Origin of the sequence: Mesonia aestuariivivens (assembly GCF_019311235.1) — a bacterium.
Lineage (GTDB): Bacteria > Bacteroidota > Bacteroidia > Flavobacteriales > Flavobacteriaceae > Mesonia > Mesonia aestuariivivens.
This window is the reverse complement of sequence record NZ_JAHWDF010000006.1, coordinates 1-57,671: the sequence shown is the minus strand read 5'-3', so window position 1 is coordinate 57,671 and position 57,671 is coordinate 1. Positions and strand designations below refer to the sequence as shown.

The window sequence follows — 57,671 nt, the reverse complement described above, 5'->3', positions numbered from 1 at the left end:
ACATTTTCTACATCACCACCTAATGGCGGATTAATTTTAGAAACCGCAACTTCCGCTTGTTCAACCATTTCTAGCTCGTCAAAAATGCGATCTATAATACGTTTGGCTACGTGTTCTAACAGCTTAGCGCGTTTTGCCATTTCTTCTTTTACAATTCGGTTAAGATGCACATAATCAACCGTATCTTTTAATTCATCTGAAACAGAGGAAGCTTCTAAAGAGGCATGAATTTCTAAATCTACTCGGTAATCACTACCAATTTTTCCTTCTTCCGTTAAACATCCGTGATTGGCGTAAACGCGTATATTATTCAGCTTTATAATTCCCATAAATATTTTTTGTAAAAATAGTTTTTAAAATTTTTTCTTTGGGGTTTCACCAGTAACAACTTTTAAACTGTCTATATATTTTCCTTCAATACCAAGTATAAAAGCGGTATATAATAATTGGGGTTTTATAGAGAGTTGTTTTTCTGCAACCTTAACTTTACTTCCTTTTAGTTTCCAATTTATTTTTTGTTGAAGTGGTGCTAAAGCTTTAGTATTTGTGATTTTAGGATAAGTAAGTGAAGATAACGATACAGTTTTTTCTGTTGAAGTTGCTTCTGCTGAAATTTCTTCGACTCCTGCTGCTAAATGAATCCATCTTATTTTTGCTTCATCAGGAGCACATTCAAACTCATCATTTAATATTTTAAGTTGGGGTAAATTTCCATTAGAAGTATTGTTTTCTTCACCTTCTACAATTTCATGCAATTTAGTTGTTGTGGTTTGCTCATTAGTTTGTGGGTGTTCTTGGGGTATACCATACAAAATTAAGGTATAAATACCATTTGTACCAATACCTACTTTTTTCTGAAGTAGTAATTTATTTTCTAGTTTTACTTCTATGGTATAAGTTCCTGAAGGTAATTTTTTATAAGTAGATAATTCGGTATACTTCATCTGTTGCTGAACTACCGATTGGTTATCTTTTTTAAAGTCAATTTCAATTGGTTTTTCAGTAAATAAAAACTGACCTATACGTAGTTGTGCAGGTTTTTTATTTGTTGAAACACAACTGGTAATTAATAAAAGGGCGGTAACTAATGAGATTAATTTAATTTTCATCTTGTTTAGCTTTTTGTTGTGTCTTTTCTTTTTGTTTTAATACATAAGGTCTGCCAAGCATAATAAGTAATACGATTGCTAATATTCCGCCAAGTGCAATTGGTTTAGAAATTACTAATCTAAAAATTAAAGAAACCCCTACTAAGATGCCAATAACAATTCCTACTAAAGGGATCCATTTTCTTTTTTCAGATTCTCTAAAAGCAATCCAATTTACAATTCCGAAGGTGAATAAGAAAGCTAAACTTGCCGCTTCTACTAAAGAACTTAAAGATCCCACAATGGCTAAAATTCCTGCTAAAACCCCTAATACAATAATAGAACGATCTGGTACATCATTTTTATTGGTATGATTAAACCAAGAAGGTAATTCTTTTTGAGAAGCAATACGTTTTGCCAAGTTAGCAGTAGAGAATAAGGTAGAGTTAATAGCGGCTGCAGTGGCAAAACCTGCAGCCACCGTCATCACAATAAGTCCGGTTTTTCCAAAAGCAGATTCAGCAGCAATTGAAAGTGCAATTTCTTTAAAACTAATCATAGAAGCCGCACCACCAACCATAGTGGCACCTAAAGCAACTACTGCATATAAAATAACCACAAAGATTACGGCACTCATTAGCGTAGGCATAAAACTTTTATCTGGATTTTTAATTTTATCATATTCATAGGTTAAGAGCTGAAACCCTTCATAGGCCATAAATATAGAAGCGCCTCCAATTAAACTAGACCACATAGGCCGCGGACTTATTCCTGCGGTTAATTGGGTAGTATCCCAATTGGCTAAACCGTATATACCTAAAGCTAGTAAAACCAATAAATTTACAGTTACAATGATAATTTCTACATTGGTAAGTTTTCCTACTCCAGCTAAATTTAGAAGAATTAAGGCAATAACAATTCCTGCGGCAAGCAATCGCATTAATAAAGGATCTCCATGAAAAGCAAACGAGAGGTAATGCCCAAAGGCATAAGCATACACAGATATGGTTAACACATAACCAATAATTAATAGCCAACTTAGATTTCCAGCCATTTTTTTATCATCTACTTTTTCTAGAAAGACAAAAGCACCGCCTTCTTCGTGAAATTTATTGGTTAAATATACATAACTATAAGCAGAGGGAATAGCAATTAGTCCTGTTAAAATAAAGGCTAACCACGTCCATTGTGCAGAGACAGCAATTACTACCCCAAGAACAGTGTAAATACCACCACCAACCATACCACCGGCGGCAAGAGCCCAAACTGAAATGGGACTTAGTTTAGAGGAATTATCACCCATAATTAAAAAATTCTAAATGATTTATTATCATTGATTTTTGAGTATTTTTCATGGTAAAATTCAATTTTAGATTAAAACTAATACATATAGAAGTTTTAGCTTGGCGCTGTACTTTAGTTTAGCTTTATTTTAACCCTATAAAAATCTTTAGCTTTCTAATTACTTTCGTATGCACTAGATTTAATTTTTGATAACTTTGTGCCTTTAGAAGAAAAATTATGACAGAAGAAAAGAAGTCACTCAATTTTATAGAGCAAATCATAGAAGATGATTTAGCTACAGGAAGCTACAAAAGAGAAAACCTTAAGTTTAGATTTCCTCCAGAACCTAATGGGTATTTGCACATTGGCCATGCCTCATCTATCAATTTAAATTTTGGATTAGGCTTACGTTATGATGCGCCAGTAAATCTTCGTTTTGATGATACTAATCCTATTAAAGAAGAACGAGAATTTGTAGATTCTATTAAACGAGATGTAGAATGGTTGGGCTTTAAGTGGGCAAAAGAATGCTATGCTTCAGATTATTTTCAGCAGTTGTACGACTGGACAGTAGAAATGATTAAGAATGGAGATGCTTATGTAGACAGTCAAACTTCTGAGGCAATTGCCAATCAAAAAGGAACTCCAACAAAACCTGGAACAGAAAGTCCATATCGTGAACGTTCTATAGAAGAAAATTTAGAAATTTTTGAAGCGATGAAGAATGGCGACACTCCAGAAGGAGCTCACGTACTTCGTGCCAAAATAGATATGACTTCTTCTAATATGTTAATGCGTGATCCTATTATGTACCGTTGTGTACACAAAGCACACCATAGAACTAATGAAGAATGGAAAATTTACCCAATGTACGATTGGGCACATGGAGAGAGTGATTTTATCGAATCAATTTCGCATTCATTTTGTACGTTAGAATTTCTTCCGCATAGAGAATTATACAATTGGTTTGTCAATAAAGTAAGTAAACCGGAAGAGTTTCAGCCTAAACAACGAGAGTTTGCACGCCGTAACTTAAGTCATACTGTAGTGAGTAAGCGTAAATTGGCACAATTGGTAGAAAAAGGGTTTGTAGAATCTTGGGACGATCCTCGTATGCCAACCATTTCTGGATTACGAAGAAGAGGTTACACACCAACTTCAATTAGAAATTTTGCAGAATCTATTGGAGTAGGGAAGCGTGAAAATATGATCGATCTTTCTCACTTAGAATTTTGTGCACGTGAAGATTTAAACAAAACTGCGCCACGTGTCATGGGAGTTCTTGATCCTGTAAAATTAGTCATTACTAATTACGATAAAGATGAAGAATGGTTAGAAGCAGAAAACAATCCAGAAGATGATTCTGCTGGAAGTAGACAAGTACCTTTTTCTAAAGAACTTTATATAGAACGTGAAGACTTTAAAGAAAGCGCCAATCGTAAATTCTTTAGATTAACTTTAGGAAAAGAAGTTCGACTAAAAAATGCTTATATCATTAAAGGTGAAGAGGTCGTAAAAGATGAACACGGTAATATAACTGAGATTCATTGTACTTACGATCCGTTAAGTAAAAGTGGGAGCGGTACCGAAGAATCTAAGCGTAAAGTAAAAGGAACTTTACATTGGGTTTCTATAAAACATGCGGTTGCTGCAGAAGTAAGATTGTACGATCGTTTATTTACGGTAGAAGCGCCAGATGCCGATAAAGAAAAAGATTACTTAGAGTTTGTAAATCCAGATTCTTTAGAAATAATTACTGGTTATGTAGAACCAAGTTTAAAAGAGGCTAAAGAGTTAGATCAATTTCAATTTCAACGTATTGGTTATTTCTGTTTAGATCAAACGAGTAGTTCAGAAAAATTAGTATTTAATAGAACTGTAAGTCTTCGAGATTCTTGGGCTAAAAAGCAATAAAATAATCATTCTATAACTATAAAGAAATAGCCAACTTAAAAATGAGTTGGCTATTTCTTTATAATAAACACTAATAATCTATTAAGATAAATTTAGCAATGACTTTCAGTATATTAACCCGTTATTAACAGGCGCCCATTGGTTTAAATGTTAAATTTGAACAAATTAATCATTAATTTTAAAAACAAAAATCATGGCAAATAACTCAGGAACAACATTTTTAGCATTAGTAACAGGTGCAGCAATTGGTGCAGGTCTAGGTTTACTTTATGCTCCAGATAAAGGAGAAAATACTCGAAAAAAAATAAATAAAGAAGCAAAGCAAGCCAAAAAAAGATTAGATAAGCAAGTAAGCGAAACTTCTACTCATCTTTCTGAGTCTGCTAAAAGCGCTAAATTAAATTTCGAATCTAAACTAGAAGAAACTTTATCTTCAGCAAGTTATAAAGCAGATGATATTTTATCTGCAATGGAAGAAAAATTAGAAGCTTTAAGAGAAAAAAACGCAAAATTTCATAAAGAAGCAAAAAAAGAAGAAATTAAAACTAATATCAAAAACGCAACTGTATAATTTATGCCTTTAAGCAAAATTACTCAACATATTGATGAATTGTATACAAATACCGAAGCGTACGTAGAAAGTACCTTAGAGTATTATAAATTGTTTGCCTTCAAAAAGCTTACAGAAAGTTCATCAATGTTGGTGAATATGCTTGTAGCAGGTAGTATTTTTTTAATTTTTATAGGTTTTTTATCTTTCGGAGGAGCCTTTTTAATAGGCACAGCTTTAGATAGTTATGCAGCAGGATTTTTTATTGTGGCTGGGTTTTATCTATTGCTTTTTATTATTTTCCTTCTCTTTGGTAAGAATATGTTTAATAGTATTATTTTAAGCAAATTTTCGAAAATGTTTTTTAATGAAAGCACTATAGATAATGTACTAGACGAACCTTTAAAAACTGAAGTAGACAACCAATGAAGATATACGAATCATACCAAGAAATTAATCACGATCTAAAGATTTTAAAACTTCAAAATCATATTGATAGGGAGCGTATAAAACTTACTGTTAACGATATAAAAGAAGATTTTTCTCCCGTAAGTGTAGCGACAGGGATTGCTGGTAAAATAGCTAAGAAAGCACTAATATTAAAGGTAGTATCTAAACTTATAGGAATACAAAAAGCTAAAATCGTAAATAAGTAATAAAAGTTGCTAAGTAAAAGAATAAAAAAAGCTCACGTTAGAAGTGAGCTTTTTTTATTGAAATATATTTTTAATCTTCACTACGATATTCATCATCACTAGGAGGGAGCGGTTTAGGCTTTGGCTTCTGTTTTTTCTTATTGGTAATACCTTTAAGCTGGTTTTGTTTTTTAATTTCTTCACCAATCTGGTTTGAAGCAGTGAATGAAGCAATCATATTATTTAGCATATCACTTCCTGCTTGTGGAGAGTTAGGCAATAAAATAAGGTTACTGTTAGTCTCTTCACCAATCGACTGTAACGTATCGTAATGTTGTGTAACTACAATTAAGGCAGAAGCTTCTTGTGAGTTAATGCCTACATTATTTAACACATCGACAGATTCTTCTAAACCACGTGCAATCTCTCGACGCTGATCGGCGATACCTTGACCTTGTAAACGCTTACTTTCTGCTTCAGCTCTTGCTTTGGCTACAATTTTAATACGCTCTGCTTCAGCTTCATATTCGGCAGCTACTTTTTCACGTTCAGAGGCATTAATACGGTTCATCGCCGCTTTTACTTGCACATCAGGATCAATATCGGTCACTAAGGTTTTAATAATATCGTAACCATAATCGATCATGGCATCATTCAATTCTAACTTAACGGCATTTGCAATGTCATCTTTACGTTCAAAAACGTCGTCTAACTTCATTTTAGGCACTTCTGCACGTACCACATCAAAAACATAAGAAGTAATCTGATCTTGCGGATTTTCAAGCTTATAAAAAGCTTCATAAACCTTTAATTTAATTACTTGAAATTGAACTGAAATTTTTAGTCGAACAAATACATCATCTTTTGTTTTTGTTTCTACCAAGACATCTAATTGCTGAATCTTCAAATTAATTCTTCCAGCAATTTTATCGAATATTGGAATTTTAAATTGAAGTCCAGAGTTTCTGATGCTGTTGAATCTCCCGAAGCGTTCTACAATGGCTGCGGTTTGCTGTTTCACGGTAAAAATACCAGTGACAAGGATGATTAGTCCCAAAAAAATAATAAATCCTGTAAAGAATAATCCCATAATTTTTTTAATTGATTAATAGTTTAAATATACAAGATTAACCCTTAGTTTTTGTTTGTTCATAAAAAAAAGCAGCTTGAATTTTCAAACTGCTTTTTTAATTTAGTTCTATTTCTTTTATGCTGAATTTGATTCAGTATAAAAAAAGGCTAACTCAGCTTTTCATTGGCAAAGTCTATTCGCTGTAGCGTTTCTTCTTTTCCGATTGAAGTCATGATATGAAACAAATCGGGTCCTTTCATTTCTCCTACTAAAGCAAGACGTAAGGGTTGCATTACTTTTCCAAATCCAATACCTTGTTCGTTAATCCAACCTTTAAGATGTTCTTGCAGGTTTTCTTGAGTAAAATCTTCTACTTCAGCAATTACATTTTTTACATTTTGCATGATTTCAGCAGTTCCTTCTTTCCAAGCTTTTTTAGCAGCTTTCGCATCAAATTCTGTAGGCGCTACAAAATAAAAAGAAGACAGTTCCCAAAAATCGCTTATAAATGTTGCTCGTTCTTTAATGGTTTTAATTACTTCTTCTACATAAGTTAAAGCAGGTTCTAAATATTTTTCTTTTAGAATAGGTAAAAATTCTTCTGCTAAATTAATGTTGTCTTGTTCTTGCAAGTAGTGGTGCTGAAACCATTTTGTTTTTTCAGGATCAAATTTAGAACCTCCTTTAGAAACGTGTTGTAAGCTAAAAGCTTTTACTAATTCTTCTAGGGTATAAATTTCTTTTTCAGATCCTTCACCTTCGTTCCAACCCAAGAATACCAACATATTAATTACCGTTTGTGGCAAATAACCATCTTCACGATAACCTGAAGCTAGATCACCTGTTTTAGGATCTTTCCATTGTAATGGAAATACAGGGAATCCCATTTTATCACCATCACGTTTACTTAATTTACCTTTTCCTGTGGGTTTTAAAATAAGCGGTAAATGCGCAAATTTTGGAATCTCCCATCCAAAAGCACGATATAACAAAACGTGTAAAGCCATAGAAGGTAACCATTCTTCACCACGAATAACGTGTGTAATTTTCATTAAATGGTCATCTACGATATTTGCCAAATGATAGGTTGGCATCCCGTCACTTTTAAATAAAACCTTATCGTCAAGCACTTTCGTATTTACTTGTATATCACCTCTAATTTCGTCTTGCAAATCAAGTTCTTCATTTTCTGGGGCTTTAAACCGAATGACATAAGCTTCGCCACTTTCGATTTTCTGTTTTACTTCTTCTTTAGAAAGTGATAAAGAATTGTTTAACTCATTACGGTTATGCCAATTGTAAATAAAGGTTTCTTTTTTAGCTTCAAGTTCGGCTCTTTTTTCAGCAAGTTCTTCAGGAGTATCAAATGCATAATAAGCATTTCCACTAGCTAATAATTTCTCGGCATATTCTCTGTACAAACCTTTACGCTCACTCTGGCGATAAGGTCCTAAATCTGCTTCTTTACCAGGGCCTTCATCATAAGGAATATTCAACCAGTTTAAAGCTTCTATAATATAATCTTCGGCACCGGGAACATAACGATTTTGGTCGGTATCTTCTATTCGCAATACAAAATCACCTTCATGCTTTTTAGCAAAAAGGTAGTTAAATAAAGCAGTTCTAACACCGCCAATATGTAAAGGTCCGGTTGGGCTTGGAGCGAAACGCACGCGTACTTTCTGAGACATTCTTTTCTGTTTTTTAGCAAAGATACAATCTTATCTATCGAATATTCAACCCAAACCAGAAGATATAATGGGTAAGATATTTGTTGAATAACTGGTGTTAAACTACTTAAGCCATTTAGATAGCTTAAATTTTTATTGTAGTTTTAGAAGTTACACAAAATACAAACAGATTTTAGATGAATAATTACCAACTTATCAAGCATAAGTTAGAAGCTTTTATTAGAAAATATTATGTAAACGAATTAGTGAAAGGTGCAATTTTATTTTTCGCTATAGGTTTTTTATATTTTTTAGTGACCGTTTCTTTTGAATATTTTTTCTGGCTAAATACCCTTGGGAGAAAAATTTTATTTTGGCTTTTTGTTGGGGTAGAGGCGAGTTTGTTTGGAAGATTTATTTTATACCCGTTAGCAAAATTATTCAAACTATCTAAAGGTATAGATTATGAACAGGCTTCTAAAATTATCGGAGAACATTTTTCTGAAGTTAACGATAAACTACTAAATATACTTCAGCTTCATAAAAATGCAACTACAAATGATTCTGAATTATTATTAGCGAGTATCGATCAAAAATCTATAGAATTACAACCAGTACCTTTTCAAATTGCGGTTAATTTTAAATCGAATTTAAAATATCTAAAATATGCCATTATTCCGGTGTTTATCTTTTTAGCGATTTACATTTCTGGTAACAGTTATTTATTTTCAGAAAGTTATACGCGTGTCGTAAATTACGATCAAGCTTACGAGCCACCGGCGCCTTTTTCATTTCAGCTGAATCAAAATAACTTACAGGTTAAAGAAAATGAAAGTCTAACACTACAAATTCATACGGACGGAAGTGTAATTCCAGAAAATGCAAGTATTCATTATAATGGAGAAACGTATTTTTTGAAAAAAATTAATCCCGGAGTTTTCGAATATACGTTTGACCGCGTTTCAAAGAATACCGAATTCTACTTCAGTTCTAACGAGGTGACATCAAAACCATATCAATTAGAAGTGATTAATGTACCAATTCTGGTTAATTTTGTAATCCAATTAGATTATCCTGCGTATGTCGCTAAAAAAGATGAAGAAATTCAAGGTACTGGAAATGCAACTATCCCAGAAGGAACTAAAGTTTCTTGGAAATTAAAAGCAAAATCTACCAATCAAATTCAGCTAAATTTACCAGATACTTCAAGAGTTTTTCAAAAAAGCGATGATGAATTTTCTCTTCAACAACAAATATTTAGAAGCACTAATTATCAAATATCGACATCTAATAAACAGCTTAAAAATTACGAGCAACTGTCTTATCAATTAAAAGTAGTTCGTGATGAATTTCCAGAGTTAGAGCTAGAGATGAAAAGAGATTCTTTAGATAATCAAATCATGTATTTCTACGGAAAAGTTGCAGATGACTACGGATTAAAAAATTTAGAATTGATTTACTTTCCAGTTGAAAACCCTAAACAGATTAAAAAAGAAAACATAAAAATTAGCACTTCTACGTTTGATGATTTTGTGTATTCGTTCCCAAATGATTTGGACTTAGAACGCGGAAAACCTTACGAATTTTATTTTCAGGTTTACGATAATGATCAGTTAAATGGCAATAAGCGAACTAAAAGTGAAACTTTCTCGTATCGAAAATTTACCGAAGATGAAGAGACTCAACAACAATTAAACAGTCAAGAAGAAACCATTAAAGATATGGATAATTCTTTGGAGAAGATGAAGGAAGGAAATAAGGAACTTCAAGAATTAGATCAATTACAAAAAGAAAAAAAAGAACTGAATTATAATGATCGCAAGAAGTTAGAAAATTACATACAGCGCCAACAGCAGCAAGAGAAAATGATGAAAGAATACTCTAAGCAAATGAAGGAAAACTTAGAGAAATTTCAACGTGAAAAAAGCGATAAATTTAAAGAACAGTTGCAAGAACGTTTACAAAAAAATGAAGAACGTATTGAGCAAAATGAAGAATTGCTGAAAGAACTGGAGAAATATCAAGATAAAATTGGGAAAGAAGAACTCAATCAAAAAATAGAAAAGTTAAGTAAGCAAAATCAAAATGAACAAAAAAGTTTAGAGCAACTCTTAGAACTTACCAAGCGTTATTATGTTCAGAAAAAGGCAGAGCAGGTTTCTAAAGAAATGACAGAGCTGGGTAAGAAACAAGAAAAGCTTGCCCAAAATGAAGAAGAAAATTCAGCAGCAGAACAACATAAAATGAATAAAGCTTTTGAAGAATTACAAAAGCAGTTAGATGATTTAAATAAAGAAAATCAAAATCTTGAAAAACCAATGGATCTTCCTCGTGACGCTCAAAAAGAAGAAGGAGTAAAAAAGGATCAAAAAACGGCTAGCGAAGAATTGCAAAAATCTGAAACGCAAGAGTCAAAAAAATCTTCTGAAGAATCTGAGGATTCTGATCCTAGTGACGAGAATAATCCTGAAAAAAATCAAGAAGGAGATAAGCAAGATGGCAAGTCACAAAAGCCTTCGCCTTCTCAAAAAGCTAAGCAAAAGCAAAAATCTGCTGGAGAGAAAATGCAAGAAATGGGTCAGCAAATGATGAGTAAAATGCAACAAGGTGGAGCCGAACAAAATAAAGAAGACGCTGCAATGCTCAGACAAATTCTAGATAATCTTATTACTTTTTCTTTTCAGCAAGAAGATTTAATGGAAGATTTCAAAAACATTAAAGAAAATAGTCCGCAATATGCTAAGAAACTACGCTACCAATACGTACTAAAAGAAAACTTTAATCACGTTGATGATAGTTTATATGCCTTAGCTTTGCGTAACCCAATGATAGGAGATCAGATAACATCTCAGCTTACCGATATTGAATTTAATATTGATAAATCTTTAGAAAGGTTATCAGAAAATCAAATTCACACTGGAGTTTCCAGTCAACAATATGTGTTTAAAGGAACTAATGATTTAGCCAATATGTTAAACGAATCTTTGCAGCAAATGCAATCTATGGCTATGGGTTCTGGTCAAGGAGAAGGACAACCAAGTCCTGGTCAAGGAGAAGGCCAAATTGAAGGAAGAGGTTTTCAACTGCAAGATATTATTCAAAAACAAGGTGAATTAGGTGAACAAGTAGGTGAGGGTAAGGGAAAAAAAGAAGCACAATCAGGGAGTCCAGGTTCTGGTAAAGAAGGAGAATCTGTACAAGGAAGTGAAAATGGAAAAAGCGGTGAAAACGGACAATCTGGAGGAAATAGTAAAGATGGCAATGGAGGTCAACTAGAACAACAGGGCAGCAAATCTTCAGAACAATTAAGCGGAGAAATTTACGAGATTTATAAGGAACAACAAGAATTGAGAAATCAATTAGAAGATATGATTCGCAAAGAGGGTTTAGATGTTAAAGCGCAAAACTTAGCTCGACAAATGAAACAAGTAGAAGATGAATTATTAAGAGGTGGTGTAACTGAACGTACAGAATCACAGATGAAGAATATTCAACACCAATTATTAAAATTAGAAGAAGCTTCTTTGCAAAAAGGCCAAGACAATAAGCGTGAATCTGAAACTAACAGAAAAGATTATCAAAATACAACTCAACTTCAATTAGATAAGGCGAAAGAATATTTCAACACTACTGAAATTTTAAATAGACAAAGCTTACCTTTGCAGCAAAATTTTAAGATAAAAGTTAAAGAATATTTCAAAGCGAATGATTAATTTTTTTAATGAAAATAATTTCGAATTAGAGAATAAACCAACTTATGAAAATTGGTTGCGTAAGGTTTTAATATCAGAAGAAAAGAAAGAAGGAGATATCAATTATATTTTTTGTGATGATGAATATTTACATGATATAAATGTAAAGTATTTAAATCATGACGACTATACAGACATCATCAGTTTTGATAATACTGTAGGTAATATTTTACATGGTGATATTTTTATAAGCACTGAGCGTGTAGCGGAAAATGCATTAAAATTTAAGGTTTCTTTTGATGAAGAATTAAAACGAGTAATTGCTCACGGTCTTTTACACTTTTGTGGTTATAAAGATAAATCTGAAGAAGATGCACAGTTAATGCGTGCTAAAGAAAATGAAAAAATTAAAATGTTCCACGTGGAACAATAGAAATTTATAAGGTAATGTTTGATAAAGAATATGATGTAATAGTAGTAGGAGGTGGCCACGCAGGAAGTGAAGCTGCCGCTGCCGCTGCTAATATGGGAAGTAAAACCTTATTAGTCACGATGAATTTGCAAAATATAGCACAAATGTCTTGTAACCCTGCAATGGGAGGTATTGCTAAAGGGCAAATTGTTCGTGAAATTGATGCTTTGGGTGGCTATAGCGGAATTGTAAGTGACACTAGTGCTATTCAATTTAAAATGCTGAATAAATCTAAAGGACCCGCTATGTGGAGTCCGCGTGTGCAAAGTGACCGCATGCGTTTTGCTGAAGATTGGCGTTTAATGTTAGAACAAACTCCAAACTTAGATTTTTACCAAGAAATGGTTTCAGGTATTCTTTCTGAAAACGGAAAAGTAACCGGCGTAAAAACATTTCTAGGTTTAGAGATAAAAGCTAAAAGTGTAGTGCTGACCAATGGTACTTTTCTTAACGGACTAATACATATTGGAGAAAAGAATTTTGGTGGTGGAAGATCTGGTGAAAGAGCTGCCACAGGAATTACTGCAGATTTACTTAATCTTGGTTTTGAGTCGGGAAGAATGAAAACAGGAACGCCGCCAAGAGTGGATGGACGTTCGTTAGATTTTTCTAAAATGGTAGAACAACCAGGAGATGATGTTCCAGCAAAGTTTTCTTATCTGGATGTGACGAAACCTTTAAAAGAACAACGTTCTTGTCATATGACCTATACTTCTCCAGAAGTACATAATTTATTAAAAGAAGGCTTTGATCGTTCTCCTATGTTTAATGGAAGAATTGAAAGTGTTGGACCTAGATATTGCCCCAGTATAGAAGATAAAATAAATCGTTTTGCAGATAAAGATCGTCATCAATTATTTGTTGAACCAGAAGGATGGAAAACCGTAGAATATTATGTGAATGGGTTTTCAACTTCGTTGCCAGAAGATGTTCAGTATAAAGCCTTGAAATCTGTAGCTGGTTTTGAAAACGTAAAGTTTTTTAGACCTGGTTACGCTATCGAGTATGACTATTTTCCACCTACACAGTTACAACATACGTTAGAAACTAAACTGGTAGAAGGTTTATATTTTGCCGGTCAAATTAACGGAACCACTGGTTATGAAGAAGCAGCTTGCCAAGGATTAATGGCTGGTATTAATGCAGCATTGAAAGTTCAAGAACGAGAAGAATTTGTATTAAGTAGAGATGAAGCTTATATAGGTGTTTTAATAGACGATTTAATTACTAAAGGAACAGAAGAGCCTTATCGTATGTTTACATCACGAGCTGAGTACAGAACGCTTTTACGACAAGATAATGCGGACTTTAGATTAACAGAAAAATCGTATAAACTTGGTTTAGCTTCTCAAAAACGTATGGTGCGAATGGAGTCGAAGAAAGACTCTTCAGATGCATTTGTCTCTTTTTTTAGAGAAACAAGTGTTAATCCTGAAGAAATAAATCCGATATTAGAAGCGAATAATTCAGCAACTGTAAAGCAAAGCGGTAAGATGTTTAAGGTTTTTGCGCGTCCTAATATATCGATGGATGATATGCGAAAAATTGATTCTGTAGAGAAGTACATTCAAGAGCATCAGTTTGATCACGAAGTATTGGAGCAAACAGAAATTCAGGTGAAGTATTCTGGTTATATTGAAAAGGAAAAAAATAATGCAGATAAACTCCATCGTTTAGAAAACTTGAAAATTCCTTCAGATTTCGATTATATGAAATTACAATCAATGTCTATGGAAGCGAGAGAAAAATTGAATAAAATTCAACCAAAAACCGTATCTCAAGCTTCAAGAGTAAGTGGAGTAAGTCCTGCAGATATATCGGTACTTTTAGTTTTTATGGGTAGGTAATTTAAAATGTTCCACGTGGAACAATATTAATTTTGAAGAAAATAATTTTACTTTTTGTATTGGTTTTTACCTTTCAATCTTGTTTTAGAATCCATAAAGCAAGAAGGATTGATAGCTACAAATTGTACGATTCAAGATTAAAGAACGGAGCAATTTCTTATGGGTTTCATTTAAATGCAAGTCGAATTTCTTTTTATCCTAAGGCTAGGAGATTTTTTCAAATTGAAAAAGATTATTTGCCAGAACCTTTTAAAACTAAAATTCTTTACCCGAAAGAAGAATTAGAGGTGAGTTTTTACTTGAGCTCAGATCAAGATAAAAAGATAGATTTATTCACTGCTATATTTAATTATGTGATAGGTTTTGAAGATGCAATTGAAAGCGATCATATATCAAAAGATGGAGATGATGTTTATAATTATGTTTACGTAAAAGTGAAAGATTTGCAGGGTAAAGATGTATTTTCTGAAGATGATGATCGTAGAAAAGCTGTGCTTAAAAAGCTTAATGATTTTAGATATTATCTTAATTAGAAATTTAAAATCAACTAATTTTGAAGAAAATAATTTTACTTTTTATATTAGTTTTTACATTTCAATCTTGTTTTAGAATACATAAAGCAAGAAGGATTGAAGCCTACGAAATTATTCAACCAAAATACGAAACTAGCTTATCAAATTACGCTTTTGAGTTTACAGGAAGTAAAGATAGATTTGAAGATAAAACAAAAAGTTTTTTTAATATAAAAGAAGACTATTTGCCTTTTTCTTTTATAACCAAAGAATTATATAGTAAAGAAGAATTGACCGTTTATATATATTTTAGCTCTGATAAAGACAAATATATAGACTTGTTTAGCGGTATATTTTTTCAAGCATTGGGACTTAAAGAAGATAAAAAACGTGATGATGTTGTTAAAAAAGAAGTTTATAAGTACATCAATATTCAAGTGACCGATAAAGATGGAAAAGATGTATTGATAGAAAATTCACTACGACAGAAATCTGTAATTGAAAAATTAACTAACTATAATAGGATTATTAATTAATGACATATATTAATTCTACTTCTCAGGTATATATTTCCTGTAAAGATCATACAGTTTCTAATGAAAATTTTGAATTGGTTTGGAATGATCATCAGGATATTTTAATTACACAGCCACAACCAAGCTTAGAGAGTCTTCCTAAATACTACCAAAGTGAAGATTACATTTCGCATACAGATGCTTCTAAAAACTTTTCTGATAAACTTTATCAAGGCGTTAAAAATGTAATGCTTCAAAAAAAAGTGAAACTAATAAATTCATTAGTTAAACATTCAGATAAAAGTTTATTAGATGTTGGAGCCGGAACGGGAGATTTCTTAAAAACGGCTAAGCTAAAAAATTGGAAGGTTAGGGGAGTAGAGCCAAATGCACAGGCAAGAAAATTAGCAAAAGAAAAAACAATTAATTTAGTAGAAGATATTTCTTTACTTTCTTCAATAGATACATATGATGTGATTACGCTTTGGCATGTGTTAGAACACATTCCAGATTTAGAAAATCAGCTGGAGAAGTTTCATTATTTATTAAATAGTAATGGTTACCTAATAATTGCTGTACCAAATTTTAAAAGTTATGATGCACAACACTATCAAGAGTTTTGGGCAGCTTATGATGTGCCGCGACATCTTTGGCATTTTTCTAAAGAAGGAATACAGCGCTTAATGAAAAACCATAATTTCAAATTGCAAAATACTTTACCTTTAATTTTTGACTCCTATTATGTAAGTCTACTTTCAGAAAAATATAAAACAGGAAGTTCTAATTATTTAAAAGCTTTTCGAGTAGGTTTAACGAGCAACCTTAAAGCAAAATCTACAAAAGAATATTCTAGCCATATTTACGTCTTCAAGAAATATTAAAACTTATTTATAGGCTTTTTAACGAACTTTTATTGACGAAACAATCTATGAGCTAAAGATTTAAATAAAACTAATTAGAAGACTTTAAATTAAGTTATTTTTGATAGTTTTATTTTATTACAATTAAAATAACATAGATTTTTATAATAGTTGAAATAATTATTATTTTTTCAAAATAGTTCTTACTTTCGCAACACTAATTATAAAATTGAAAAAGATGAAAAAAATTGCATTGGTAATCTTTGGCGCAGCTATACTTACTTCTTGTGATCAAGATAAAACTGCTTACGTAGATAATACAATTTTGATTCAAGATTTTAAAGAGATGAAAGAAACTGAAGCGATTTTTAATGAACGCTCAGAAAAACTTCAACGTAATTTAGATTCTGTAGCCAAAGCGTTTCAAGCAGAAGTTCAAGAATATCAAAGTAAGTCACAATCTATGTCTGCAGCTCAGCGTCAAGAAAAAGAACAAGAGTTAATGCAAAAGCAACAAATGTTATCTAGACAACAACAAATGCAAAGTGGACAGTTACGTCAAGAAAGTGATAAAATTATTGACTCTTTAATCACAAAAGTAAAAGATTTTGTAGGTGACTACGGTAAAGATAAGGGTTATACTTATATTTTTGGTTCTAACGAGTCTGCAAACATTATGTATGCAAAAGAGGGTAAAGACATCACAGACGAAGTATTAGAAGCTTTAAATAAAGAATACGGAGTAACTGAAACAAAAAAGACTGAAGAAGAAACTTCTACAGAAGAATAATATAGACTATTTATAGCTATCAAAAGCCCTCATTCGAGGGCTTTTTTTATGCTTTTTTATGAAGTAATCTCGTTAGTTTAATTGATAAATCTGTAAGTACCAGTTTAGCGTTTACATTACGCTCAATATGGTAAATGGCTTTCTCTAATTCTTCAGTAATTTCTATTATATTATTGCCGTGCACAAAAGGAGCAAATTTTTCAATTTGAAATCCTTTAGTGGCGGGTTCTAAATACACCAGTTTTCCTTGGGTATAATTTTGCATTAAGGCTTGTCTAAAGAAATTTTGACAATACAATAAAAAACGTTTTTGAGATTCTCTACCCACAGCAGCAATCTCTTCACTCCAGCTAATAAGGTCTCTTATAGAAGCCTTATTTCCTTTCGCTTTAAAAGCTGTTCTTACCCAAGCAATAAACCATTCTTCAAACAGTAAGTCATCATCGTCATTATGCAAAAAATGAAGAGCTGTATTGTAATTTCCTTGAGCTCTATTAGCGATTTTTAAAGCATCAGTAGAACTCGTATTATGATGTTCTTTAAGCGCGTCGGCAATCACTTGTTCACCTAATGGAGGAAAATGCAGTACTTGGCAACGCGATCTTATGGTTTGTATAATGTCTTCTTCGTTCTCTGCAATTAAGATTAATAAGGTCTTATTTGGAGGTTCCTCAATTAACTTTAATAGCTTATTGGCACAATCGGTATTCATCTTATCGGCACCCCAGATGATAGAAACTTTAAATCCGCCTTCATAAGATTTTAACGAAAGTGTTTTTAAAATTTCTGCCGCTTCATTAACTCTAATTTCTCCTTGCTGATTTTTAACACCTAGCGATTGATACCAATCATATAAACTTCCATAAGGATTTTCATTTACAAAATTTCGCCATTCTGTAATAAAATCGGTCGATTTTGGCTTAGAACTCGTTTTTCCGCTAATTACAGGGTAAGAAAAATGTAAATCTGGATGTTTTATAGAATTAAATTTTACATTACAAGACTGATTGCCATTAGTATTTTCTCCCTCAGTATTTTTACATAATACATATTGAGCGTAAGCAATAGCCATAGGTAAAGTACCATAACCTGTAGCACCTACAAATAACTGTGCGTGTGGTATTCTACCATTATCAGCAGTTGCGGTAAGATGCTTTTTTAAATGCGTTGAGCCTAGAATATTTTTAAATAACATACGCGGCGAAAATAGTTATTTTAGATTTATTTTGGTTGAATTTACTACACAAAGCAATAAATAATTAAATTTGAAAAAAACATATTTATGAAAACCATTGAAGACTATAATTTTAAAGATAAGAAAGCTTTAATCCGTGTAGATTTTAACGTGCCTTTAAACGACAAGCATGAAGTAACAGATGCTAACAGAATCGAAGCAGCCAAACCAACAATTACTAAAGTTTTAGAAGATGGTGGTGCTGTAGTTTTAATGTCTCATTTAGGGCGGCCAAGTGGCGTAAATGAAGAATTCTCTTTAAAACACATTGTCAACAAAGTTTCAGAAGTAATTGGTGTACAAGTAAAATTTGCTAGTGATTGCGTAAGCGAAGAAGCTTTTAAAATGTCTGAAGAATTAGAAAGCGGAGAAGTTTTATTATTAGAAAATCTTCGTTTCTATGCAGAAGAAAAAAAAGGAGATGAAAACTTCGCTAAAAAATTAGCTAAGCACGGCGATATTTATATTAACGATGCTTTTGGTACTGCACACAGAGCACATGCTTCTACGACTGTAGTAGCTCAATTTTTTGAAGATAAATGTTTCGGATATTTGTTAGCTAAAGAGATTAAAAGTTTAGATAAAGTATTACATTCTAAAGAAAAACCAGTAACAGCAATTTTAGGAGGAGCAAAAGTTTCTTCAAAAATTACAGTGATAGAGAATATTTTATCAAAAGTAGATAATCTAATCATTGGTGGTGGTATGGCTTATACGTTTATAAAAGCGCAAGGCGGTAAAATAGGAGATTCTTTAGTAGAAGACGATAAACTAGAACTTGCACTTTCTATTTTGAAAAAAGCAAAAGAGCAAAACACCAATATTGTACTTCCTGTAGATTGTGTAATTGCCGATAAATTTGATGCTGAAGCAAATAAAGACACTGCTGCTATCGATAGTATTCCTGACGGTTGGATGGGCTTAGATGCAGGACCAAAGTCATTAGAAAACCTTAAACAAGTAATTTTAGATTCTAAAATTATTTTATGGAACGGTCCATTAGGTGTTTTTGAAATGGAAGCTTTTGCAAAAGGTACCATTGCCGTAGGTAATTTTGTTGCCGAAGCTACTAAAAACGGAGCTTTCTCTTTAGTAGGAGGTGGTGATAGCGTTGCGGCAGTAAAGCAATTTGGTTTTGAAGATAAGGTAAGTTATGTTTCTACCGGAGGTGGTGCGATGTTAGAATTACTAGAAGGAAAATCTTTGCCAGGTATTGCAGCTATAGAAAAAGCTTAGGCATTATTTTTGATTCAATTTACTATAACACCTATACTAATTCTTAATAAATAAAGTTTTAGTATAGGTGTTGTTATACCCTAATATTAAGTACAAAAGAAAAAATATGAAGATTAAAAATGTTGTTTTAGGAATTTCTTTAATTACCGGAGTGGCGTTTGCACAAACTCCAGAAAAAAAGAAAGACTCTGTTGCTTTAGTGGTTAAAGAAAATCAAGAAGAAATAGATTTTACCAAAAAAGTAGAGCGACATCCAGGTTTTGATCGTGTGATTGAAGCAAAATTTACAGCATTTTCTCCTTCTTCAAGTTTTTTAAATGAAAATGTTTTATTTGGGTTAAGAGATTACCACCAACCTGCGCTTATCGATTCTATTTGGCAACAAACGCTTTTAGATTCTAATTTATACGATGAGATGCAAAAAAGTATTGAAAACATACCTTATAACGATACGGTTAATAAAGTTATTTCTACAGAGCTTTTAAAAGAACGTTTAGCAAAGCTTAACGCAAAAACACCGTTTCATGTTACCTATAACGAATCTTTAGAAAGCGTTATTCAGTATTATCTAAAACGCAATAAAAAATCGATGGAACGATTAATGTCTTTGGGACAATATTATTTTCCATTATTTGAAGAAAAACTAGATAAATATGATATTCCTTTAGAAATAAAATATTTAGCCATTGTTGAATCGGCACTAAACCCAACAGCAAAATCTAGAGTAGGAGCAACGGGACTTTGGCAATTTATGTTTGCCACCGGTAAAATGCATGGCTTAGATGTAAGTAGTTATGTAGACGAGCGTATGGATCCCGTATTAGCCACAGAGGCAGCTTGTAAATATTTATCTAATTTATACAATACATTTGGTGATTGGGATTTGGCGTTAGCATCCTATAACTCTGGTCCTGGTAATGTTTCAAAAGCCATAAGACGTAGCGGCGGTAAAAAAGATTATTGGGAACTTCGCAACTATTTACCAAGAGAAACAGCAGGCTATGTACCCGCATTTTTAGCCACCATGTATTTATTTGAATATGCAGACGAGCACGGTTACCAACCCTACCAGCCAAAAATCACCTATTTTGAAACCGATACCATAAAAGTAAAACAATTAATTAAGTTTGATCAAATTACAAGAGTAACCAATATTGATACTGAACTATTAGAGTTTCTAAATCCTAGTTATAAGTTAAATATCATTCCTTATATTGAAGATGAAGAATATTACATAAGATTACCTTTAGTAGAAACCGGAATTTTTGTAGCTAATGAAAACCTTATTTACAATTATGCCGAAGAAGCTATCTTAGCTGAAGCTGAAGAGAAATCTTTACCGAAGTATTATGAAGCCGATGATAAAATTAGATATCGTGTACGTTCGGGAGATTATTTAGGGAAAATTGCAGAGCGATATGGGGTAGGAGTAAGCAAAATAAGAGGATGGAATAACATGCGAAATAACAACATTAGAGTAGGGCAATACTTAACCATTTATCCTAAAAAACCTGTTGCCACGAATCCTGTTGATATTAAAAAGTCAAAATCAACAAATAAAAATTCTGAAAAGTATTATATTGTAAGAAGTGGAGATTCATTGTGGAGTATTTCTAAGAAATTTCCTGGTATTTCTGTACAAAATATTAAAAAGTGGAATGATATTAGCAGTCACAAGTTAAAACCAGGAATGAAAATTAAAGTTTCTAACGGTTAAATTCACCAAAAGTTATACGCATGAAAAAAGTTGTCTTTTTATTTTTTACATTGGTTTCACTTGTAGCATGTAAAGATTCAAATAAGAAAAATCAAAAAATACTTTCAGAATCTTCAGGAAGGCTCAATAGCATTTCTATTGTAATCAATAATCAACTTTGGAAAGGAGAAGTTGGAGAAAATTTAAGAGCTAAACTTGCTGCGCCTATAGATGGTTTACCACAACAAGAGCCTTTGTTTTCTTTAAATCAAATTCCACCCAAAGCGTTTTCAGGTTTTGTAGCTAGAAATAGAACTTTTTTATACATTAAGAAAAGTCAACAAGCTAAGTTTGAAGTCGTAAAAGATACTTTAGCAAAGCCTCAAACGGGTATTTATGTGTATGGTTCAACTCCTTCAGAACTCAATAAAGTAATTAACGAACATACAGATAGTATCATTCAGACTTTTAAGAATACCGAATTAAAAGAGCAACAACGAAGAATTTCACATTCGTTAAAAAGTGATGAAAAATTAAAAGAAAGCTTAGGGGTAAGATTAAAATTTCCTACTGCTTACCGATATGCTAAAAATGAAGATGATTTTTTTTGGATAAGAAAAGACATTAAGCACGGTAGTATGGAAATTTTGGTTTACGAAGTGCCAATGCAAGTAATAGATAAAGATACCAACGTAATTGGTAATATTATAAAAATGCGGGATTCTATTGGAAACCAACATGTACCAGGCCCAAATGAAGGCAGTTATTTAATTACTGAAGAAGCTTATGCACCTTATTTATTTGAATCTAAAATAGACGGTAAATTTGCCTACGAAACTAAAGGTACTTGGGAGGTAAAAGGAGCTTTTATGGCGGGACCTTTTATTAACTATGCGGTAAGAGATGAAAAAAACAACCGTTACGTTATCTTAGAAGGCTTTGTATTTAAACCTTCTAACGCTAAGCGAGATCATATTTTTGAATTAGAATCAATTTTAAAATCTGCTAAAATTGAATAAAGAAAAAGCCCGATGAAATTTTCATCGGGCTTTTTTATTTCAAATGGTTTTAATAAGTAAACATTTATGAATGCTTATTATCTTCAACTTTTTTGTCAGTAGTTGGCTCTTCATCTTCTTTGGAGGCGTCTTTAAATTCCTTAATTCCGCTACCTAAACCTTTCATGAGTTCTGGAATTTTTTTCCCTCCAAATAAAAGTAAAATAACGACACCAATAATGATGTATTGCCACGCTCCAATCATTAATAAAATACCTAATGACATAATCTTTTGTTTTAGTGTAGTACAAACATAATAATTAAAATTTAATGTTTGCGTTAACATCTTAATAAATAAGCTTACAATAATAGATTATTCTATATTTGTAAAGTAATTAGGGACTATGGTTAAAAAGAAAAAAAGAGAAAAAAAGTTAGCAAAAAAGTTACTTCACAAGTATCGTCTAGTGGTTTTAAATGAAGATACTTTTGAAGAAAAATTTGCTTTTAAACTTACCCGTCTTAACGTGTTTGTTTCTGTAGGTATTTCGGTTCTTGTCTTAATTATTTTTACTACGCTTTTAATTGCTTTTACTCCTTTAAGAGAGTATATTCCAGGATATTCTTCTACAAAATTAAAAACCCAGGCTACTCAATTATTATTAAAAACAGACTCCTTACAACGCGTACTTCATCAGAAAAACGAATACTTCAATTCCATTAGAAAAGTTTTAAATGGAGATGTTACTGTTGAAGAAATTCAGGGAGATAGTTTAAAACCTAATTTACAACCAGTAGCTGAAGTGATTTTAAGTCCATCTAAAGAAGATTCTTTATTGCGGCAAGAAGTAGAACAAGAAGACAAGTATAATGTGATTGATGCCGCGGTAGATAAGACAGATTTTAAATTATTTCCGCCAGTAAAAGGTCAGATTACAGAAAGCTACAATCCAGAAGAAAATCACTTTGCGGTAGACATTGTAACTCCAAAAAACACTCCTGTAAAAGCAGCAGCAGAAGGTACCGTTATTTTTGCCGAATGGACTGCAGAAACTGGTTATGTTTTGATCATAGAACATCGCTACGGGTTAATCTCTGTTTATAAACACAATTCATCATTAGCGAAATCTCAGGGAGAATTAGTTAGAAAAGGAGAGGTTGTTGCTATGGTAGGTTCAACTGGAGAATTAACTACAGGCCCACATTTACATTTTGAACTTTGGAGTAACGGAAGACCCGTAAATCCTACCGATTTTTTAGAATTTGAATAATTATGAGTCTTAAATCTATTGCCGCTAAAATATTTGCTAATTATATAAAACACCAAACCAATAGGTGGGCAGCTCAACCTGTGGTAACTCAGCAAAAAGTATTTCAACAATTATTAAAACAAGCAAAAGATACCAAGTTTGGGCGTGATCATTATTTTAGTAAAATAAATTCTTTTAAAGATTTTGCCCAACAAGTTCCTGTAAGAGATTATGAAGATTTAAAGCCTTATATAAATAGAGTAGTAGAAGGTGAGGAAAGTATTTTATGGCCTGGTAAACCTCTTTATTTTGCAAAAACCTCTGGCACCACAAGTGGTGCAAAATATATTCCACTCACAAAAGAGTCGATGCCTACACATATTAACGGCGCAAGAAATGCTATCCTTAACTATATTTCAGCAACAGGAAAAACAGACTTTGTAGACGGAAAAATGATTTTTTTACAAGGAAGTCCAAAGTTAACCAGTAAAAACGGAATTCAGTTAGGAAGACTTTCTGGCATCGTAGCTCATTTTGTACCTTCTTATTTACAGAAAAACAGACTGCCAAGTCTGGAGACCAATTGTATTGAAGATTGGGAAGATAAGGTTGAAGCAATTATAGAAGAAACTTTACCAGAGAATATGACCGTAATTAGCGGAATCCCTTCTTGGGTGCAAATGTATTTTGAAAGAATTTATCAAAAAGCCGGTAAAAAAGTAGGAGAGATTTTTCCTAACTTTAACTTGTTTATTTACGGCGGCGTAAATTTTGAACCTTATCGTGCTAAATTTGAAAATTTAATAGGAAGAAAAGTAGATAGTATAGAACTTTTTCCTGCTTCAGAAGGGTTTTTTGCTTATCAAGATCAACAAGACCAAAAGGGAATGTTACTTCGATTAGATGCTGGCATCTTTTATGAATTTATTAAAGCAGATGAATTTTTTAATGAAAACCCTAAGCGTTTAACCATTGGTGAAGTAGAAAAAGATGTAAATTATGTAATGATCATATCTACAAATGCTGGATTATGGGCTTATAATTTAGGAGATACAGTCATGTTTACCAGTTTAAAGCCTTACCGATTGATTGTATCTGGAAGAATAAAACACTTCACCTCTGCTTTTGGTGAACATGTAATTGCTAAAGAGGTTGAAGCTGCTATGGGTGAAGCAACTAAAAAGTTTAAATTTCAGGTAGCAGAATTTACGGTCGCTCCACAGATTGATCCTGAAGAAGGATTACCATACCACGAATGGTTTATAGAGTTTGAAAAAGAACCTAATTCGCTAGAAGAACTTTCTTTGTTTTTAGACAAAAGTCTACAAGCTCAAAATAGCTATTATAAAGATTTAATTATAGGTAAAATTTTAAAACCTTTAAAGATAACGTCTGTCCAAAAAAATAGTTTTCAAGAATATATGAAATCTATAGGAAAACTTGGCGGACAAAATAAAATACCACGCTTAGCTAACGATCGTAAAATTGTTACAGCATTAGAAAAACTTCAGAAATAAAAATTATTATATATTTATCGCTCTATGAGTAATTTAATAAATACAGGAAGAAACAGAGCTCAAGAAAGCTCCAACGCTATTGAAAGAATGTACATCACGATGCGCCATCTTTTTAATAGAGGTTTTTATAAACCCATGGGAGTTTCAGGTGAAACATTACGGGAAGCTTTACTTATTTTAAGACCCGAAATTTACGGCTCTGTGGCAGATGAAAAACTAGAACTTCACGGACTTTTATATGTGATCGATAGATTACCTTTAGGGATAGAAGAATGTAGATACATTAATCTTACCAGTGATGAGGGTTATGGAGATTCACATTTTACCCCTATTGTTCCTCCTAAAAGAAGAAGAAATTGCTACCGTATAGACGAAGAGCAAATGAATATTGAAATTACCCGCGGGCGCTCAGAGATTTACGATATTTTAACCCACTTAACTTTCTTGTTTATCGAATCTCACAAGATTATGAAACGAGTAATCATCGATGAGGAAGGTAGCGTAAATAGAGATTGGCAAAAGTTAGAAGCTGCGGTAAAACAAAATGAACTCACTAAAGCAGAGCGAGAAATAGCTTTAACACATACAGCAAATATTTTAGGGAGAACTTTTAAAGAAGTCTCGCAAGTACATCCTTTATACAGTACACCAACTAATCCTGAGCGGTTTCTGAATATTATTTACAATTTAGGGAGTTTAGCTATAGATGAAGCTTTAGGTAACCATAAAAGAATTGTCACTTTTACTCCAGTATTAAGAGAACGCTTAGGGCATCATATTCATGGAGAAGTTTGGGCAGATAAAATTAAACAGACTTTATCTGAAAATGGACTTTTACAAAGACCGCTTCACATTATTAGTGCAAATATGCATAGTGTGATGAATACACTTTATGCTTCTATTGCCTTAAAAACAGAATTGAAAAAGAAACCTATTAATGCTATTTATGAAGAATTAAGTAATAGTGCAAGTGGAAAACTTCGTCAAAAAGTTACCAAAACCGCTTTAGATAACGGAATGATTTATATTGAAGATAAGAGCGGCGCTAATATTAATGTTCAGCTTTTTGATACTTCTAAAATAAATCACCCTGAAGAAAAATTCGCTACTTCAAAAGATGAAAATGCACCAGTAATTATTGTGATGGATTACGCATTTGGAGAACAAGCTTACGAGACTATAGACGAGCTTCTAAAGCCATTTGAATTGGGAGAAAAGAAAATTCATTTAGAAGTAGATTCTATCTCAATTATGGGGAAAGCAGGAATTCTTGAAGGTAGAAAAGGTGATATTATGATTCCTTCAGCTCATTTATTTGAAGGAACTGCAGATAATTACCCGTTTGAAAATGAATTGAAAAAAGAAGATTTAGAAGGTCAAGGAATCGATGTTTATGAGGGAGCTATGATTACTGTCTTAGGAACTTCGCTTCAAAATAAAGACATTCTTGCATTCTTTCATGATTCTACCTGGAATGTAATAGGCCTAGAGATGGAAGGTGCACATTACCAAAAAGCAATTCAGGCAGCCTCTAAGCTTCGAGGCAGTATCAAACCAGAAGTAAAAGTAAGATATGCTTATTACGCAAGCGATAATCCTTTAGAAACAGGAAGCACATTAGCTTCTGGAGGCTTAGGCACTACAGGAGTAAAACCAACTTATCTAATTACAGAAAAAATCTTAGAACAAATATTTAAAAATTAATGAGTCAGCATTCAAAAAATAACAACGAAGAAATAGATTTAGGTGATTTATTTCAATTATTTAAAAGAGGAATAAATTATATAGGAAATCTTTTTCTAAGGTTTATAGCTTTTTTATTAAGGCATGCTATAATTTTAATTGTATTAATAATCATTGGAGCTTTTGCTGGTTATTTTTTACAGAAAAATTCTGGAGTTTTAATAAAAACAGAAATGATTGTTGCTGCAGATTATGGTAGTCCAGAATATTTATATAAATCTGTAGAAGAGGTTAATTTTAAATTGAACAATAATGATGAAAAATTATATTCTAAATTAGATTTTAATGAAAGCAAGCCTTATTTATTATTAGATATAGATCCATTATTCGAGGTAGATGAACTTTCAAATGATCAACTCAAGTACTACGAGTTACTAAATGAATCTAATTTTTTAACAGAAGACAATAAAAGAGATGTAACCAATACTATTTCTAAGTTTTACAAGCTTACTTTAATTCATCCAAGAGATATAGATTCTAGTCATATTTTAAATGAAATTCTTAGTGTAATTAGAGATAATGACTATTACCAAAGCGTATATAAAATTCAAGCTAAGAAGAATCAATTTTTAATTAATTCTAATGAATTTTTAATCTCACAAATAGATTCTTTAATTAAAAATTACTCAAAAAGTAATACAATCAACATTCCTTCTTCCAATAATATTATAAGTAATGATTTAAATTTAGGTGAATTAATAGGCGACAGAAGTAACTTATTAGAAGAATTAGAAGTTATGTACGCTAAAAAAATCACCAATGAAGAATTTCTTAAAATAGTAGATTTAGGCAACCCTAGCGAAATTACAGATGTAAAAATCTCTTCTTATAAAGTGCTATTTATACCAATTTTACTTGTATTAGCTTATTTTGGATTAATCATATTTATAAAAATTGTCCGAAAGGCTCAAAAATTAAATAAATAATGAAAAAAATTCTAGTGACTGGTGGTGCAGGTTTTATTGGTAGCAATTATGTAAACTATCAAGTTAACAAGGGAGAAAATCATATTATCAATTTAGATAAATTAACCTATGCCGGAGATTTAGGTAATATTGAGAATTCTCATGCAGAAAATTATACTTTTATTAAAGGTGATATTTGCGATATAGAATTTATTAAAGACTTATTTAAAACCTATCAATTTGATGAGGTTGTACATTTTGCAGCCGAATCTCACGTAGATAATTCTATTTCAGATCCATCGGCATTTATAGAAACGAATATCACAGGAACTTTCAATCTATTACAAGCAGCTTATCAACTTTGGATGACAGCACCTTTTCAAACCAAAGAGAAGTTTCAAAAGGCTCGTTTTCTACATGTATCTACAGATGAAGTTTATGGTACTTTAGGCAACGAAGGGCTTTTTACTGAAGAAACACCATATGCTCCCAATAGTCCTTATAGTGCTTCAAAAGCTTCCTCAGATCTGTTAGTAAGAAGTTATTTCCATACTTATGGCATGCCAGTAATCACCACTAATTGCTCTAATAACTATGGACCACATCAGCATGATGAAAAATTAATTCCTACGATTATTAGAAAAGCACTACAAGAAGAAAATATTCCTATTTATGGTCAAGGCACTAATATTCGTGATTGGTTATATGTACAAGACCACTGTTACGGAATAGAATTAGCTGTTGCTAAAGGAAAATTAGGAGAAACTTATAATATAGGGGGACGAAATGAACGAAATAATCTATATATCGCAGAAAAGATATGTAATATTTTAGATGAAGTAAAACCACGTGAGTCTAATAAGTCTTATCGTGAACTAATTACGTTCGTAAAAGATCGTCCGGGTCACGATTTTAGATACGCTATAGATGCTTCTAAAATTGAAGATAACTTAGGTTGGAAAGCAGAAGAAACTTTTGAAACTGGTATTAAAAAAACAATTAATTGGTATTTACAGAAATATAGCAATTAAGCATGAAACCAATTAACCCAAAAAAATTGATATGAAAGGAATAATCCTTGCAGGCGGATCAGGAACTAGATTACACCCATTAACTATTGCAGTGAGTAAGCAATTATTGCCGGTGTATGATAAACCTATGATTTATTATCCGTTATCGACTTTAATGTCTGCAGGAATAAAAGATATTCTTATTATTTCAACACCAAAAGATTTGCCTTTATTTAAACAACTATTAGGCAATGGCAAAAAATTAGGCTGTAATTTTCAATATGCCGTACAAGAACAACCTAATGGATTAGCAGAGGCTTTTATTATAGGAGAAGAGTTTATTGGTGAAGATAAGATAGCTTTAATTTTAGGTGATAATATCTTCTATGGTTCAGGTATAGACACTTTACTACAAAGTAATATAGACCCTGATGGTGGCGTAATTTATGCCTATCACGTTCACGATCCCGAGCGTTATGGAGTAGTAGAGTTTGATGAAAATGGTAAAGCCATTTCTATTGAAGAGAAACCAAAAAAACCTAAATCACGGTATGCAGTTCCCGGAATTTATTTTTATGATAATGAGGTAGTTAATATTGCCAAAAACATAAAACCCAGTCATCGTGGTGAATTAGAAATTACAGATATTAATAATGCTTATTTAAAAAAAGGAAAATTAAGCGTAAGTATTTTAGACAAAGGCACCGCTTGGTTAGATACAGGTACGTTTAAATCGTTAATGCAAGCCTCTAATTTTGTAGAAGCTATAGAAGAACGTCAAGGCTTAAAAGTAGGCTCTATAGAAAAAGTAGCCTATAAAATGGGATATATCACTAAAGAAGAAATGATAGAACAAGTAGCATCGCTTCATAAGAGCGGTTACGCAAAAAATTTATAATAGTTAATATGCAAATAGAAAAAACATTACTTAAAGACTGTTTTATTATTAAACCAAGAGTTTTTGAAGATGACCGAGGCTCTTTTTTTGAAAGTTATAATCATGAAACCTTTAAGAAAGAAACTGGTTTAGAAGTAACGTTTGTACAAGATAACCAGTCTACTTCAAAAAAAGGAACTTTACGTGGTTTTCATTTGCAAAAAGGTGAACACGCGCAAGCTAAATTAGTTCGTGTGGTGAAGGGCGAGGTGATGGATGTAGTAATAGATTTACGTGATAATTCTGAAACTTATGGAAAAACGTTTAGCATCATTCTAAACGAACAAAATAACCAACAATTATTTGTGCCTAAAGGGCTTGCTCATGGATTTATTACCCTTTCAGCAGAAGCTATTTTTGCTTATAAATGCGATAATTATTACAATAAAGCATCAGAAAGTGGTATTATTTACAATGACAAAACTCTAAATATAGACTGGCATTTACCTAAAGAGCAGTTAATTATTTCAGCAAAAGATAAAGAGTTACCAACTTTTAAAGATTTTAGTAATTCATGAAAATTCTCGTAACAGGAGCCAATGGGCAACTAGGACAATGCTTAAAAAAACAATCTTCTAATTTTTTAAATTTAGAATTAAATTTTTTTTCTTCTTCAAACTTAGACATCACTAATTCTAAAGCGGTAAGCAACGTATTTAAAAACGGAAATTACGATTGGTGTATTAACTGTGCGGCTTACACCAATGTAGAAAAAGCAGAATCTGACTCTGAAAAAGCTTTTTTGGTGAATGCTGAAGCGGTAAAACAACTATCCAAAATTTGCCAAGAAAATGCGGTAAAACTTATTCATATAAGTACAGATTATGTTTTTAACGGCAAACAAACTTCGGCTTATAAAGAAACAGATACAGTAAACCCAATAAACATTTATGGGGCTTCAAAGTTAAAAGGTGAAGAATTTGTGCAACAAGAATTAGATGAATATTTTATCTTAAGAACTTCTTGGTTATATTCAGAATTTGGCCATAATTTTTTCAATAACATGCTAAAAAAGGCAAAAGAAAAAGAGGTAGAGTTAAAAATAACCACTGCACAAAGCGGTACTCCCACTAATGCTAACGATCTGGCAAGTGTAGCGCTTAAAATAATTTCAGAAAATAGAAAAGATTTTGGAATTTATCATTTCAGCAATGAAGGGGAAGCTACTTGGTATGATTTTGCGAAGGCTATTTTTACAAATTCAGATCTATTAAGTAAAGTAACATTAATAGCTTCTAATGAATATAAAACGATAGCCCAAAGACCAGTAAATAGTGTTTTATCAAAAGAGAAAATCAAAAAGAATTTACAAGTAACCATACCTACTTGGCAGCATAGTTTATTAGATTTGCAAAAATCTATATAAAAAATTGAGAGTAGTTCTTTGATAAAGGATTGATGGAGAAAAAGAATAGAAAAGTTAAAATAGCGCAAAAGCGTCATATTGCCAAGGCAGTTACATGGCGAACTTTAGGTACTTTAGATACTGTTTTATTAGGATCTGTGATCGATAATTCTGAAACAGGTGCAATTCTAGGAACATCAGAACTTATTTCTAAACCTATTTTATATTATTTTCATGAAAGAATTTGGGCAAAAGCAAATCTAAATAAAAAAAAAGAGCTCTTAAATAGTAGAAAACGTCACATTACCAAAGCTGTTACTTGGCGAATTATTGGCACCATAGACACCACGCTCTTAGGCTGGCTAATTTCAGGAAACCCTTATATTGGATTGCAAATTGGACTAACAGAGGTCATTACTAAAATATTTTTGTATTACCTACACGAGCGTTTATGGTACAAGACAAACTTTGGCATTAGTTATGAAGAAGAAATAAAACCTTCAGTAAAAAAAATTACAAATGAATAAAAACGTTATTCAGCAAGATTATAGCATTAATGTTAAAAATAGACAACAGCAAAATCAACATAACAGTTTATTAATTTGGTTCACGGGTTTGTCTGGTTCAGGTAAATCTACCTTGGCCAATCAAGTAGAAGTCACGTTACATCAGCAAGATTTAAAAACATATGTTTTAGACGGAGATAATATAAGAAGAGGCTTAAATAAAGATTTAGGCTTTACTCCAGAAGATCGCAAAGAAAATCTAAGAAGAATTGCAGAAACAGCAAAGTTGTTTATCGATGCTGGAGTTGTTACCTTAGCGGCCTTTATTTCTCCGCTACAAAAAGACAGAGATAAAATAAAGCAAATTGTAGGTAAAGAAAACTTTATAGAAATTTACGTTAAAGCGAGTGTCGAAGCTTGTGAAAAAAGAGATGTAAAAGGTCTTTATCAAAAAGCCAGAAACGGTGAAATTAAAAATTTTACAGGAATTAGCGCTCCCTACGAAGAGCCAGAAAATCCTGATATTATTGTAAATTCTGAAGAACAAACAATTAAAGAATCCATACAACTTATTATGGATAAAATTAAAACAAAATTAGAATTGCCAAGTCATGGGTAAATATTATTTAAATTATTTAGACGAATTAGAATCAGAAGCAATTTACATATTGCGAGAGGTTTACGCTCAATTTCAAAATCCGGTCATTCTTTTCTCCGGAGGTAAAGATTCCATTTTAGTAACCCACTTGGCAAAAAAAGCTTTCTATCCTTGTAAAATTCCCTTTGCATTAATGCATGTAGATACGGGGCACAACTTTCCAGAAACCATTCAATTTAGAGATGATTTAGTTGAAAAACTTGACGCTAGATTAATTGTAGGTTCTGTACAAGAATCTATTAATGAAGGTCGTGTGCAGGAAGAAAAAGGAAAAAATGCCACCAGAAACGCGTTGCAAATTACCACGCTTTTAGACACCATAGAAGAACACAAAATAGACTGTGCCATTGGTGGTGGGCGTCGTGATGAAGAAAAAGCAAGAGCAAAAGAACGCTTCTTTTCTCATCGAGATGATTTTGGACAGTGGGATCCCAAAAATCAACGCCCAGAACTTTGGAATCTATTAAATGGTAAGCATTTTGAAGGCGAACACTTTAGAGCATTCCCGATTAGCAACTGGACAGAAATGGATGTTTGGAATTACATTAAACGTGAGAATATTCAAATTCCATCACTTTATTTAGCTCACGAGAGAGAAGTCGTAAAAAGAAGCGGTTCTTGGATTCCTAATTCAGAATTTTTAAAGTTAGAAGAAAACGAAGAAATTCTTACGAAGAAAATTAGATTTAGAACACTAGGAGATATTACCATAACTGGCGGAATAGAAAGTGATGCAGATACCTTAGAAAAAGTAGCTTTAGAAGTTTCTACAATGCGCCAAACCGAACGTGGTAACCGCTCAGACGATAAACGTTCTGAAACTGCTATGGAAGACAGAAAACGAGATGGTTATTTTTAGAAATAAATACTTTTTCGTTTTGTGAATATATTATGAATAATTGATAAAATTTTTCCAAAAAACATCTTTTTTACCAATAAGCTTTATAGAAGTTTTACTTTTAAAATAATGGCAAAAATTGGTAAGTAAAAATAAAAAACCAATGCAAATAGATAAAAACCAATTACTAAGATTTACTACCGCCGGGAGTGTAGATGACGGAAAAAGTACCTTGATAGGTAGACTTTTATATGATTCTAAATCAATTTTTGAAGATCAGATAGAAGCGGTAGAAAATTCAAGTAAGAAAAAAGGTCATGATGGCGTAGATTTAGCCATGTTTACCGATGGTTTAAAAGACGAACGTGAACAAGGAATTACCATTGATGTTGCCTATCGGTATTTTACAACGCCTAAGCGTAAATTTATAATTGCAGATACTCCGGGACATATTCAATATACAAGAAATATGGTTACAGGAGCTTCAACTGCAAATGCTGCCATTATTCTAATTGATGCTCGTCACGGCGTAATAGAACAAACTAAACGGCATACATTTATTGCTTCCTTATTACAAATTCCACACATTATTGTATGTATCAATAAAATGGATTTAGTAGAATATTCAGAAGAAATATACAATGATATTGTAAGTCAGTTTGAAGAGTTTTCGTCAAAGTTGTTAATACAAGATGTGCGTTACATCCCTATTAGTGCTTTGTTAGGAGATAATGTAGTAAATCGTTCTAATAACATGAAATGGTATCAAGGTTCACCATTATTACACGAACTAGAAACAGTTCATATAAGTAGCGATATCAACAAAGTAGATGCACGCTTTCCTGTACAAACCGTATTACGACCACAACGTGAAGGTTTTATAGATTTTAGAGGGTACGCTGGTAGAGTGGCAAGCGGTATTTTTAGACCAAAAGATGAGGTAACTATTTTACCTTCAGGTTTTACATCGGCTATTAAAGCTATTCATACGGAAAGCGGAGAGTTAGAAGAAGCCTTTGCTCCCATGTCTGTTGCCATAACTTTAGAAGATGATATAGATATTAGTCGTGGTGATATGATTGTAAAAACCAACAATCAACCAGATGTAAAACAAGATGTAGACGCTATGCTTTGTTGGTTAAATACAGATGAAGCAAAACCGAGAGCAAAATATGCAATCGTTCATACCTCAAATGAACAACGAGCCATGATTAAAGAAGTGGTATATAAAATTGATATTAATACTTATAATAGAAATACAGAAGACAAGTCGTTGAAAATGAATGATATTAGTAGAGTAAAGCTAAGAACTACTAAACCATTAATGACCGATGATTATCGAGAAAACAGAAATACAGGAAGCATCATCTTAATAGATGAAAACACTAATGAAACGGTGGCTGCAGGTATGATTTTATAAAAATAAATGCTATGGAACTTAAAGAATATCTCCCAATTGTAATAGATGCTGCTAGAGATGCAGGAATAGAAATTTTAGAAGTTTACAATTCTGATGATTTTAATGTAGAAAAAAAAGGAGATGATAGCCCTTTAACCAAAGCAGACCGTTTAGCACATGAAGTCATTGAAAAAAAGCTTACAGAGCAAACAGATTTTTCTGTTTTGTCTGAAGAAGGAAAAGATGTGCCTTATGAAGAGCGCAAAAATTGGGACTATTTTTGGATGATAGATCCTTTAGATGGCACCAAAGAGTTTATCAAACAAAATGGAGAGTTTACAGTAAATATTGCACTAATCCATAAAAATGAACCTATTTTAGGTGTGGTTTACGCACCTGTTTTAGATAAACTTTATTTTGGAGGTAAAGAGCTTGGAGCTTTTATGGGACAAAACATGGATCCACAGCATCAATTAGAGCTTATAGAGAACGAAACAGGTATGGTGAGGATAGTTGCCTCAAGATCTCATTTAAATGAAGCTACATCAGATTACATAGCTAAATTTGATAATGCCCAAACTGTTTCTATGGGAAGTTCATTAAAATTTATGCTAATCGCCGATAGTGAAGCAGATATTTATCCACGTTTTTCTCCAACCATGGAATGGGATACTGCAGCAGCACACGCTATTTTAAAAGGATTAGATTTAGAAATAATCAATATGGAAGATGGAAAACCAATACGTTATAATAAAGAAGATCTTTTAAACCCTAATTTTTTGGTGAAGCGATGAAATGGTAGATAGAATAAAAAAAATTTTTTTCTCAAGCCAAGAATCAAAACAAATTACTTTAAATACCTTTTGGTCTTTTACTGGAACTTTTTTCTCAAGAGGATTAACCTTTTTAGGTTGGGTACTTGTCGCAAGAATTTTAGGAAAAGAACTAAATGGAGAAATAGGTATTGTAAGATCTACAATTAATTTGTTTCTAATTTTTGTAGGGTCTGGGTTAGGACTAACAGCAACAAGATATATTTCTAAGTACTCTTCAGTTAATAAGCTTAAATCTGCAAAAATTGTTAGCCTAACTTTAATAACCACATCTATTTTTGCTGTAATAGTGAGTTCACTATTATTTGTATTTGCTTCTCAATTGAGTGAAATTTTGAATGCACCATCTATAGTGAATACTATTCAATTAGGTGCATTTCTTCTTTTTTTTGGAGCCTTTAATAGTTCTTTAAAAGGATGTATAGAAGGGTTTCAATTATTTAAAATTTCAGCAATAATAAATACAATTTTCAGTATTTTTTTACTGGGTGGATTGTATTTTGGAGCTAAAAATAATACTGTTTATAGTACTTTTTTTGGTTTTTTAATTGCTAGTCTAATTTATTTTGTTCTTCAATTAATCACTCTTTTTAAAATTTTAAATAAAAGAAAACTTCGATTGACGATTAATTTAAAAGAAGTTTATCCTATTCTTTTAAAGTTTACTATACCCGCAATTTTAAGTGCGGCAATGGTAATTCCTTTTAAATGGATGGCAGAAGCATTATTAGTAAATCAAAAGGATGGGTATGATGAAATGGGGCTTTTTTCAGCAATTATACTTTTTCAATCACTTCTTTATACTGTTGCCCAAACTTTAAATTCTCCGTTAATAACATTAATGTCTAAAAAGGGAAAAAATTTTAAATTAGACAAAATTAGTTTATTATTACCTTGGCTTATTGGTATATTTGGAGCACTACCTTTTATACTTTTTCCTGAGCTTTTCGGAATAATTTTTAGCAAAGAATATACTTCAGATTCACATTTTTTAAATACTTATTTAATAATACTTTTATCTACTGTAATTGTTCTTTACAAACAGGGGATAGCAAGAATAATGGTAGTAAAAGATTTGATGTGGTTTAGTTTTTTAGACAATTTTATATGGGGAATAACTCTTATTATAAGCTTTTACTTTTTAGCTTTTAAAGGAGCTTATGGTTTATCTTTATCTTATTTAATAGCATACATCACAAACATAGTAATTATATTACCTCTATACCTTAAGTGGAAATTAATACCGCAATTTTTAGTAAAATCACCTTTAACTTTATTAATTTGGGCAATTCTAATTCTAATAGTTTCAATGAATATTTATTATGAAGTCTCTATTATACTTCGGTTTGTTATTTTTATAATTAGCAGTTTGATTTTCATTTATTTATTTTACAGACTATTTAAGCACCAAGAAAATTAAACCGTTGAAAGTATTATTTTACATAACTCAATTTAATCAAGTTAAAGACGCTACAAAGTTTTACCTTGAAGTTATAAGTGAAGCGTTAACTGGTTCTTCAGACTTAAAAATGGTAAATAACTTAAAAGAGGTAAATTCTGTAGATTATGTAGTGACATTCACGGTAACCGATTTTTTTCGGTTAAAGACAAGAAAACCTTTAGTTAAAGTAATTCATTGGTTTCAAGGTATTCTCCCAGAAGAAATTTTATTAAAAGAGAAAAATAAAAAAAAATATTATGCCTTTGGTTTATTAGAACGATTTGTACTTAAAGCATCTTACGTCAATTTTTTTGTTTCTGATGCTATGCGAATGCATTTTATAAAAAAGTATAGTTATAATAAAAATAACTTTATAATAATGCCTTGTTTTAATGGAATTTTAAAATCTAAAAAAGACTTTATAAATAAAAAAAAGCTTAAAGACAAATTTGTCTATATTGGCTCTCTTGCCAAGTGGCAATGTGTAGACGATTTACTTTTATTATTTAAAGAAATAAAAAAAAATAAACCAAACGCAGAGCTTACAATTTTAACAGGAGAACAGGAGAAAGCCAAAAATCTTTGTAAAAAATACAATGTAAATGCAACTGTAGATTATGTTTCTTTAGATAAAATTGCAAGTAAATTATTAGAGTTTAATTACGGGTTTTTACTTAGAGAAGACCATATTGTTAATCGAGTAGCTACACCAACAAAAATGAGTACCTATTTAGCAAGTGGAGTTATACCTATTTATAGCGATGTGATAGAAGATTTTAAAGTTTTAAATGAAATAACCTATAAAGTAAAAGTAAAACCACAACCACAAAAAGATAATGTTTTAAGGGAAATAGAAAAGATAGATGAAGACATTGATATGGAAAATCTTTTTAGAGAATACCATAAAATTTTTGATGAATATTATAATTCTTCATCTTATATAAGAAAGATTAGAGAACATGAATTGTTTCATAATTTTAAATAGGGTGTAAATAAATTTTAATTTATGAAGGTTTATATTTTATGAAATTACTTAAAACACCTATTTTTAGTATACCTATTTTAAATAATATTATTATTTTATTACCTATAATAATGTTATTGTTATCTGAAATATTACATCTTATAGCTCCTTCAACTGGAATAGTTCTAAAATTTTTAGGATTAGCAATTATGATTCTTTACTGTTTATTTATTTTTCGTACGAATAAATGGTTAGCATATCTCACTATATTATTTATTCCTCTTTTAATTTATCATTATCTTATATCATTTAATTATAATGCTGCATTAGAAGAATTTATAAGGTACTTGTTTCCTATTATCGTTATTTTCTACAGCTATGCTATTAAAGAAAAATTTCCTCTATTACTTAAATTTTTTATTTTTTATTTCGTCTTAAATATTTTAGCACAAATACTAAACTATACACTATGGTTAACAGGAATTAAACTTTGGTATACAAGCATTAGCGAAGCTGGGTATGAAAATATTCATCGTGTTTATGGGGTGATGAGAGCTACAGGAGTGACTGGCTTTTTTGGCTTATTTGGTTTTATGTCTTTAATTACTTATTTTTTGATAGAAACCTTTTATGAAGGTAAATTTAAAAGACTGCTATTAATTTTAAGTTTTTTGGGAATATTTGCAAGCATAGCATATAAAACTATAGTTGTTTTATTTGTTCTCATTTTTTTATTTTCAAAAAAGAAATTTCAGATCATTTTATGTTTAATAGCTTTATCTGGGATTTTTGTTGTTAGCTTTCCAGAAAAATCAGCTAAATTCATGGAAGGTGCTGTAGCAAGAGCACAGCTTTACATTTTTGAAGGAAATTCTGCTAGATCAGAATCTTATAGAGTTATGTTTAGCGATACGGGCATATTAGGTGAAGGTCTTGGTGCGTTCGGTGGCCCCGCCTCTGTAACCTATAATTCACCATTTTACCAAAAAGTTAATTTTGATTGGTATGGATTAAAGCTTGCTACTACAGATACTTATTTTCCTCATTTATTTATAGAAATTGGACTAATTGGCGGATTAATTTATTTAGCTATTTTTTTTACTCCATTTATGAGAAAAAAAATTAATAGAGATGCGTTAAAAATGCTTTTTATAATTTATTTCGCTTTATTTTTTGATTCTATTTTTTCTTATTCAATAAATAATACAGGTTTTCTAATTTTTTCTTTACTACTTGCTTTCCCTCTTGTTTATTACAATTCAGAGAAAAAAATGGTAGGCAATGAATAATTTAGTTAATTTTTAAGCTTATAAAAATGATTAATAATCAGGAAAAAGTGCTTGTAGTAGGACCTTTTAAAGAAGATTTAAAAGGAGGTATTTATGAAGTTATAAAGGCTTTTAAAGATTATGATGATAATATTCATATTTATAATACCATCTTTAGTCAAAACACATTTTTAAATACGCTATTTTTTTTGCTATCCATCCCTGTTTTCTTATGGAGAGCAAAACAATTTAATTTATTTCATTTTCATACTTCTGTAACAGGAAGTTTATACAGAAAAAGTATTTTAATTTTTTTATTATCTTTTTTATTCTCAAAAAAAAAGATAATTCTTCAAATTCATTCAGGTAAATTTATTGAGTTTTATGAAGAAAATTTAAATCGAAAAAAATATATAAATTTTATTTTTAGAAAATCAAATACTCTATTATTTATTACTAAAGATCAATATAATTACTTTTCAAACTTAAATTTGAAATGTGATCTTAAATTAATAAAAAATCCAATTCAAAGAAGAAACGCCCCTCACAAAAATTTCAATCTTCAACAGCCGCTTAAAATATTGTTTTTAGGCAAAATAACCAAACAAAAGGGGGTTTATGATTTAATAGATGTAGCTAATAAACTAGAGCAAGAAGTAAGGAGAAATATAGAGTTTTTAGTGGCAGGCATTGGAGAAATAAATTCTTTTAAAATAAAAATTAAAGATCAAAATTTGACTAATATAATACGGTATATTGGTTGGTTAAACCCTAAAGAGAAAGCTAAATATCTAAAATCAAGTGATATTTTAATATTGCCAAGCTATTCAGAAGCAATGCCAATGTCAATTTTAGAAGGGATGAGTTTTGGGTTACCAATTATTGCAACACCTGTAGGAGCAATACCACAATTGGTGAATCATAAAAATGGGTTTTTATACACTCCCGGAAACATAAACCAATTAGCAAGTTGTATTACTTATTGTATTAAAAATAGAACTGAATTAAAAAAATTAAGCACACAGTCTTACTTGTATTCCAAAGATTATTTTATAGATAATGTGTATGACGAGTTAAATCAAATTTATAAACAACTTTTATGATAAATCTTTATAAATTTTATAATTGGGCAAATTTTTTTTACCAAAAAAGAGTTCCTTTCATTCCATCAATAATAAAACTTTTTATTTTTTTAATTTATAATTCTAGCGTTCCTTATCAATGCAAGATAGGAAAAGGATCTTCTTTTGGTTATGGTGGTATTGGAGTAGTTATTCATAAAAGATGTGTATTAGGAAAAAATTGTTTAATAGGCACCAACGTAACTATTGGGGGGAAGGCTCCTTATGATAAAGTACCCGTAATTGGTAATAATGTTTATATTGCAACTGGAGCTAAAATTTTAGGTCCAATTTCTATTGGTGACAATGTAATTATTGGGGCAAATGCTGTAGTCATAAATGATGTGCCAGACAATTGTACTGTCGCAGGTGTTCCTGCAAAAATTATTAAATAAGATATTGAAAATGATTATTTTTTTTAACACACATTCTCAATCTTTAAAAAAAAATCTAGTAAGATTTTCATCAAGTTTTATCTTGATTGTACTTATTTCTTGTAGTTTTTCGAATTCGAAAAACGAATTCGAAAAACTACCTAATTCTATAAAAGTTATAGATACGGTAGGTACATATTTTATAAAAGTTAAAGGAAATAAATTAGAGTTTTCAAGTAAACACCCTAAAATTACCAATCCGCTATTATATAACGATAATTTGAGAGATTTTAATTTTAATGGATTATATAGAATAAGTGATAAAGAGGGGAATACTGGTTTCTTTAGGTTTGGTTGGATTAATTATGCAGAAAATAAAAATATAATTTCTAATTTAAATTGGTTTTATAACGATTTCAAATTAGATCAAGAGTTTAAAGAGTATATTATAGAATCGATAAAAATTGACAAAGAGCAACAAGGGAAATTAAGAATTTGTACTATTGGTGATAGTCAAACTTGGTGGTCTGAAGCTTCAATATTAAGAAAGCAACTTCATATATTAAATCCAGATTTTTTCTTTGTAGGTAGCAATACAGATATTTTTTCTTATCCTCATGAAGCAGAAGGTGGAGATTCTACAGGAGAGCTATTAGCAAGGATAAATAAAGTGCCTGAAGCAGATTATTATACTTTACTTATTGGAACTAACGATTGGCAAGAAGATATCTCAGAATCATTTAATAATATAAAAAGAATAATTGCTCATTTACTTCAAAAATCCCCTAACGCCAAAATTTTTTATTTAACTCCATTACCAACGGCAAATAGAGAACGAGATAAGTTTAACAAAAAACTTAAAGAAAACGTATTAACGTTTATCGAAAACAATAACCATATATCTGTAGTAAATATTGGAGAGAAAATGAGAGATGAAAAAAATTGGAAAAGTAAATATTTAACAGCAGATGGGTTACACCCAAACAAAGAAGGGGTATATTTAATGGCAAAACAAATAACCTCTGCAATTAACTATCAAAAGGATTAATTATAGTCATGAGACCTTTACCTAAAAAATTTATCTGGCTTACATTTTTTGCGTTAATTATTTACTTAACAGTAGATTTTTTAGAAAAACGTAAAGAGAATTTTTGGCAATTCAATTATGATTTTGATGCTATTAAAATTGAACAAAAATTGGGAGAAGTCAAAATAGACTCATTAAGTACAGATTATCTTGCTCTTTATACATCAAAAGATATCACTTCTATTGATGATAATTCTTTGCAATTAGTGCAGAATAAAAAAGCATACTATTTTAATTATGAAAATGCTTATATTGAGAATGGGCTAATTAAATTTACTGGAGGCTTTTGGATTTTAAATCAACCAAAACCTTCTCATAAATTCACTGCAAACATCATAGATTTACCATTAATTCAATCAGGGAATATAAAGATTAATATAATTACAGACTCCCAGCTTTTATGGCAAGGAGGGAGAAGCTTCAGAAAATGGTTAAAAGAAAAGAACAATGACCTCTATTTTGTAGGTGAACAAACCGACTTATACGGTTACCCTTATAATGGTGGTATTCTAGCCAATTCAAAAAAGATATTAAAAAAAACTGATCAAATACCCAAAGCAGATGTCTATTTAGTTTCTTTAGGTACTCACGAAAAATTATTAAATATTAAGGATAAAACTTTTGGGTTTCAATCACTTGTCAACGATCTTAAATATAAAAATCCACAGGCTAAAATTTTTATAATTAATTTACCCCCTTCAACAGATCAGGAAAGAAATATTGCAAATAAAAGATTTAATAAAGAACTATCTAGTTTAGTAAATGGTCAAGCTTATATCATAGATTTTTATGGTATTATGTTGAAGAATAATTTTAAAAGCTTAATTGGTTCAGACAAAATACACTATAAAACTAAAGCTTATAAAATTTTGATAAATTATATTAATGATAAAATTAATGAAGATTACTAAGTTTAAAGAAGATTTTTTTCTTTGGAGTATGGGGCTAGTTTTCATTACACTTCCCATGCCAAAATATAGCCTGAGTAGCCAGGCTTTAATTTTATTTATTATTGCATGGCTTGGCATTAATTCATTTTCGGAAAAAATAGTATTGTTTAAAAAAAACATTAAAAATATATTATTATTAAGCACAATTTTTTTTGTAATGCTTGTAGGGATGCTCTACACTAAAGATTTTTTAGAAGGATTAGGACAATTAAAAGATAAATTACCTTTTTTATTATTTCCCATTCTTTTAGCTACTTCTCCTTCTTTTTTATTTAATAAGAAATATAATTTTATAAAATTGTTTAGTGTCTCAGTAGTATTAATGGCAATATTTAGTCTTTTGAAATCACTGTACATCTTTTTTTCGGGTATGGGAGATTATTTTATTTACGAAAAACTTTCGATTGTTTTAAATAAACACACTACTTATTACTCTTTATATTGTGTTATTGCTATTAGCTATTTTTTATATGATTTATTATACCTAAAAAAAACATCGAAGACTTTTTCGATTGTTTGTATAATTTTCTTATTGTTATTTATTTACTTATTAAGCGTGCGAATAGCAATTATAGCTCTTATGCTTATAACAGTTTATTACGTCAAAACAACAATTACACAAAAAAAAGAGAAGTTTTTTTTAAGTATATTAATAGTTGCATCATTGTTAAGTACATTACTTTTTAGCAGTAATTATGTAAGTCGTTTTGAGTCTATACATAATAATCCAGAAAAATTAGCAGAGAATAACGAATTTAATACTAGATTAATTCACTGGAAATCTGCCTTAGAAACTTTATCAGGCATAGACTATATGATAGGAAAAGGTACAGGGGATGGAAAAGAAAATTTATATAAACAATATTTAAAAAACGATTTTAAAGCAGGCTACCAAAGAAAGTATAATGCCCACAATCAATATATAGAATTTTTAATGGCTAATGGTTTAATAGCGATATTAGCATATATTTGCTTGTTATTAATGACACTGGTTTATTCTATTAGAATAAATGATATTTTTGGAATTCTAGTAGTCTTACTTTTCACAATTTATTCGTTAACAGAATCAATTTTAGAACGTCAGTCAGGCATCTTTATAGTGGCATTGTTATGTAATTTACTTTTTTTTAGTAATAAAAAATTGCTAAATAAGTCAAATGAAAAATATTGATTTGTATACAAATTTTAAAAATAGCTTTAAACAGCTCAAAGATTTTTGTGAGAAAGAAGATTTTAAAGGCTGGGACCCTTATGATGGACTAAATAGTAGTCTGTTTCAAAAATTACCGTATTTTAATAAAAACAGGTTTATTAGGTTAGCTTGGATTCAGACTTTTAAGCGTTTACCTGTTAATTTCAGAAAATTAGTAGGAGTAGATAAAGCACATAACCCTAAAGGCTTAGCTCTTTTTTTAATTGGTTATTGCAATATGTATGAGCAATCTCCAAAAAAAGAATATTTAAATTATATTGAAAAATTAACTCAGTTAATTTTGGAAAAACAAACTAAGGGTTACTCAGGTGCCTGTTGGGGATATAATTTTGATTGGCAAGCCCGCGCTTTTTTTCAACCTAAACATACACCTACAGTTGTGGCTACTTCTTTTGTGGCAGAAGCGCTTATTGCGTCCTATAGAATCACTAATAGCGTGCAGGTATTAGATACATTAAAAAGTATTGAAAAATTCATCACAATAGATTTGAATAAAACCTATGATGAAAATAAAAATTTTACGCTTTCTTATTCCCCTTTAGACAATACTCAAGTTTTTAATGCTGGGTTATTGGGAGCTAAAACACTTTGTTTACTATATGAATTTATTAAAGATGAAGAGCTGCTTATTCTTTCAAAAAAAATAGTACAATATGTATGTAATAAACAGCAAGAAAATGGAGCTTGGGCTTATGGAACTCTTCCTTTTCATCAATGGATAGATAACTTTCATACGGGTTATAATTTAGAATGTATTTTTGCGTATCAAAAAGTATCTGAAGATTTATCATTTCAGAATCATTTAATTTTGGGGACAAATTATTATTTAGAAACATTTTTCACAGAAGAAGGAATGTCTAAATATTATAATAACCAGCTTTACCCCATAGACATACATGCTCCTGCACAATTAATTATCACGCTAAGTAAATTAAACCTTTTACATCAACATAAAGATTTAGTCGATCGAGTTTTGAAATGGACTATAAATCATATGCAGTCTTCAGAAGGTTATTTTTATTATCAAAAGCGAAAAAACATATCCTCTAAAATTCCTTACATGCGTTGGGCACAATCTTGGATGTTTTATGCATTTTCCTTTTATTTTTTAGACATTTCACAATCAGAATTTCATGATTTCTAGCATACATATTTTAAATACTAAAATAGATAACCTAACCATGAAAGAAACATTGCAATTAGTTTCGCAATGTATCGAGCAGCAAAAACAAATTCATCATACGGTAGTAAATGCGGGTAAAATTGTTGCCCTTCAAAAAGATAAAGCTTTAAGGCAAGGTGTTAATGAAGCAGATGTGATAAATGCAGATGGACAAGCCGTAATTTGGGCTTCTAAACTATTAAACAAACCTTTAAAAGAGCGGGTTGCAGGGATTGATTTATTTACAAATTTATTAGCATTAGCAACAGAAAAAAAGTACAAGGTCTATTTGTTAGGAGCAACACCAGAAGTTTTAGAAGGACTTACAGAAATTATTCAGCAGCAATACGAACCTGAAATTATAGCAGGAGCACATCACGGTTATTTTTCAACTGAAGAAGAACCTGAAATCGTGAAAAATATAGCAAATAGCGGAGCAAATATGTTGTTTGTCGCCATGAGTTCCCCTAAAAAAGAGATATTTTTACACACTCACAAAGAATCGCTAAAAGCTGTTAATTTTATCATGGGAGTCGGTGGAAGTTTTGACGTTATTTCAGGAAAAACAAAACGCGCACCACTATGGATGCAGTCTTCAGGATTAGAATGGTTCTATAGATTTTTACAAGAACCTCGCAGAATGTGGAAAAGATATCTAATAGGAAACGCGAAGTTTATATCTTTGGTTTTTAAAGAAAAGTTAAAGTAAACAAGATGAAAATAAAAAATATTTGTTGTATTGGCGCTGGTTACGTAGGAGGTCCTACCATGGCAGTCATTGCACAAAAATGTCCGCATATTCAAGTTACCGTTGTAGACATTAATGAAAAACGAATTGAAGCTTGGAATGATTCTAACTTAGAAAAACTTCCAGTTTATGAGCCAGGTTTAGATAAAATTGTAGGAGAAGCTAGAGGAAGAAATTTGTTTTTTTCAACTCATGTAGATCAAGCGATAGACCAAGCTGATATGATTTTTATTTCTGTAAACACGCCTACCAAAACTTACGGAAAAGGTAAAGGAATGGCAGCAGATTTAAAATATATAGAATTATGTGCAAGGCAAATTGCTCGTGTAGCAACTTCAGATAAAATTGTAGTAGAAAAATCTACCCTTCCCGTAAGAACCGCCTCAGCTATCAAAAGTATTTTAGATAATACGGGTAATGGGAGCAAAGTTAAATTTCAAATATTATCAAATCCAGAGTTTCTAGCAGAAGGTACTGCTATAGAAGATTTACTAGATCCTGATCGTGTTTTAATTGGCGGAGACACCTCTACTTCAGAAGGCAACGATGCTATAGAATCTTTAGTAAATATATATGCTAATTGGGTAAATAAAGAACAAATCTTAACTACCAATGTTTGGTCGTCAGAACTCTCAAAGCTTACGGCAAATGCCTTTTTGGCACAGCGCGTCTCTTCTATAAACTCACTTTCAGAATTATGTGAGAAAACAGGAGCAGATGTAAATGAAGTAGCCAAAGCAATTGGTATGGATTCGCGCATCGGCTCTAAATTTTTAAAATCGTCTGTTGGTTTTGGAGGATCTTGCTTTCAAAAAGATATTCTTAATTTAGTTTATATTGCTAAATCTTATGGCTTAACTGAAGTAGCGGATTATTGGGAACAAGTAATTTTAATGAACGACCATCAAAAAAGACGTTTTGCACATCATATAATCAGTACATTATTTAATACAGTATCTGGAAAGAAGATTGCTTTTTTAGGTTGGGCGTTTAAAAAAGACACTAACGACACCAGAGAGTCTGCTGCAATTTATGTTGCTGATGAATTATTAAATGAACAATCTCAAATTGATGTATACGATCCAAAAGTTGAAGAACAGCAAATGTATACCGATTTAGACTATTTAAATACACGTTCATCTAAAGACAATAGAGAAGGGCTAACCGTACACCAAGACCCTTATAGAGCTTGTGAAAATGCTCACGCAATTGCAGTATTAACTGAATGGGATGAGTTTAAAACTTATGATTGGCAAAAATTATATGACCGCATGCAAAAACCAGCATTTTTATTTGACGGACGAGGAATTTTAAATATCGAAGAGCTAGAAAATATTGGTTTTGTATGTTATAAAATAGGAAAAGGTAAAGATCTTTAATCTATTTTGAAACTATTAGTATAGTATGTCTAAACGAATTTTAATAACAGGAGCAGCAGGGTTTTTAGGTTCTCACCTTTGTGATAAATTTATTGCTGAAGGTTATGAAGTCATCGGTATGGACAACCTTATTACGGGAGATTTAAAGAATATTGAACATCTTTTTGGAGATGAGAATTTTGTGTTTCATACGCATGATGTCACCAACTTCGTCCATATTCCTGGTAAGCTAGATTATATATTACATTTTGCCTCACCAGCGAGTCCCATAGATTATTTAAAAATCCCTATTCAAACTTTAAAAGTAGGTTCGTTAGGTACACACAACCTTTTAGGCTTGGCGAAAGAAAAAAATGCAAGAATATTAATAGCCAGCACTTCTGAAATCTACGGAGACCCATTAGTGCACCCCCAAACAGAAGATTACTATGGTAATGTAAATACAATAGGACCAAGAGGTGTGTATGATGAAGCCAAACGCTTTCAAGAATCAATCACCATGGCCTATCATCGTTTTCATGGTTTAGAGACCAGAATTGTAAGAATTTTTAATACTTACGGTCCTAGAATGCGTTTAAATGATGGCCGAGTAATCCCTGCATTTATAGGGCAAGCCTTGAGAGGAGAAGATTTAACCGTATTTGGAAACGGTTCTCAAACTAGATCTTTTTGCTTTGTAGACGATCAAATAGAAGGAATTTATAAGCTGTTGTTAAGTGATTATGTAGAACCGATAAACATCGGCAACCCTTATGAAATAAGCATCAAAGATTTTGCTGAAGAAATTATCAAATTAACGGGAACTCATCAAAAAATTATTTATAAACCGCTACCTCAAGACGATCCTATGCAAAGACAACCCGATATAAGAAAAGCAAAACAAATATTAAACTGGGAGCCTAAAGTAAATCGTGCTGATGGAATGAAAAAAACTTATAAGTACTTTAAAAGCTTAACTCCAGAAGAGTTGACAAAGAAAGATCATAAAGATTTTTCTAACCATATTAGAAAATAAGTATGTTAATTAAGCAAGGTAGGTATTCTGCATATTTAAGACCTCTGGCTTATCTTATAGATTTAGCTAGTATTCTATTATTGGCGTTACAATTTAATTTTGGAGTAATTAATTATTTAAATTACGCCATATTTATTTCAATAGGCTGGTTAATTCTATCTATTAAATCTCAGTTTTATGAGATTTATAGGTTTACTAAAGTCACTAAAATAATATCACTTAGTTTTCTACAAGCGGCCCTTTTTTCTCTTTTAGTTTTTGCATTTTTTGGTTTTTTTCAAGAACTTAATAGCCCAGTTTATAGAATTATTAGCTATTTAGTTCAATCATTAAGTTTAATATTAACGATTAAATTAACTATTTTCTATCTTTTGAAAAGATACCGAAAACGACTAGGTGGTAATTATAGAAAAACGGTAATATTCGGCAACAATAAGAAAACTAGAAATTTACAAGATTTTTTTGATCATAATCCAGAATATGGTTATCAATGTCAGGCAGTTTTTAGATTTAATAAAGAAGAAAAATTAGAAGATTGCTTTCAGTTTATTTTAGATGAAAAAATAGATGAAATCTATTGCTCTATTTCCTCACTAAAAAATGAAGAGGTTAATCGATTAATCCATTTTGCAGATAATAACCTAAAAGTTTTAAAATTTCTGCCCGACAATAAAGAGATTTATACCCGAAGGTTAAAAATGGAATATTATGGATACCTTCCAATACTCTCCTTACGAGATATACCTATAGAAGACCCTTTAAATCAGTTTATTAAGCGAATATTCGATGTCTGTATGGCTGTAATTGTTTTAGTAGGAGTGATGTCTTGGTTAACCCCGATTTTAGCTATTTTTATAATGAGTGAATCCAAGGGGCCAATTTTCTTCAGACAAAAAAGAAATGGTTTAGATTATAAAGAATTTTATTGTTATAAATTTAGATCTATGCGGCTTAATCCTGAAGCGCATTTACATCAAGCCACTAAAAATGATAAGCGTATCACTAAAATAGGAAAGTTTATGCGTAAAACTAGTATAGATGAAATGCCTCAGTTTATCAATGTACTTTTTGGAGAGATGTCTGTGGTTGGACCACGACCACATATGGTGAGTCATACGCATATGTATGCAGAGCGTATCGATAAATTTATGGTAAGACATTTTGTAAAACCTGGCATTACCGGTTTAGCACAAACAAGCGGATTTAGAGGAGAGGTAGAAACAGATTTTGATATCATTAGCCGTGTAAGATATGATATTTTTTATCTTGAAAATTGGTCGTTATTATTAGATTTAAAAATTATATTTCAAACCATCTATAATGCCGTGAAAGGTGATGAAAAAGCCTATTAATTTTTAGTATTAGATTAATACTTATTTTAAAATATATAGATATTACTTATTTTTCTAAAAAGATTAGGGCGTCAATTTTCAAACCTATATTTTTGGGTTTCCTTATAAAATTTTAATAATTATGAATATTCTTATCTTAGGTTCTGGTGGTAGAGAACATACATTTGCCTATAAAATTGCTCAGAGTGAATTATGTGAAAAACTTTATGTAGCTCCCGGAAACGCAGGAACTAAGAATTTAGCAGAAAATATTTCGCTAAGTGTTACCGATTTTCAGGCTATCAAGAATACAGTCTTAGAAAAAGATATTCATATGGTTATCGTAGGGCCTGAAGATCCATTGGTAGAAGGTATCTATGACTTTTTTCAGCAAGATTCAGCTTTAAAAGCGGTTAAAATTATTGGTCCTTCCAAAAAAGGAGCTTTACTCGAAGGAAGCAAAGAACGCGCTAAAGAGTTTATGGCGATGCATAATATCCCTACCGCTGCTTATGAAAGTTTTACGGCAAAAAGTGTAGAAGCAGGAAAAAAATTCTTAGAAACATTAAAAGCGCCTTACGTTCTTAAAGCCGATGGTTTGGCTGGCGGAAAAGGGGTTTTAATTCTTAACGATTTAGCTGAAGCAAAACAAGAATTAGAAGATATGCTCACTAATGAAAAGTTTGGTGAAGCGAGTAAAACGGTAGTAATTGAAGAATTCTTAGATGGTATTGAGCTCAGTGTTTTTGTACTTACCGATGGGAAAAATTATAAAATACTGCCAACAGCCAAAGATTATAAGCGAATAGGCGAAGGTGATACAGGCTTAAATACTGGCGGAATGGGCGCTATTTCTCCAGTTCCTTTTGCTAGTGAAGAATTTATGCAGAAGATAGAAGAACGAATTGTAAAACCAACGATAAAGGGTTTACAAGAAGAAAGTATCGTTTATAAAGGTTTTGTGTTTATTGGTTTAATAAAAGTTAATGATAACCCTTACGTGATTGAATATAATGTACGAATGGGTGATCCTGAAACAGAAGTGGTTTTACCAAGGCTTCAAACAGATTTAGTAGCATTACTTGATAAAGTAGCCGAAGGGAAATTAAATGAAGCTGAACTTGAAATAGATGAAAGAGCCGCTACAACCATAATGACAGTTTCTGGAGGTTATCCTGAGGCTTATGAAAAAGGAAAAGAAATTACTGGAATAGAAAATATTAAAGATTCAATTGTCTTTCATGCAGGGACTAAAGAGGTAAACGGAAAGGTACTTACCGATGGAGGTCGTGTGATAGCAATAACCTCGTTTGGAAAAGATTACAATGCGGCACTAAAAAAATCTTATCAAAATGTAGAAAAACTTCATTTTGATAAGATGTATTATCGTAAAGACTTAGGTAAGGACTTGAACTAGTTTTTAGTTCCAGTACTTGCCAAAGTATTTTTCTTGTCTTTCTTTTTCCTCGTCAGAAAAACTCATTAACTGTTTTACCCAATAGCAAAAAGCTATAACTCCAATGATAATAAACACCCAGTTTAGAGTATTAGCGGCGAACCAACTTTCTAGTTCAAGCTTTCTAAGTGCGTGTAAAGGAACAAATAGAATATCTACGAAAATGTACTGTATAAACTCAAAAAAATCTTTCATCAAAAGAAACTTTAGTATAATTTAGAATACAAAAGTAACAAATTAGATAATGCTAACAAGCTTTTTAAAGAAATCTAAACCTATCAATTTTGTTTTAGTGGGACTTTTTATGTCTTTCTTTTTTCTTACAGCAAATCTTTTTTATGCTGAGGGAAGCTTTTCTTTGAGTTTTATAATAGCTAAGATTGGTTTACTACTCGTGTATTTGTTTTTAATGGTACTCATTAACTTTATTGTTAAACGAAATGATGTTACTAAAAAAAACACATTTACAATATTTCTATTTGCGGTATTTACGGTTATTTTTTCACCCATTTTAAAGACAGAAGAAATAATTATAGCCAGCTTATTTATCTTGCTAGCATTAAGAAGAGTGGTTAGTTTACGATCTGGGTTACAGTTTAAAAGAAAACTATTCGATGCTTCTTTTTGGATAGGGATAGCCTTTTTGTTTTATCCAGAAAGTTTATTGTTTATATTACTCCCTTTTTTAGGAATATTATTTTATGCCAATCAAGATTTTAAAAATTGGTTGATTCCTTTTTTTGCATTGTTTAGTGTTTTTATTTTAAAAACGTGCTTAAATCTTTTGGTATTTAATCAGTATTTTTATCCCTTAAGTTACTTTAATTATCCTACGTTAGATTTTAGTGTCTATCGTAAGCTTCCTATTTTAATTCCGTTAAGCTTTTTATTAACTTTTACTATTTGGTCTTTATTTAGTTATTTTAAAACTATTCAAAAAGTGAATAGAAAAACTAAATACAGTTTATATCTAATTATGATCACTTGGTTAATCTCTATTTTTTTAGTGCTGTTAACTCCCCATAAAAACGGAGCAGAATTGTTATTTTTTATTCTTCCCGTATGTGTTATTGGGGCAAACTATTTTGAGCAAAAAGGCGAAAAGTATTTTAAAGAATTTTTGTTAGTATTTTTGCTGTTACTAACAATCATAATCGCTTTAATACCTTCGTGAATTTATTTTTAACTTATATAGAAAATCAACTTCAGCAGCGGCTAATCTACCCATATGAGTTTGTAGAAATACAGTATGAAAATTGGAGTACTTACGCTAATTTTATTTACGATTTTTCATCATGGGATGCCCTTGTAGAAGCAATGAAAGCAACGATAGAAGCTTATGGGTTAAATAAACGAGAGTTTTTTAATTACGCGGCTAACCGCTGGTTTAATTATTGGAGTACTATAGCGATAGAACAAATTTTTACAGAAGTTGAAGGAATCATTCCTTCATTAAGTTATAAGAATCGTTTAGTAGATTTTAATTTAAGAGGAATAGATTTTTCTTTGAACATCACTGTATTTCCAGAAGATTTCAAACAAACTCTTTATTATGCACAGCATCACCAAGAAGAACTTTTGTATTGGATGTGTAGTAAACACCCCCAGCAAGAAATCTTATCCCCTAAAAACAGATTGTTTGTGATCGCTTATTCTAATGAAGTTGAACCTTGGAAATTAAAAGCAGAAATCAGTTGGCTAAAAACAGTCATTCAAAAATATGTTTCTACCTTTGATGCTTCAAAATTAGAGCAACTTCAACTAAATGGAGAAAGCTTCTATTCAGCTATAATTTGGGCGGTTAAATGAATTATATTGGGTCTAAACATAAACTTTCTTCTTGGATTATTGAAGTTGTAAATAAAACGGTTCAGCAGCCACTTTCAGAGTTAACATTTTGTGATTTATTTGCAGGAACGGGCATTGTAGGTAGAAGTTTTAAACCTCTAGTTCATAAAGTTATAGCAAACGATGTAGAGTTTTATAGTTTTGTATTGCTTAAAAATTATATTGAAAATTATCAAGCCATTTCTTCTTCAGAAAAGTATATAGAATATTTAAATAATCTAGAAGGAAAATCAGGATTTATCGCCCACGAATATGGAGAGAAAGGGAGAGGAGAACGTTTATTTTTTTCACAAGCAAATGCAGAAAAAATAGATGCTTGCCGTCAACAAATAGAAGCTTGGAAAAATTCTTCAGAAATTTCAGAACAACTATATTATTTTTTATTGGCTTCTTTGCTAGAAAGCGCCGATAAAGTAGCAAATACAGCATCGATGTACGGAGCTTTTTTAAAGAAATTAAAAGCTTCTGCAGCTAAAGAAATAGAAATTCACCCCGCTACTTTTATAGAAACTGAAACTAAACATCAGGCATTTCAAGCAGATGCCAATGAGCTCATACCACAATTGCAAGGCGATATTTTATATCTAGACCCGCCTTACAATGCACGCCAATATGGTGGTAACTACCATTTGCTTACCACTATCGCAAAATATGATACCTTTGTACCTAAAGGAAAAACAGGACAGCGAGATTATTATCGTTCTGTATATTGTAAAAAGAAAAAAGTAATTATTCCGTTTGAAGAATTAATTAAGCAGGCAAAATTTTCATATATTTTTTTAAGTTACAATAATGAAGGTTTAATGGCTCCAGAGAAAATTAAAAGCATAATGAGTAAATATGGTTCTTATAGTTTGGCTCAGAAAAGTTATAAGCGTTTTAAAGCCGATAAAACTGAAAATCGCAATCATAAAGCCAATCAAACCCTAGAATATTTACATATTTTAAAGAAATAGAAATTGATTAATACATAAAAAGGAAAAAATAACACTATGTTTTCAGATAAAGCAAATCAAATCTTTCAAGAAGTAATAGCAAAATATCACGTAATGAATACGGTAGACCAGCCGTTTGAAAATGCTTACGATAAAAATACAGATTTAATTGAACATTTATTATACAGAAAATGTTGGATAGACACGGTTCAATGGCATTATGAAGATATTATTCGAGATCCGCAAATAGATCCTGTTTCAGCTTTAAAATTGAAACGACAAATCGATGCTTCTAACCAAGATCGTACCGATATGGTAGAATATATTGATAGTTACTTTTTAGATAAATATAAAGATGTAACCCTTAAACCTTCGGCAACAATTAATACCGAGAGTCCTGCTTGGGGAATTGATAGACTTTCTATTTTAGCCTTGAAAATTTACCATATGAATGAAGAGGCAACTCGAGAAGATGCTTCACAAAAGCACCAAATGGCTTGTAAAGCAAAACTAGATGTTTTGTTAGAACAACGTGTAGATTTATCTTCTGCAATCAATCAGTTACTACAAGATATAGAAAACGGAGATAAATATATGAAAGTCTACAAACAGATGAAAATGTATAACGATGAAGAGCTAAACCCTGTTCTTCGTAGTAAAAAATAGTAGTTTAAAAATTACAATCATGAAACCGCATAGCCACATTCTTGTGATTAGATTTTCTGCCATGGGAGATGTGGCGATGACGGTTCCTGTATTGCAGCGTTTGGTAAAAACCTATCCGCATTTAAAAATTACTGTGTTAACCAAGCCATTTTTTAAACCTATTTTTGAAGAAGTGCCCGGTGTAAACATTGTAACTGCAGATGTAAAACAGAAATATAAAGGAATTTTTGGGCTTTGGAAACTCGCAAGAGAATTAAAATTACTTCAGCTTGATGCCGTAGCCGATTTACATAATGTTTTGCGGACTAAAATTCTTCGATTTTTTCTTTTTTTCTTCGGAATAAAATCTGCTGTGATTAATAAGGGTAGGGCAGAGAAGAAAGATCTTACTAAGTTAGCCCCTAAGATTATTAAACCTTTAAAAACCACGCATCAGCGTTATGCAGATGTTTTTGCAAAATTAGCGTTACCAATAGATTTAAACTCACCAATAACGGCTGATAAACATTCCCTTCCGCAGTTACTTAAAACGCAATTAAAAGATTATCGAAAATGGATTGGAATTGCTCCTTTTGCAGCGCATAAGCCAAAAATGTATCCGCTTTCTAAAACGGAAGAGGTGATTGCACAATTAGATGCAAGTGGTCAATACGATATACTTTTATTTGGCGGTGGAAAAAAAGAAAAACAACAATTAGATCAAATGGCTTCTCGTTATCAAAATGTGTATAGCATGGTAGGAAAATTGAGTTTTAAAGAAGAGTTGCAAACCGTTTCTAATTTAGATGTAATGTTGTCGATGGATAGTGGTAATGGCCATTTGGCATCAATATTTAATATTCCTGTAATCACCATTTGGGGTGCTACGCATCCTTATGCAGGTTTTGCTCCATTTCAGCAAGCTCCAAAATACCAATTATTGCCTGATTTAGAAAAATATCCTCTCGTGCCCACTTCTATATACGGAAACAAAGAAATTGAAGGTTATGAGGATTTGATGGAAAGTATTTCTTTTGTAGAAATTTTAAATATAATTAACCACTTATTAGAAAAAAACGAGTAGAATTTTAAACTCTACTCGTTTTATAGATTAATATACTACTTATAGTCTCTTAGGTGGTTTCATTATTTATTTAAATATACCCAGCCTTCATATTTTTTACTAATTGGAGTTTTAATTTCTAATACATAGAAATAGGTTCCTACAGGTAAGTTATATCCTTCAAACTTTCCGTTCCAAGGTTCAGAGTTGCTATTACCTTCGTAAATTTTTCTTCCGTTTCTTTGGTATATTTTTAAATCGTAACTGTTGCTATTGTCTAAACCTGTTATTTCAAATTGATCATTTACACCGTCTGCATTTGGAGAAAAGCCATCGGGAATAAAAATATCACAATTTTCTAAAGTTATGGTTAAACGATAAATTGCGTAACAAATAGAAGTGTCGCTGTTTTCTACTCTAACAAAAAACTCTTCTTTTGCATTTGTATTTTTAAAAACAGATGCATCGCTAATCGGATTTTGCAAATTATCAGCGTCTATCTTGGTTAAGTAATAGCCTTCGATGTTTTCATCTGCCGTTAAGTTGAGTTGATTAATAGCACTAGTAAGATTTACAGTAGCTGTTAAAGCCTCAGAGCATATAAGTAAATTTGCTTCTTCTGTAGTTAAACCACCATAAGAAGTTTCAATATTAAAACTAACTGTAGCGTAACAATTGCCATTTGTCGTGCTTTCTGCTCTTACGTAAATGGTTTGTATATCATTTAATGCTTGGTAATTATTTATTGAAGTTATTGCATTTTGTGCATTTTCTGCCTCTGTTAAACTTTCATAATAGCTCAAATTATAATTTTCTCCATTAAGTATCACAGATTCATTTTGAGTTAAATCAAAATTCATAGGTGAAGTATTTGGGGAACATTCATTTAAATTAATAGGTATTCCTAAATTCACTGTGTTTGCACAAACTTGAAAACTATCAACACTGTAGCAAGATGAATTTGTACTACTTTCAATTCTAGCATATAAAGTTTGACATCCGGGAGTGTTCAAGGTAAATTGATCATCAAAAATGATAGCATTGGAATCGTTTTCAGCTGCTGTTTGACTGGTATAGTAATTAATATTAAAATTAGAAGGATCTTGCGTACCTAGAATGTTAACATCATTGACTGTTAAATTAAATGCTAAGCTTTGTCCCGTATTAAAGCAGTCAGTTAAATCTAGTAGGCTTATAATTTGTGGACTTTGCGAAGTTTGTAGATTCATTTCTCCAATAGCAGAACATCCCGTTGTTACATTTTCAACTTTAATATAAACGCTTACTGTAGTTCCAGCGGTAACAGGATAATCGGTATTATTATTAATTAACGACGACGAATCATTATTTTCTGCTCCAGTCAAAGTGGTGTAAAAAGAAATATCATAGTTTGATACTGTTGAAACAAATGAATCTGAAAAGTCTGTTAAATTGAAATTTACTAGTCCATTTTGATTATTATCACAGTCTCCGACTACATCTATACTATTATTTAATAAATTTAACGTCCCTAAATTTAAATTAATTTTAGCAATACTGTAACAACCAGAAGCATTGATAACTCTAATATAAGCGGCATCGTTTATATAAGCTATTGTGTTTGTATAATTGGTAGGATCACTAATATAATTTGTATTACCTTCTTGAGCATCTTCTTCTGTGGGATAATATATGGCACCGGCGTTAGCGTCTACAAAAATATTGTCTTGAACACTAGTTAAATCGAAAACTTCAAAACCATCACCATTATTATCACATCTTGTAATAGATTCATTATTTGAATTTAAAATTACGGCATCGATAAATACTTGTACATTTTTTACGCTATGCTTATCAGTGTATGCTCCTGTAGCCGCAGAAAATCCAAAATATCCTGTTTGAAAATTTGAAGCTCCTGGTTGAGTGGGCGGAATTCCATCAATAACGATATTTCCATCAATAATCACCTGAATGTTTCCATTTTCCCAAATTATTTCAGCATGTTGATAATTTGTATTTCTTAAACTTGGTATTACAGCAGATCTTAGTAGGTAATTATTAGGATCTGCTTCGGAGAAATCTGGACCAAAACCTACTTGAATTTCTGGATTATCAGTACCACCTATATTGTTGTCATTGTCATAAGTATCAAATGCAATTTTTAATCCATTAGAGCCGTTAGGGACGCCTATGGTTTCACCTTCATTAAAATTAGTAGGTGGTGTATCTATATACCAAAAAGCCAAACCGTCTGCATACTCACCTGAACTATCATACATTCTAAAATCAAACTCAACACTCCATTTTGCACATTGGTTTAGACTATATGCTTCATTATAGTAAATAGCACCATATTGAGACATATTATTAGTTGTTAAAACGACTTCTTCGCCATCTACTGAAGCATCATTCACAAGTTCCCACCCCGTAATATCTGCAGGATCTCCTGTAATTTCTGCAATTAGCGTATTTTGGGCAAAGCTATTAATGCTCATTAAAAAACACACTAGAAATATTAATTTAAAATAATTTTTTTTCATTTTTATTTAGTTTGGTTTATTATCTTTTTAGGGTAAAGTGATTTTTAATGGTATTAGGTCTAGGTTCTCCAGGGTTACCTTCTTGATCTGGTATTGCTGGTTCCATATATTCTACTCTAAACCAGTAGTCTCCTGAGGGCACTGGA

The 57,671-nt window shown here is 31.4% G+C and carries 55 protein-coding genes (1 of these 55 running past the window's edge); 46 read left to right on the top strand and 9 right to left on the bottom strand.

Going from position 1 to position 57,671, the window contains the following annotated elements; all coding sequences use genetic code 11:
• The 3 genes in view from folB to KW502_RS07085 are tightly spaced (at most 24 nt apart) and all read right to left on the bottom strand, a layout consistent with a single transcriptional unit that may run on beyond the window.
• Positions 1-329: the 5' portion of a dihydroneopterin aldolase gene (gene folB / locus KW502_RS07095; protein ID WP_219039852.1), read on the bottom strand. The gene continues 28 nt to the left of window position 1, outside the view; only the first 329 of its 357 coding nucleotides appear in the window; the start codon lies at positions 327-329; its stop codon lies off the left edge, out of view.
• Positions 330-353: 24 nt separating this feature from the next.
• The gene (locus KW502_RS07090) at positions 354-1,109 is read right to left on the bottom strand and encodes a DUF4397 domain-containing protein (protein ID WP_219039851.1); all 756 of its coding nucleotides are present in this window, start codon (positions 1,107-1,109) and stop codon (positions 354-356) included.
• Positions 1,099-2,391 carry an APC family permease gene (locus tag KW502_RS07085; RefSeq protein WP_219039850.1) on the bottom strand — a complete coding sequence of 431 codons (1,293 nt, stop codon included), beginning with the start codon at positions 2,389-2,391 and terminating at the stop codon, positions 1,099-1,101. The genes KW502_RS07090 and KW502_RS07085 overlap by 11 nt, the downstream gene beginning before the upstream one ends.
• A 218-nt stretch (positions 2,392-2,609) precedes the next feature.
• Here KW502_RS07085 and KW502_RS07080 point away from each other — a divergent pair, with 218 nt between their 5' ends.
• The 4 genes from KW502_RS07080 to KW502_RS07065 all read left to right on the top strand — a co-directional run bounded on the left by KW502_RS07080 (position 2,610) and on the right by KW502_RS07065 (position 5,492).
• Positions 2,610-4,286: a glutamine--tRNA ligase/YqeY domain fusion protein gene (locus tag KW502_RS07080; RefSeq protein WP_219039849.1), complete on the top strand. Its 1,677-nt coding sequence runs from the start codon at positions 2,610-2,612 to the stop codon at positions 4,284-4,286.
• 193 nt (positions 4,287-4,479) lie between these two features.
• A complete protein-coding gene (locus KW502_RS07075) occupies positions 4,480-4,857 on the top strand; it encodes a YtxH domain-containing protein (protein WP_219039848.1) in 378 nt (125 codons plus the stop codon).
• A gap of 3 nt (positions 4,858-4,860) precedes the next feature.
• Positions 4,861-5,265, top strand: coding sequence for a phage holin family protein (locus tag KW502_RS07070; RefSeq protein ID WP_219039847.1), 405 nt, complete (start codon positions 4,861-4,863; stop codon positions 5,263-5,265).
• The gene (locus tag KW502_RS07065; protein WP_219039846.1) at positions 5,262-5,492 is read left to right on the top strand and encodes a DUF6327 family protein; all 231 of its coding nucleotides are present in this window, start codon (positions 5,262-5,264) and stop codon (positions 5,490-5,492) included. Before KW502_RS07070 ends, KW502_RS07065 begins: the two co-directional genes overlap by 4 nt.
• Before the next feature lie 70 nt (positions 5,493-5,562).
• On the opposite strand, the gene KW502_RS07060 is transcribed toward KW502_RS07065, so the two are convergent.
• Positions 5,563-6,561, bottom strand: a complete 999-nt coding sequence (locus tag KW502_RS07060) for an SPFH domain-containing protein (protein WP_219039845.1) — start codon at positions 6,559-6,561, stop codon at positions 5,563-5,565.
• Positions 6,562-6,710: 149 nt separating this feature from the next.
• A complete protein-coding gene (gene gltX / locus KW502_RS07055) occupies positions 6,711-8,234 on the bottom strand; it encodes a glutamate--tRNA ligase (protein ID WP_219039844.1) in 1,524 nt (507 codons plus the stop codon).
• Positions 8,235-8,410: 176 nt separating this feature from the next.
• Here gltX and KW502_RS07050 point away from each other — a divergent pair, with 176 nt between their 5' ends.
• The 7 genes from KW502_RS07050 to KW502_RS07020 all read left to right on the top strand — a co-directional run bounded on the left by KW502_RS07050 (position 8,411) and on the right by KW502_RS07020 (position 16,901).
• Positions 8,411-11,926: a DUF4175 family protein gene (locus KW502_RS07050; protein ID WP_219039843.1), complete on the top strand. Its 3,516-nt coding sequence runs from the start codon at positions 8,411-8,413 to the stop codon at positions 11,924-11,926.
• Entirely contained in the window at positions 11,919-12,338 is a 420-nt protein-coding gene (ybeY, locus tag KW502_RS07045) for an rRNA maturation RNase YbeY (RefSeq protein ID WP_219039842.1), read from the top strand. Before KW502_RS07050 ends, ybeY begins: the two co-directional genes overlap by 8 nt.
• A 14-nt stretch (positions 12,339-12,352) precedes the next feature.
• Complete coding sequence (gene mnmG, locus KW502_RS07040) at positions 12,353-14,224, top strand: tRNA uridine-5-carboxymethylaminomethyl(34) synthesis enzyme MnmG (protein ID WP_219039841.1); 1,872 nt, start codon at positions 12,353-12,355, stop codon at positions 14,222-14,224.
• 32 nt (positions 14,225-14,256) lie between these two features.
• On the top strand, positions 14,257-14,757 hold the full coding sequence (locus tag KW502_RS07035) for a hypothetical protein (protein ID WP_219039840.1): 501 nt from the start codon (positions 14,257-14,259) through the stop codon (positions 14,755-14,757).
• Between the two features lie 20 nt (positions 14,758-14,777).
• Positions 14,778-15,272: a hypothetical protein gene (locus KW502_RS07030; RefSeq protein ID WP_219039839.1), complete on the top strand. Its 495-nt coding sequence runs from the start codon at positions 14,778-14,780 to the stop codon at positions 15,270-15,272.
• Complete coding sequence (locus KW502_RS07025) at positions 15,272-16,132, top strand: class I SAM-dependent methyltransferase (RefSeq protein ID WP_219039838.1); 861 nt, start codon at positions 15,272-15,274, stop codon at positions 16,130-16,132. The genes KW502_RS07030 and KW502_RS07025 overlap by 1 nt, the downstream gene beginning before the upstream one ends.
• A 217-nt stretch (positions 16,133-16,349) precedes the next feature.
• Entirely contained in the window at positions 16,350-16,901 is a 552-nt protein-coding gene (locus KW502_RS07020; RefSeq protein ID WP_219039837.1) for an OmpH/Skp family outer membrane protein, read from the top strand.
• Between the two features lie 46 nt (positions 16,902-16,947).
• On the opposite strand, the gene KW502_RS07015 is transcribed toward KW502_RS07020, so the two are convergent.
• Complete coding sequence (locus KW502_RS07015) at positions 16,948-18,096, bottom strand: DNA polymerase III subunit (RefSeq protein ID WP_219039836.1); 1,149 nt, start codon at positions 18,094-18,096, stop codon at positions 16,948-16,950.
• A gap of 87 nt (positions 18,097-18,183) precedes the next feature.
• On the opposite strand from KW502_RS07015, the gene KW502_RS07010 reads away from it, so the two are divergent.
• The 3 genes from KW502_RS07010 to KW502_RS07000 all read left to right on the top strand — a co-directional run bounded on the left by KW502_RS07010 (position 18,184) and on the right by KW502_RS07000 (position 22,086).
• Positions 18,184-19,371 carry a phosphoglycerate kinase gene (locus KW502_RS07010; protein WP_219039835.1) on the top strand — a complete coding sequence of 396 codons (1,188 nt, stop codon included), beginning with the start codon at positions 18,184-18,186 and terminating at the stop codon, positions 19,369-19,371.
• 106 nt (positions 19,372-19,477) lie between these two features.
• Complete coding sequence (locus KW502_RS07005; RefSeq protein ID WP_219039834.1) at positions 19,478-21,088, top strand: lytic transglycosylase domain-containing protein; 1,611 nt, start codon at positions 19,478-19,480, stop codon at positions 21,086-21,088.
• A 20-nt stretch (positions 21,089-21,108) separates the two neighbouring features.
• Positions 21,109-22,086, top strand: coding sequence for a DUF4837 family protein (locus KW502_RS07000; RefSeq protein WP_219039833.1), 978 nt, complete (start codon positions 21,109-21,111; stop codon positions 22,084-22,086).
• A gap of 64 nt (positions 22,087-22,150) precedes the next feature.
• Here KW502_RS07000 and KW502_RS06995 read toward each other — a convergent pair whose 3' ends face one another.
• On the bottom strand, positions 22,151-22,351 hold the full coding sequence (locus KW502_RS06995; protein ID WP_219039832.1) for a twin-arginine translocase TatA/TatE family subunit: 201 nt from the start codon (positions 22,349-22,351) through the stop codon (positions 22,151-22,153).
• Positions 22,352-22,469: 118 nt separating this feature from the next.
• Here KW502_RS06995 and KW502_RS06990 point away from each other — a divergent pair, with 118 nt between their 5' ends.
• The 27 genes from KW502_RS06990 to purD all read left to right on the top strand — a co-directional run bounded on the left by KW502_RS06990 (position 22,470) and on the right by purD (position 50,476).
• Positions 22,470-23,336 (top strand): M23 family metallopeptidase, encoded by an 867-nt coding sequence (locus KW502_RS06990; RefSeq protein WP_219039831.1) that lies wholly within the window; start codon positions 22,470-22,472, stop codon positions 23,334-23,336.
• Between the two features lie 2 nt (positions 23,337-23,338).
• Positions 23,339-24,832 (top strand): GH3 auxin-responsive promoter family protein, encoded by a 1,494-nt coding sequence (locus KW502_RS06985; RefSeq protein WP_219039830.1) that lies wholly within the window; start codon positions 23,339-23,341, stop codon positions 24,830-24,832.
• 24 nt (positions 24,833-24,856) lie between these two features.
• Complete coding sequence (locus tag KW502_RS06980; RefSeq protein ID WP_219039829.1) at positions 24,857-26,536, top strand: DUF6909 family protein; 1,680 nt, start codon at positions 24,857-24,859, stop codon at positions 26,534-26,536.
• The gene (locus KW502_RS06975; protein ID WP_219039828.1) at positions 26,536-27,501 is read left to right on the top strand and encodes a hypothetical protein; all 966 of its coding nucleotides are present in this window, start codon (positions 26,536-26,538) and stop codon (positions 27,499-27,501) included. Before KW502_RS06980 ends, KW502_RS06975 begins: the two co-directional genes overlap by 1 nt.
• The gene (gene rfbB / locus KW502_RS06970) at positions 27,501-28,511 is read left to right on the top strand and encodes a dTDP-glucose 4,6-dehydratase (protein ID WP_219039827.1); all 1,011 of its coding nucleotides are present in this window, start codon (positions 27,501-27,503) and stop codon (positions 28,509-28,511) included. Before KW502_RS06975 ends, rfbB begins: the two co-directional genes overlap by 1 nt.
• Before the next feature lie 31 nt (positions 28,512-28,542).
• On the top strand, positions 28,543-29,388 hold the full coding sequence (gene rfbA, locus KW502_RS06965) for a glucose-1-phosphate thymidylyltransferase RfbA (protein WP_219039826.1): 846 nt from the start codon (positions 28,543-28,545) through the stop codon (positions 29,386-29,388).
• A gap of 8 nt (positions 29,389-29,396) precedes the next feature.
• Positions 29,397-29,945, top strand: a complete 549-nt coding sequence (gene rfbC, locus KW502_RS06960; protein WP_219039825.1) for a dTDP-4-dehydrorhamnose 3,5-epimerase — start codon at positions 29,397-29,399, stop codon at positions 29,943-29,945.
• A complete protein-coding gene (gene rfbD, locus KW502_RS06955) occupies positions 29,942-30,793 on the top strand; it encodes a dTDP-4-dehydrorhamnose reductase (RefSeq protein ID WP_219039824.1) in 852 nt (283 codons plus the stop codon). Before rfbC ends, rfbD begins: the two co-directional genes overlap by 4 nt.
• Before the next feature lie 32 nt (positions 30,794-30,825).
• Positions 30,826-31,299 (top strand): DUF2061 domain-containing protein, encoded by a 474-nt coding sequence (locus KW502_RS06950; protein WP_219039823.1) that lies wholly within the window; start codon positions 30,826-30,828, stop codon positions 31,297-31,299.
• Positions 31,292-31,897 carry an adenylyl-sulfate kinase gene (gene cysC, locus KW502_RS06945; RefSeq protein WP_219039822.1) on the top strand — a complete coding sequence of 202 codons (606 nt, stop codon included), beginning with the start codon at positions 31,292-31,294 and terminating at the stop codon, positions 31,895-31,897. The genes KW502_RS06950 and cysC overlap by 8 nt, the downstream gene beginning before the upstream one ends.
• Positions 31,890-32,795 (top strand): sulfate adenylyltransferase subunit CysD, encoded by a 906-nt coding sequence (gene cysD / locus KW502_RS06940; RefSeq protein WP_219039821.1) that lies wholly within the window; start codon positions 31,890-31,892, stop codon positions 32,793-32,795. Before cysC ends, cysD begins: the two co-directional genes overlap by 8 nt.
• Positions 32,796-32,937: 142 nt before the next feature.
• Positions 32,938-34,194, top strand: a complete 1,257-nt coding sequence (locus KW502_RS06935) for a sulfate adenylyltransferase subunit 1 (RefSeq protein WP_219039820.1) — start codon at positions 32,938-32,940, stop codon at positions 34,192-34,194.
• An 11-nt stretch (positions 34,195-34,205) separates the two neighbouring features.
• Entirely contained in the window at positions 34,206-34,967 is a 762-nt protein-coding gene (gene cysQ, locus KW502_RS06930; RefSeq protein WP_219039819.1) for a 3'(2'),5'-bisphosphate nucleotidase CysQ, read from the top strand.
• 1 nt (position 34,968) lies between these two features.
• On the top strand, positions 34,969-36,426 hold the full coding sequence (locus KW502_RS06925) for an oligosaccharide flippase family protein (protein ID WP_219039818.1): 1,458 nt from the start codon (positions 34,969-34,971) through the stop codon (positions 36,424-36,426).
• Positions 36,427-36,430: 4 nt separating this feature from the next.
• Positions 36,431-37,432, top strand: a complete 1,002-nt coding sequence (locus KW502_RS06920) for a glycosyltransferase family protein (RefSeq protein ID WP_219039817.1) — start codon at positions 36,431-36,433, stop codon at positions 37,430-37,432.
• Between the two features lie 38 nt (positions 37,433-37,470).
• The gene (locus KW502_RS06915; RefSeq protein ID WP_219039816.1) at positions 37,471-38,700 is read left to right on the top strand and encodes a hypothetical protein; all 1,230 of its coding nucleotides are present in this window, start codon (positions 37,471-37,473) and stop codon (positions 38,698-38,700) included.
• Between the two features lie 26 nt (positions 38,701-38,726).
• Positions 38,727-39,782, top strand: coding sequence for a glycosyltransferase (locus KW502_RS06910; RefSeq protein ID WP_219039815.1), 1,056 nt, complete (start codon positions 38,727-38,729; stop codon positions 39,780-39,782).
• Entirely contained in the window at positions 39,779-40,195 is a 417-nt protein-coding gene (locus KW502_RS06905) for a serine O-acetyltransferase (protein ID WP_219039814.1), read from the top strand. The genes KW502_RS06910 and KW502_RS06905 overlap by 4 nt, the downstream gene beginning before the upstream one ends.
• Positions 40,196-40,205: 10 nt before the next feature.
• A complete protein-coding gene (locus KW502_RS06900) occupies positions 40,206-41,222 on the top strand; it encodes an SGNH/GDSL hydrolase family protein (protein WP_219039813.1) in 1,017 nt (338 codons plus the stop codon).
• 8 nt (positions 41,223-41,230) lie between these two features.
• A complete protein-coding gene (locus tag KW502_RS06895) occupies positions 41,231-42,172 on the top strand; it encodes an SGNH/GDSL hydrolase family protein (protein ID WP_219039812.1) in 942 nt (313 codons plus the stop codon).
• A complete protein-coding gene (locus KW502_RS06890) occupies positions 42,159-43,382 on the top strand; it encodes an O-antigen ligase family protein (RefSeq protein WP_219039811.1) in 1,224 nt (407 codons plus the stop codon). Before KW502_RS06895 ends, KW502_RS06890 begins: the two co-directional genes overlap by 14 nt.
• Positions 43,369-44,568, top strand: coding sequence for a delta-aminolevulinic acid dehydratase (locus tag KW502_RS06885; RefSeq protein ID WP_219039810.1), 1,200 nt, complete (start codon positions 43,369-43,371; stop codon positions 44,566-44,568). The genes KW502_RS06890 and KW502_RS06885 overlap by 14 nt, the downstream gene beginning before the upstream one ends.
• On the top strand, positions 44,558-45,295 hold the full coding sequence (locus tag KW502_RS06880; protein ID WP_219039809.1) for a WecB/TagA/CpsF family glycosyltransferase: 738 nt from the start codon (positions 44,558-44,560) through the stop codon (positions 45,293-45,295). Before KW502_RS06885 ends, KW502_RS06880 begins: the two co-directional genes overlap by 11 nt.
• 5 nt (positions 45,296-45,300) lie before the next feature.
• On the top strand, positions 45,301-46,713 hold the full coding sequence (locus KW502_RS06875; protein ID WP_219039808.1) for a UDP-glucose 6-dehydrogenase: 1,413 nt from the start codon (positions 45,301-45,303) through the stop codon (positions 46,711-46,713).
• Between the two features lie 25 nt (positions 46,714-46,738).
• Positions 46,739-47,728, top strand: a complete 990-nt coding sequence (locus KW502_RS06870) for a UDP-glucuronic acid decarboxylase family protein (protein WP_219039807.1) — start codon at positions 46,739-46,741, stop codon at positions 47,726-47,728.
• A gap of 2 nt (positions 47,729-47,730) precedes the next feature.
• Entirely contained in the window at positions 47,731-49,080 is a 1,350-nt protein-coding gene (locus tag KW502_RS06865) for an undecaprenyl-phosphate glucose phosphotransferase (protein WP_219039806.1), read from the top strand.
• 121 nt (positions 49,081-49,201) lie between these two features.
• Positions 49,202-50,476 (top strand): phosphoribosylamine--glycine ligase, encoded by a 1,275-nt coding sequence (gene purD, locus KW502_RS06860; RefSeq protein ID WP_219039805.1) that lies wholly within the window; start codon positions 49,202-49,204, stop codon positions 50,474-50,476.
• A gap of 3 nt (positions 50,477-50,479) precedes the next feature.
• Here purD and KW502_RS06855 read toward each other — a convergent pair whose 3' ends face one another.
• Entirely contained in the window at positions 50,480-50,710 is a 231-nt protein-coding gene (locus tag KW502_RS06855) for a DUF6341 family protein (RefSeq protein WP_219039804.1), read from the bottom strand.
• A 49-nt stretch (positions 50,711-50,759) separates the two neighbouring features.
• Between KW502_RS06855 and KW502_RS06850 the strand changes: the two genes are divergently transcribed.
• Genes KW502_RS06850 through KW502_RS06830 form a run of 5 tightly spaced genes read left to right on the top strand, consistent with a single transcriptional unit; the run spans position 50,760 to position 55,027 of the window.
• Positions 50,760-51,689 carry a DUF6427 family protein gene (locus tag KW502_RS06850; RefSeq protein WP_219039803.1) on the top strand — a complete coding sequence of 310 codons (930 nt, stop codon included), beginning with the start codon at positions 50,760-50,762 and terminating at the stop codon, positions 51,687-51,689.
• Positions 51,686-52,324, top strand: coding sequence for a hypothetical protein (locus KW502_RS06845; RefSeq protein ID WP_219039802.1), 639 nt, complete (start codon positions 51,686-51,688; stop codon positions 52,322-52,324). The genes KW502_RS06850 and KW502_RS06845 overlap by 4 nt, the downstream gene beginning before the upstream one ends.
• Positions 52,321-53,319 carry a DNA adenine methylase gene (locus KW502_RS06840; RefSeq protein ID WP_219039801.1) on the top strand — a complete coding sequence of 333 codons (999 nt, stop codon included), beginning with the start codon at positions 52,321-52,323 and terminating at the stop codon, positions 53,317-53,319. The genes KW502_RS06845 and KW502_RS06840 overlap by 4 nt, the downstream gene beginning before the upstream one ends.
• A 36-nt stretch (positions 53,320-53,355) precedes the next feature.
• On the top strand, positions 53,356-53,964 hold the full coding sequence (locus KW502_RS06835) for a DUF4254 domain-containing protein (protein ID WP_219039800.1): 609 nt from the start codon (positions 53,356-53,358) through the stop codon (positions 53,962-53,964).
• Positions 53,965-53,983: 19 nt separating this feature from the next.
• Positions 53,984-55,027 (top strand): glycosyltransferase family 9 protein, encoded by a 1,044-nt coding sequence (locus KW502_RS06830; protein WP_219039799.1) that lies wholly within the window; start codon positions 53,984-53,986, stop codon positions 55,025-55,027.
• Between the two features lie 62 nt (positions 55,028-55,089).
• On the opposite strand, the gene KW502_RS06825 is transcribed toward KW502_RS06830, so the two are convergent.
• On the bottom strand, positions 55,090-57,525 hold the full coding sequence (locus KW502_RS06825) for an FIDD domain-containing protein (protein WP_219039798.1): 2,436 nt from the start codon (positions 57,523-57,525) through the stop codon (positions 55,090-55,092).
• Between the last annotated feature and the right edge of the window lie 146 nt (positions 57,526-57,671).

Bases quoted from the DNA above. Each gene is read 5' to 3' on its own strand.
- KW502_RS07020 (WP_219039837.1), top strand. From the start codon at position 16,350: ATGAAAAAAATTGCATTGGTAATCTTTGGCGCAGCTATACTTACTTCT.
- KW502_RS06905 (WP_219039814.1), top strand. From the start codon at position 39,779: ATGATAAATCTTTATAAATTTTATAATTGGGCAAATTTTTTTTACCAA.
- KW502_RS06880 (WP_219039809.1), top strand. From the start codon at position 44,558: ATGATTTCTAGCATACATATTTTAAATACTAAAATAGATAACCTAACC.
- rfbA (WP_219039826.1), top strand. From the start codon at position 28,543: ATGAAAGGAATAATCCTTGCAGGCGGATCAGGAACTAGATTACACCCA.
- KW502_RS07005 (WP_219039834.1), top strand. From the start codon at position 19,478: ATGAAGATTAAAAATGTTGTTTTAGGAATTTCTTTAATTACCGGAGTG.
- KW502_RS06950 (WP_219039823.1), top strand. From the start codon at position 30,826: ATGGAGAAAAAGAATAGAAAAGTTAAAATAGCGCAAAAGCGTCATATT.
- rfbD (WP_219039824.1), top strand. From the start codon at position 29,942: ATGAAAATTCTCGTAACAGGAGCCAATGGGCAACTAGGACAATGCTTA.
- KW502_RS06835 (WP_219039800.1), top strand. From the start codon at position 53,356: ATGTTTTCAGATAAAGCAAATCAAATCTTTCAAGAAGTAATAGCAAAA.
- KW502_RS06910 (WP_219039815.1), top strand. From the start codon at position 38,727: ATGATTAATAATCAGGAAAAAGTGCTTGTAGTAGGACCTTTTAAAGAA.
- KW502_RS07070 (WP_219039847.1), top strand. From the start codon at position 4,861: ATGCCTTTAAGCAAAATTACTCAACATATTGATGAATTGTATACAAAT.
- KW502_RS07085 (WP_219039850.1), bottom strand. From the start codon at position 2,391: ATGGGTGATAATTCCTCTAAACTAAGTCCCATTTCAGTTTGGGCTCTT.
- KW502_RS07025 (WP_219039838.1), top strand. From the start codon at position 15,272: ATGACATATATTAATTCTACTTCTCAGGTATATATTTCCTGTAAAGAT.
- KW502_RS06825 (WP_219039798.1), bottom strand. From the start codon at position 57,525: ATGAAAAAAAATTATTTTAAATTAATATTTCTAGTGTGTTTTTTAATG.
- KW502_RS06850 (WP_219039803.1), top strand. From the start codon at position 50,760: ATGCTAACAAGCTTTTTAAAGAAATCTAAACCTATCAATTTTGTTTTA.
- KW502_RS06935 (WP_219039820.1), top strand. From the start codon at position 32,938: ATGCAAATAGATAAAAACCAATTACTAAGATTTACTACCGCCGGGAGT.
- KW502_RS06840 (WP_219039801.1), top strand. From the start codon at position 52,321: ATGAATTATATTGGGTCTAAACATAAACTTTCTTCTTGGATTATTGAA.
- KW502_RS06830 (WP_219039799.1), top strand. From the start codon at position 53,984: ATGAAACCGCATAGCCACATTCTTGTGATTAGATTTTCTGCCATGGGA.
- KW502_RS06990 (WP_219039831.1), top strand. From the start codon at position 22,470: ATGGTTAAAAAGAAAAAAAGAGAAAAAAAGTTAGCAAAAAAGTTACTT.
- KW502_RS06975 (WP_219039828.1), top strand. From the start codon at position 26,536: ATGAGTCAGCATTCAAAAAATAACAACGAAGAAATAGATTTAGGTGAT.
- KW502_RS06870 (WP_219039807.1), top strand. From the start codon at position 46,739: ATGTCTAAACGAATTTTAATAACAGGAGCAGCAGGGTTTTTAGGTTCT.
- KW502_RS07050 (WP_219039843.1), top strand. From the start codon at position 8,411: ATGAATAATTACCAACTTATCAAGCATAAGTTAGAAGCTTTTATTAGA.
- KW502_RS06875 (WP_219039808.1), top strand. From the start codon at position 45,301: ATGAAAATAAAAAATATTTGTTGTATTGGCGCTGGTTACGTAGGAGGT.
- KW502_RS06995 (WP_219039832.1), bottom strand. From the start codon at position 22,351: ATGTCATTAGGTATTTTATTAATGATTGGAGCGTGGCAATACATCATT.
- KW502_RS07075 (WP_219039848.1), top strand. From the start codon at position 4,480: ATGGCAAATAACTCAGGAACAACATTTTTAGCATTAGTAACAGGTGCA.
- cysQ (WP_219039819.1), top strand. From the start codon at position 34,206: ATGGAACTTAAAGAATATCTCCCAATTGTAATAGATGCTGCTAGAGAT.
- KW502_RS07000 (WP_219039833.1), top strand. From the start codon at position 21,109: ATGAAAAAAGTTGTCTTTTTATTTTTTACATTGGTTTCACTTGTAGCA.
- KW502_RS07065 (WP_219039846.1), top strand. From the start codon at position 5,262: ATGAAGATATACGAATCATACCAAGAAATTAATCACGATCTAAAGATT.
- ybeY (WP_219039842.1), top strand. From the start codon at position 11,919: ATGATTAATTTTTTTAATGAAAATAATTTCGAATTAGAGAATAAACCA.
- KW502_RS07090 (WP_219039851.1), bottom strand. From the start codon at position 1,109: ATGAAAATTAAATTAATCTCATTAGTTACCGCCCTTTTATTAATTACC.
- KW502_RS07060 (WP_219039845.1), bottom strand. From the start codon at position 6,561: ATGGGATTATTCTTTACAGGATTTATTATTTTTTTGGGACTAATCATC.
- cysC (WP_219039822.1), top strand. From the start codon at position 31,292: ATGAATAAAAACGTTATTCAGCAAGATTATAGCATTAATGTTAAAAAT.
- KW502_RS07010 (WP_219039835.1), top strand. From the start codon at position 18,184: ATGAAAACCATTGAAGACTATAATTTTAAAGATAAGAAAGCTTTAATC.
- rfbB (WP_219039827.1), top strand. From the start codon at position 27,501: ATGAAAAAAATTCTAGTGACTGGTGGTGCAGGTTTTATTGGTAGCAAT.
- KW502_RS06865 (WP_219039806.1), top strand. From the start codon at position 47,731: ATGTTAATTAAGCAAGGTAGGTATTCTGCATATTTAAGACCTCTGGCT.
- KW502_RS07080 (WP_219039849.1), top strand. From the start codon at position 2,610: ATGACAGAAGAAAAGAAGTCACTCAATTTTATAGAGCAAATCATAGAA.
- KW502_RS06980 (WP_219039829.1), top strand. From the start codon at position 24,857: ATGAGTAATTTAATAAATACAGGAAGAAACAGAGCTCAAGAAAGCTCC.
- KW502_RS06900 (WP_219039813.1), top strand. From the start codon at position 40,206: ATGATTATTTTTTTTAACACACATTCTCAATCTTTAAAAAAAAATCTA.
- KW502_RS07015 (WP_219039836.1), bottom strand. From the start codon at position 18,096: ATGTTATTTAAAAATATTCTAGGCTCAACGCATTTAAAAAAGCATCTT.
- KW502_RS06895 (WP_219039812.1), top strand. From the start codon at position 41,231: ATGAGACCTTTACCTAAAAAATTTATCTGGCTTACATTTTTTGCGTTA.
- KW502_RS06985 (WP_219039830.1), top strand. From the start codon at position 23,339: ATGAGTCTTAAATCTATTGCCGCTAAAATATTTGCTAATTATATAAAA.
- cysD (WP_219039821.1), top strand. From the start codon at position 31,890: ATGGGTAAATATTATTTAAATTATTTAGACGAATTAGAATCAGAAGCA.
- purD (WP_219039805.1), top strand. From the start codon at position 49,202: ATGAATATTCTTATCTTAGGTTCTGGTGGTAGAGAACATACATTTGCC.
- KW502_RS06890 (WP_219039811.1), top strand. From the start codon at position 42,159: ATGAAGATTACTAAGTTTAAAGAAGATTTTTTTCTTTGGAGTATGGGG.
- rfbC (WP_219039825.1), top strand. From the start codon at position 29,397: ATGCAAATAGAAAAAACATTACTTAAAGACTGTTTTATTATTAAACCA.
- KW502_RS06855 (WP_219039804.1), bottom strand. From the start codon at position 50,710: ATGAAAGATTTTTTTGAGTTTATACAGTACATTTTCGTAGATATTCTA.
- KW502_RS06885 (WP_219039810.1), top strand. From the start codon at position 43,369: ATGAAAAATATTGATTTGTATACAAATTTTAAAAATAGCTTTAAACAG.
- mnmG (WP_219039841.1), top strand. From the start codon at position 12,353: ATGTTTGATAAAGAATATGATGTAATAGTAGTAGGAGGTGGCCACGCA.
- KW502_RS06925 (WP_219039818.1), top strand. From the start codon at position 34,969: ATGGTAGATAGAATAAAAAAAATTTTTTTCTCAAGCCAAGAATCAAAA.
- gltX (WP_219039844.1), bottom strand. From the start codon at position 8,234: ATGTCTCAGAAAGTACGCGTGCGTTTCGCTCCAAGCCCAACCGGACCT.
- KW502_RS06915 (WP_219039816.1), top strand. From the start codon at position 37,471: ATGAAATTACTTAAAACACCTATTTTTAGTATACCTATTTTAAATAAT.